This window comes from Sphingomonas sp. AC449 (assembly GCF_979253475.1).
In genome coordinates, this window is the sequence record NZ_CEEDCZ010000008.1 from 112,718 (window position 1) to 167,995 (window position 55,278).

General features: G+C 67.8%; 54 protein-coding genes (2 of these 54 only partly in view). 29 read left to right on the forward strand and 25 right to left on the reverse strand.

What is annotated here, in order from left to right:
* Positions 1 to 244: the 3' end of an alkene reductase gene (locus tag AC0CH3_RS13720; RefSeq protein ID WP_354300553.1), read on the forward strand. Its footprint begins 845 nt before the window's first position; the window shows 244 of its 1,089 coding nt (coding positions 846–1,089); its start codon lies off the left edge, out of view; the stop codon is at positions 242 to 244.
* A gap of 140 nt (positions 245 to 384) precedes the next feature.
* Positions 385 to 885, forward strand: a complete 501-nt coding sequence (locus AC0CH3_RS13725; protein WP_354300551.1) for a hypothetical protein — start codon at positions 385 to 387, stop codon at positions 883 to 885.
* Between the two features lie 461 nt (positions 886 to 1,346).
* Here AC0CH3_RS13725 and ribH read toward each other — a convergent pair whose 3' ends face one another.
* The 6 genes from ribH to gltX all read right to left on the reverse strand — a co-directional run bounded on the left by ribH (position 1,347) and on the right by gltX (position 6,298).
* Positions 1,347 to 1,769, reverse strand: coding sequence for a 6,7-dimethyl-8-ribityllumazine synthase (gene ribH / locus AC0CH3_RS13730; RefSeq protein ID WP_333995789.1), 423 nt, complete (start codon positions 1,767 to 1,769; stop codon positions 1,347 to 1,349).
* Positions 1,769 to 2,938 carry a 3,4-dihydroxy-2-butanone-4-phosphate synthase gene (gene ribB, locus AC0CH3_RS13735; protein ID WP_056018372.1) on the reverse strand — a complete coding sequence of 390 codons (1,170 nt, stop codon included), beginning with the start codon at positions 2,936 to 2,938 and terminating at the stop codon, positions 1,769 to 1,771. The genes ribH and ribB overlap by 1 nt, the downstream gene beginning before the upstream one ends.
* Positions 2,922 to 3,533 (reverse strand): riboflavin synthase, encoded by a 612-nt coding sequence (locus AC0CH3_RS13740; RefSeq protein ID WP_333995790.1) that lies wholly within the window; start codon positions 3,531 to 3,533, stop codon positions 2,922 to 2,924. Before AC0CH3_RS13740 ends, ribB begins: the two co-directional genes overlap by 17 nt.
* The gene (gene ribD, locus AC0CH3_RS13745) at positions 3,533 to 4,549 is read right to left on the reverse strand and encodes a bifunctional diaminohydroxyphosphoribosylaminopyrimidine deaminase/5-amino-6-(5-phosphoribosylamino)uracil reductase RibD (protein WP_354301272.1); all 1,017 of its coding nucleotides are present in this window, start codon (positions 4,547 to 4,549) and stop codon (positions 3,533 to 3,535) included. The genes AC0CH3_RS13740 and ribD overlap by 1 nt, the downstream gene beginning before the upstream one ends.
* Positions 4,546 to 4,893, reverse strand: a complete 348-nt coding sequence (locus AC0CH3_RS13750) for a hypothetical protein (RefSeq protein ID WP_056018378.1) — start codon at positions 4,891 to 4,893, stop codon at positions 4,546 to 4,548. Before AC0CH3_RS13750 ends, ribD begins: the two co-directional genes overlap by 4 nt.
* A 64-nt stretch (positions 4,894 to 4,957) precedes the next feature.
* Positions 4,958 to 6,298 (reverse strand): glutamate--tRNA ligase, encoded by a 1,341-nt coding sequence (gene gltX / locus AC0CH3_RS13755; protein ID WP_465237998.1) that lies wholly within the window; start codon positions 6,296 to 6,298, stop codon positions 4,958 to 4,960.
* Positions 6,299 to 6,402: 104 nt separating this feature from the next.
* On the opposite strand from gltX, the gene AC0CH3_RS13760 reads away from it, so the two are divergent.
* Positions 6,403 to 7,341 carry a ribose-phosphate pyrophosphokinase gene (locus tag AC0CH3_RS13760; protein WP_056018383.1) on the forward strand — a complete coding sequence of 313 codons (939 nt, stop codon included), beginning with the start codon at positions 6,403 to 6,405 and terminating at the stop codon, positions 7,339 to 7,341.
* An 89-nt stretch (positions 7,342 to 7,430) separates the two neighbouring features.
* Here AC0CH3_RS13760 and AC0CH3_RS13765 read toward each other — a convergent pair whose 3' ends face one another.
* Positions 7,431 to 7,760: a pilus assembly protein PilZ gene (locus AC0CH3_RS13765; RefSeq protein WP_056019222.1), complete on the reverse strand. Its 330-nt coding sequence runs from the start codon at positions 7,758 to 7,760 to the stop codon at positions 7,431 to 7,433.
* A gap of 190 nt (positions 7,761 to 7,950) precedes the next feature.
* On the opposite strand from AC0CH3_RS13765, the gene sucC reads away from it, so the two are divergent.
* The 5 genes from sucC (at position 7,951) to AC0CH3_RS13790 (ending at position 13,259) form a co-directional block, all read left to right on the forward strand.
* The gene (gene sucC / locus AC0CH3_RS13770; RefSeq protein ID WP_056018385.1) at positions 7,951 to 9,153 is read left to right on the forward strand and encodes an ADP-forming succinate--CoA ligase subunit beta; all 1,203 of its coding nucleotides are present in this window, start codon (positions 7,951 to 7,953) and stop codon (positions 9,151 to 9,153) included.
* 231 nt (positions 9,154 to 9,384) lie between these two features.
* A complete protein-coding gene (locus AC0CH3_RS13775) occupies positions 9,385 to 10,131 on the forward strand; it encodes an electron transfer flavoprotein subunit beta/FixA family protein (RefSeq protein ID WP_056018387.1) in 747 nt (248 codons plus the stop codon).
* Positions 10,128 to 11,057, forward strand: a complete 930-nt coding sequence (locus AC0CH3_RS13780; protein ID WP_056018389.1) for an electron transfer flavoprotein subunit alpha/FixB family protein — start codon at positions 10,128 to 10,130, stop codon at positions 11,055 to 11,057. Before AC0CH3_RS13775 ends, AC0CH3_RS13780 begins: the two co-directional genes overlap by 4 nt.
* A 165-nt stretch (positions 11,058 to 11,222) precedes the next feature.
* The gene (locus tag AC0CH3_RS13785) at positions 11,223 to 11,978 is read left to right on the forward strand and encodes an energy transducer TonB (RefSeq protein ID WP_354300546.1); all 756 of its coding nucleotides are present in this window, start codon (positions 11,223 to 11,225) and stop codon (positions 11,976 to 11,978) included.
* Positions 11,979 to 12,020: 42 nt separating this feature from the next.
* Positions 12,021 to 13,259: a dipeptidase gene (locus AC0CH3_RS13790; protein WP_354300544.1), complete on the forward strand. Its 1,239-nt coding sequence runs from the start codon at positions 12,021 to 12,023 to the stop codon at positions 13,257 to 13,259.
* 3 nt (positions 13,260 to 13,262) lie between these two features.
* Here the strand turns inward: AC0CH3_RS13790 and AC0CH3_RS13795 are convergent, their stop codons facing one another.
* The 4 genes from AC0CH3_RS13795 to AC0CH3_RS13810 are packed head-to-tail and all read right to left on the reverse strand — an operon-like array spanning position 13,263 to position 17,678.
* A complete protein-coding gene (locus AC0CH3_RS13795; RefSeq protein ID WP_354300542.1) occupies positions 13,263 to 14,537 on the reverse strand; it encodes an MFS transporter in 1,275 nt (424 codons plus the stop codon).
* Complete coding sequence (locus tag AC0CH3_RS13800; protein WP_354300540.1) at positions 14,509 to 15,513, reverse strand: histone deacetylase family protein; 1,005 nt, start codon at positions 15,511 to 15,513, stop codon at positions 14,509 to 14,511. The genes AC0CH3_RS13795 and AC0CH3_RS13800 overlap by 29 nt, the downstream gene beginning before the upstream one ends.
* Positions 15,514 to 15,537: 24 nt before the next feature.
* Entirely contained in the window at positions 15,538 to 17,112 is a 1,575-nt protein-coding gene (locus AC0CH3_RS13805; RefSeq protein ID WP_354300539.1) for a lysine--tRNA ligase, read from the reverse strand.
* 56 nt (positions 17,113 to 17,168) lie between these two features.
* Positions 17,169 to 17,678 carry an outer membrane protein assembly factor BamE gene (locus tag AC0CH3_RS13810; protein WP_056018407.1) on the reverse strand — a complete coding sequence of 170 codons (510 nt, stop codon included), beginning with the start codon at positions 17,676 to 17,678 and terminating at the stop codon, positions 17,169 to 17,171.
* A 111-nt stretch (positions 17,679 to 17,789) separates the two neighbouring features.
* On the opposite strand from AC0CH3_RS13810, the gene AC0CH3_RS13815 reads away from it, so the two are divergent.
* Both AC0CH3_RS13815 and AC0CH3_RS13820 read left to right on the forward strand, forming a co-directional pair.
* Positions 17,790 to 18,314: a ubiquinol-cytochrome C chaperone family protein gene (locus AC0CH3_RS13815; protein WP_354300537.1), complete on the forward strand. Its 525-nt coding sequence runs from the start codon at positions 17,790 to 17,792 to the stop codon at positions 18,312 to 18,314.
* Complete coding sequence (locus AC0CH3_RS13820) at positions 18,311 to 18,835, forward strand: YceD family protein (RefSeq protein ID WP_354300535.1); 525 nt, start codon at positions 18,311 to 18,313, stop codon at positions 18,833 to 18,835. Before AC0CH3_RS13815 ends, AC0CH3_RS13820 begins: the two co-directional genes overlap by 4 nt.
* A gap of 48 nt (positions 18,836 to 18,883) precedes the next feature.
* On the opposite strand, the gene AC0CH3_RS13825 is transcribed toward AC0CH3_RS13820, so the two are convergent.
* From AC0CH3_RS13825 to AC0CH3_RS13835, 3 genes are all read right to left on the reverse strand, one after another.
* On the reverse strand, positions 18,884 to 19,423 hold the full coding sequence (locus tag AC0CH3_RS13825; protein WP_354300533.1) for a SixA phosphatase family protein: 540 nt from the start codon (positions 19,421 to 19,423) through the stop codon (positions 18,884 to 18,886).
* A 10-nt stretch (positions 19,424 to 19,433) separates the two neighbouring features.
* Entirely contained in the window at positions 19,434 to 22,163 is a 2,730-nt protein-coding gene (locus tag AC0CH3_RS13830) for an ATP-dependent DNA helicase (RefSeq protein ID WP_354300531.1), read from the reverse strand.
* Positions 22,164 to 22,255: 92 nt separating this feature from the next.
* Positions 22,256 to 23,020, reverse strand: a complete 765-nt coding sequence (locus AC0CH3_RS13835; RefSeq protein ID WP_354300529.1) for a hypothetical protein — start codon at positions 23,018 to 23,020, stop codon at positions 22,256 to 22,258.
* A gap of 247 nt (positions 23,021 to 23,267) precedes the next feature.
* On the opposite strand from AC0CH3_RS13835, the gene AC0CH3_RS13840 reads away from it, so the two are divergent.
* From AC0CH3_RS13840 to AC0CH3_RS13860, 5 genes are all read left to right on the forward strand, one after another.
* Positions 23,268 to 24,662, forward strand: coding sequence for a glycosyl transferase family protein (locus AC0CH3_RS13840; protein ID WP_354300527.1), 1,395 nt, complete (start codon positions 23,268 to 23,270; stop codon positions 24,660 to 24,662).
* Positions 24,663 to 25,000: 338 nt separating this feature from the next.
* Positions 25,001 to 25,669: a hypothetical protein gene (locus AC0CH3_RS13845; RefSeq protein ID WP_465237999.1), complete on the forward strand. Its 669-nt coding sequence runs from the start codon at positions 25,001 to 25,003 to the stop codon at positions 25,667 to 25,669.
* A 58-nt stretch (positions 25,670 to 25,727) separates the two neighbouring features.
* The gene (locus AC0CH3_RS13850) at positions 25,728 to 26,642 is read left to right on the forward strand and encodes a sulfite exporter TauE/SafE family protein (protein ID WP_056018425.1); all 915 of its coding nucleotides are present in this window, start codon (positions 25,728 to 25,730) and stop codon (positions 26,640 to 26,642) included.
* Between the two features lie 5 nt (positions 26,643 to 26,647).
* Positions 26,648 to 27,397 carry a TIGR02186 family protein gene (locus AC0CH3_RS13855; protein ID WP_354300523.1) on the forward strand — a complete coding sequence of 250 codons (750 nt, stop codon included), beginning with the start codon at positions 26,648 to 26,650 and terminating at the stop codon, positions 27,395 to 27,397.
* Between the two features lie 120 nt (positions 27,398 to 27,517).
* Positions 27,518 to 29,197: an ATP-binding protein gene (locus tag AC0CH3_RS13860; protein WP_457325157.1), complete on the forward strand. Its 1,680-nt coding sequence runs from the start codon at positions 27,518 to 27,520 to the stop codon at positions 29,195 to 29,197.
* A gap of 45 nt (positions 29,198 to 29,242) precedes the next feature.
* Here the strand turns inward: AC0CH3_RS13860 and AC0CH3_RS13865 are convergent, their stop codons facing one another.
* The gene (locus AC0CH3_RS13865; RefSeq protein ID WP_457324798.1) at positions 29,243 to 30,775 is read right to left on the reverse strand and encodes a M23 family metallopeptidase; all 1,533 of its coding nucleotides are present in this window, start codon (positions 30,773 to 30,775) and stop codon (positions 29,243 to 29,245) included.
* A gap of 244 nt (positions 30,776 to 31,019) precedes the next feature.
* On the opposite strand from AC0CH3_RS13865, the gene AC0CH3_RS13870 reads away from it, so the two are divergent.
* From AC0CH3_RS13870 to AC0CH3_RS13895, 6 genes are all read left to right on the forward strand, one after another.
* Positions 31,020 to 33,512 carry a helicase-related protein gene (locus tag AC0CH3_RS13870; RefSeq protein WP_457325154.1) on the forward strand — a complete coding sequence of 831 codons (2,493 nt, stop codon included), beginning with the start codon at positions 31,020 to 31,022 and terminating at the stop codon, positions 33,510 to 33,512.
* A 7-nt stretch (positions 33,513 to 33,519) separates the two neighbouring features.
* Positions 33,520 to 33,813, forward strand: a complete 294-nt coding sequence (locus AC0CH3_RS13875) for an RNA-binding S4 domain-containing protein (protein WP_082445884.1) — start codon at positions 33,520 to 33,522, stop codon at positions 33,811 to 33,813.
* A 230-nt stretch (positions 33,814 to 34,043) separates the two neighbouring features.
* Complete coding sequence (gene fdxA / locus AC0CH3_RS13880) at positions 34,044 to 34,385, forward strand: ferredoxin FdxA (RefSeq protein ID WP_056018438.1); 342 nt, start codon at positions 34,044 to 34,046, stop codon at positions 34,383 to 34,385.
* A gap of 217 nt (positions 34,386 to 34,602) precedes the next feature.
* The gene (locus AC0CH3_RS13885) at positions 34,603 to 35,136 is read left to right on the forward strand and encodes a CarD family transcriptional regulator (protein ID WP_056018441.1); all 534 of its coding nucleotides are present in this window, start codon (positions 34,603 to 34,605) and stop codon (positions 35,134 to 35,136) included.
* A gap of 123 nt (positions 35,137 to 35,259) precedes the next feature.
* Positions 35,260 to 35,991 carry a head GIN domain-containing protein gene (locus AC0CH3_RS13890; RefSeq protein WP_354300514.1) on the forward strand — a complete coding sequence of 244 codons (732 nt, stop codon included), beginning with the start codon at positions 35,260 to 35,262 and terminating at the stop codon, positions 35,989 to 35,991.
* Between the two features lie 49 nt (positions 35,992 to 36,040).
* Positions 36,041 to 36,754 (forward strand): GIN domain-containing protein, encoded by a 714-nt coding sequence (locus tag AC0CH3_RS13895; RefSeq protein WP_354300512.1) that lies wholly within the window; start codon positions 36,041 to 36,043, stop codon positions 36,752 to 36,754.
* Between the two features lie 34 nt (positions 36,755 to 36,788).
* Here the strand turns inward: AC0CH3_RS13895 and AC0CH3_RS13900 are convergent, their stop codons facing one another.
* Positions 36,789 to 37,205 carry a DUF1489 family protein gene (locus AC0CH3_RS13900; RefSeq protein ID WP_333995806.1) on the reverse strand — a complete coding sequence of 139 codons (417 nt, stop codon included), beginning with the start codon at positions 37,203 to 37,205 and terminating at the stop codon, positions 36,789 to 36,791.
* A 43-nt stretch (positions 37,206 to 37,248) separates the two neighbouring features.
* Complete coding sequence (gene mgtE, locus AC0CH3_RS13905) at positions 37,249 to 38,658, reverse strand: magnesium transporter (protein ID WP_056018453.1); 1,410 nt, start codon at positions 38,656 to 38,658, stop codon at positions 37,249 to 37,251.
* 109 nt (positions 38,659 to 38,767) lie between these two features.
* Between mgtE and AC0CH3_RS13910 the strand changes: the two genes are divergently transcribed.
* A complete protein-coding gene (locus tag AC0CH3_RS13910; RefSeq protein ID WP_354300510.1) occupies positions 38,768 to 39,223 on the forward strand; it encodes a peptidylprolyl isomerase in 456 nt (151 codons plus the stop codon).
* A 267-nt stretch (positions 39,224 to 39,490) separates the two neighbouring features.
* Here AC0CH3_RS13910 and AC0CH3_RS13915 read toward each other — a convergent pair whose 3' ends face one another.
* Entirely contained in the window at positions 39,491 to 40,375 is an 885-nt protein-coding gene (locus AC0CH3_RS13915) for a LysR substrate-binding domain-containing protein (protein WP_056018456.1), read from the reverse strand.
* Between the two features lie 265 nt (positions 40,376 to 40,640).
* Between AC0CH3_RS13915 and AC0CH3_RS13920 the strand changes: the two genes are divergently transcribed.
* A complete protein-coding gene (locus AC0CH3_RS13920) occupies positions 40,641 to 42,920 on the forward strand; it encodes a CDC48 family AAA ATPase (protein ID WP_354300507.1) in 2,280 nt (759 codons plus the stop codon).
* Positions 42,921 to 42,960: 40 nt separating this feature from the next.
* On the opposite strand, the gene AC0CH3_RS13925 is transcribed toward AC0CH3_RS13920, so the two are convergent.
* A complete protein-coding gene (locus tag AC0CH3_RS13925; protein WP_354300505.1) occupies positions 42,961 to 44,289 on the reverse strand; it encodes an MFS transporter in 1,329 nt (442 codons plus the stop codon).
* Positions 44,286 to 44,609 (reverse strand): antibiotic biosynthesis monooxygenase family protein, encoded by a 324-nt coding sequence (locus tag AC0CH3_RS13930; protein ID WP_354300503.1) that lies wholly within the window; start codon positions 44,607 to 44,609, stop codon positions 44,286 to 44,288. The genes AC0CH3_RS13925 and AC0CH3_RS13930 overlap by 4 nt, the downstream gene beginning before the upstream one ends.
* Positions 44,610 to 44,790: 181 nt before the next feature.
* On the opposite strand from AC0CH3_RS13930, the gene AC0CH3_RS13935 reads away from it, so the two are divergent.
* Positions 44,791 to 45,405 carry a class I SAM-dependent methyltransferase gene (locus AC0CH3_RS13935; RefSeq protein ID WP_354300501.1) on the forward strand — a complete coding sequence of 205 codons (615 nt, stop codon included), beginning with the start codon at positions 44,791 to 44,793 and terminating at the stop codon, positions 45,403 to 45,405.
* Between the two features lie 21 nt (positions 45,406 to 45,426).
* On the opposite strand, the gene AC0CH3_RS13940 is transcribed toward AC0CH3_RS13935, so the two are convergent.
* Positions 45,427 to 46,035, reverse strand: coding sequence for a septal ring lytic transglycosylase RlpA family protein (locus AC0CH3_RS13940; protein WP_465238000.1), 609 nt, complete (start codon positions 46,033 to 46,035; stop codon positions 45,427 to 45,429).
* Positions 46,036 to 46,158: 123 nt separating this feature from the next.
* On the opposite strand from AC0CH3_RS13940, the gene AC0CH3_RS13945 reads away from it, so the two are divergent.
* On the forward strand, positions 46,159 to 48,141 hold the full coding sequence (locus AC0CH3_RS13945; RefSeq protein ID WP_354300497.1) for a putative bifunctional diguanylate cyclase/phosphodiesterase: 1,983 nt from the start codon (positions 46,159 to 46,161) through the stop codon (positions 48,139 to 48,141).
* Between the two features lie 21 nt (positions 48,142 to 48,162).
* On the opposite strand, the gene AC0CH3_RS13950 is transcribed toward AC0CH3_RS13945, so the two are convergent.
* Positions 48,163 to 49,074, reverse strand: a complete 912-nt coding sequence (locus AC0CH3_RS13950; protein WP_235532271.1) for a crotonase/enoyl-CoA hydratase family protein — start codon at positions 49,072 to 49,074, stop codon at positions 48,163 to 48,165.
* A gap of 205 nt (positions 49,075 to 49,279) precedes the next feature.
* Between AC0CH3_RS13950 and AC0CH3_RS13955 the strand changes: the two genes are divergently transcribed.
* The gene (locus AC0CH3_RS13955) at positions 49,280 to 50,566 is read left to right on the forward strand and encodes a chymotrypsin family serine protease (protein ID WP_354300495.1); all 1,287 of its coding nucleotides are present in this window, start codon (positions 49,280 to 49,282) and stop codon (positions 50,564 to 50,566) included.
* A gap of 15 nt (positions 50,567 to 50,581) precedes the next feature.
* Here AC0CH3_RS13955 and AC0CH3_RS13960 read toward each other — a convergent pair whose 3' ends face one another.
* The 3 genes from AC0CH3_RS13960 to AC0CH3_RS13970 form a co-directional block, all read right to left on the reverse strand.
* Positions 50,582 to 51,607, reverse strand: a complete 1,026-nt coding sequence (locus tag AC0CH3_RS13960) for a lactonase family protein (RefSeq protein ID WP_354300493.1) — start codon at positions 51,605 to 51,607, stop codon at positions 50,582 to 50,584.
* Between the two features lie 43 nt (positions 51,608 to 51,650).
* The gene (locus AC0CH3_RS13965; RefSeq protein ID WP_031396253.1) at positions 51,651 to 51,923 is read right to left on the reverse strand and encodes a CsbD family protein; all 273 of its coding nucleotides are present in this window, start codon (positions 51,921 to 51,923) and stop codon (positions 51,651 to 51,653) included.
* Positions 51,924 to 52,035: 112 nt separating this feature from the next.
* On the reverse strand, positions 52,036 to 54,201 hold the full coding sequence (locus tag AC0CH3_RS13970) for a TonB-dependent siderophore receptor (protein WP_354300491.1): 2,166 nt from the start codon (positions 54,199 to 54,201) through the stop codon (positions 52,036 to 52,038).
* Between the two features lie 121 nt (positions 54,202 to 54,322).
* Here AC0CH3_RS13970 and AC0CH3_RS13975 point away from each other — a divergent pair, with 121 nt between their 5' ends.
* The 3 genes from AC0CH3_RS13975 to AC0CH3_RS13985 all read left to right on the forward strand — a co-directional run.
* The gene (locus tag AC0CH3_RS13975; RefSeq protein WP_354300489.1) at positions 54,323 to 54,904 is read left to right on the forward strand and encodes a pyridoxamine 5'-phosphate oxidase family protein; all 582 of its coding nucleotides are present in this window, start codon (positions 54,323 to 54,325) and stop codon (positions 54,902 to 54,904) included.
* A gap of 10 nt (positions 54,905 to 54,914) precedes the next feature.
* Positions 54,915 to 55,112 carry a putative signal transducing protein gene (locus AC0CH3_RS13980; RefSeq protein WP_354300487.1) on the forward strand — a complete coding sequence of 66 codons (198 nt, stop codon included), beginning with the start codon at positions 54,915 to 54,917 and terminating at the stop codon, positions 55,110 to 55,112.
* Between the two features lie 156 nt (positions 55,113 to 55,268).
* On the forward strand, positions 55,269 to 55,278 hold the 5' portion of the coding sequence (locus tag AC0CH3_RS13985) for a P-II family nitrogen regulator (RefSeq protein ID WP_056018484.1). 329 nt of this gene lie beyond the right edge of the window; only the first 10 of its 339 coding nucleotides appear in the window; the start codon lies at positions 55,269 to 55,271; the stop codon falls past the right edge of the window.

Consider the following 55,278-nt stretch of genomic DNA (forward strand, 5'->3'; position numbering starts at 1 on the left):
CAAGGTGTTCAAGGGCGTGCTCGTCGTGAACTCGGACTATGACACGCTCGAAAAGGCGCAAGCCGAACTCGATACGGGCGTTGCCGATGCGATCAGCTTCGGGCGGACGTTCATCGCGAACCCCGACCTGCCCGAGCGTCTGCGCACGGGTGCGCCGCTGGCGCAGGATAACCCGAAGACCTGGTACAGCCAGGGTCCCGAGGGATATATCGACTATCCGGCGCTCGAAACCGCGGACGCGTAACGCGTTCGTGCCCGCCCTGCGGCGAAGGCTGCGGGGCGGGCGACCACCTGCAATGCGTCCGATTGTCAGCGGTGACGGCATCGCCTAGCAGCGCGCACGCCGCGCCGCTGATGGCGCGCCGATGACGACAGGACGACGATATGACCGACGGCTGGCCGAGCGGGGGCAGGGGGGCAGGGCCACTCTTGCCCGGGACGGCCGACCGCGCCGCACGACGGGCCGAGGAACGGGCAAGCGAGCGCGAGCAGCGCGCGCGCGACCGCCTCGCCGGCGCCGAGCAGCGTGCCGAATCGAGGGCCGCGCAGCGCGAGGCCCAGTCGCAGGAGCGTGAACGTGCGCGTGAACTGCGCCGGGCCGAAGAGGCGCAACGGATCCAGGCCCGGCTCGACGCACCCCCCGCCAACGACGAGGAAGCGCTCAAGATCGCCAAGCGGCGCAGTTCTGGCGCCCGCGCGCGCAGCGGCGAAGAGAGCAAGACGCAGCGCGACACGCGCGGCTACACCACCATCCAGGACCCCGCCCGCATCCGCACCCTCGCCGCTCGGGGCGCCTCGGTGACGGGTCTCGCCGCTGCATTCGGGATCACGGTCGAACAGGTCGAAGCGGCGTTGCGCGAGCAGGATCCGGCGGCTGACGCATAGAGGCGGGTCGGATCACTGGACGCCGTGAGGCATATGGGAATAGGCTGTGCTCGATACAGTCTGTGCCCGAACGGGGATCTGCACGATGCTGACGGTTGTCGCTCTGATCGTTGCCGCACCGCAAGCCTGTACTACGGTGCACCAGCAATGTCGGGCGTGCACGACAATCGATGGCACGCACCGTTGCTCCAATATCGGGATCGCGTGTCAGCCTTCGCTACGTGTCTGTACGCCAAAGGACGGCGTACGGCCGCAGGGTGGTCCGGAGGCCGCCGGCCCCCGTTCTCGACCAGCGAAGAAGACGACTGACGCTTAGAAGCGGCCCGCGCGCGACGGCGAACCCTGCGCCAGCAGGAGGGCCATCGGCAGCCTCGCTGCGATCACCGTGTGCCTTAGTCATACCCAAGGACCCCGCGATCGTCGGGCCGACCGGGATCGGCGCCGAGGTTGTACCCTCTCGTTTACGGAATGAACCGGTCCTTCAGCGCGAGCATCGCCAGTGCCGCCTTCGCCGCGCCGCCGCCCTTGTCTCCCTCGGTCGGGCGGGCACGGGTGAGCGCCTGCGCTTCGTTCTCGGTGGTCAGGATGCCATTGCCGATCGGCAGCCCGTCCATCGTCAGCGCCATGATCCCGCGTGCACTCTCGCCCGCGACGATCTCGAAATGATAGGTCTCGCCGCGGATCACGACGCCCAGCGCGACATAGGCGTCATAGGTCTCGCTCTCCGCCGCCAGCGCGATCGCGCCGGGGACCTCGAGCGCGCCCGGAACGGTGATCGTCTCGTGACTGTGCCCCGCGGCCTCGATCGCCGCGCATGCGCCCTCGATGAGCAGGTCGTTTAGATGGTCGTAGAAGCGTGCTTCGACGATGAGGATATGCGCCATCAGTAAGCAGCCTTTTCGGTATCGAGGGGGGCGATCGGACGTTCGCCGACGATCGACAGGCCATAGCCGTCAAGCCCGACCAGCGTGTGATGCGTGTTGGTGATCAGCACCATGTCGTGCACGCCGAGTTCGGTCAGGATCATCGCGCCGACGCCATAGTCGCGCAACTCCTCCATGTCCGGCGTGATCTCCGCACCGGCTTTTTTGAGCACCGCCGAGGTGAACGCGTTGCCGCGCGGGCGGTTGATGACGACGATCACGCCCGCACCCTCGTCGGCGATCATCTGCATCGACCGCGCGAGGATCCGCCCGCGGTCGCCCGATTCGCCGAAGATGTCCGCGAACGGCGACAGCGCGTGCATCCGGACCAGCGTCGGCTTGGCAGGATCGATCCGCCCCTTGACCAGCGCGACCTGCTCGGTGCCCGTCGCCTTGTTCCAGAACGTCAGCGCGCTCCAGCCACCGCCCCATTCGCTGGTGAACTCGGCCTCGGCGCGCTTTTCGACGAGATGGTCGTAGCGGCGGCGATACGCGATCAGGTCGCGGATCGTGCCGATCTTGATGTTGTGGAACTGCGCGAAGGTGACGAGGTCGTCCATCCGCGCCATCGTCCCGTCCTCGTTCATGATCTCGCAGATCACGCCCGAGGGGTTCAATCCAGCAAGCCGCGCGACGTCGACCGCCGCCTCGGTATGGCCGGCGCGGATCAACACGCCGCCGTCGCGCGCGACCAGCGGGAAGACATGGCCGGGGGTGACGATGTCCGCCTTCTGCTTGGTCGCATCGATCGCCACCGCGATGGTGCGCGCGCGGTCCGCCGCCGAAATGCCCGTGGTGACGCCTTCGAGTGCCTCGATAGACACGGTGAACGCGGTTTCGTGCCGCGTGCCGTTGTTGCGGCTCATCAGCTCGAGCCCGAGCTCCTCGGTCCGCGCCTTGGTCAGCGCGAGGCAGATCAGTCCGCGGCCATATTTGGCCATGAAGTTGATCTTCTCGGGCGTCGCCATCTGCGCGGGGATGACGAGGTCGCCCTCGTTCTCGCGGTCCTCGTCATCGACGAGGATGAACATCCGGCCGTTGCGCGCCTCGTCGATGATCTCCTCGGGGCTCGACAGATAGCCGTGCTTCAGGCGCCCGAGTTCGGCGGTACGTTCAGCGGGCAGAGGCACGGTAATGCTCCATTCTTTGGAGGTAGCGGGCGAGGACGTCGATCTCGATGTTGACCGACTGTTCCACGTGGATCGTACCGAGCGTCGTGACCGCCCAGGTGTGCGGGATGATGTTGAGGCCGAATTCGACCTCGCCATCGACGTCCTGAACGCTGTTCACGGTCAGCGAGACGCCGTCGACCGTGACCGAGCCCTTGGCCGCGATGAACGGCGCGATCTCGGCGCCGGCGCGGATCTGGACGCGGTGCGAGCCGCCTTCCTCGGTCACCGCGACGACCGTGCCGAGTCCATCGACATGGCCCGTGACGATATGCCCGCCAAGCTCGTCGCCAAGCTTCATCGCGCGTTCGAGGTTGAACTTGCGACCCAGCGTCCACTGGTCCCTGGCGGTGCGGCTGATCGTCTCGCTCGAGACGTCGACCGCGAACCAGTGCGGCCCCTTGTCGACGACGGTCAGGCATACGCCCGAACAGGCGATCGACGCGCCGAGATCGACCGTGGCGGTATCATAGGCGGTGCTGACGACGACGCGGGTGTCGCCGCGCGACTCCACGGTTGTGACGGTGCCGATGTCGGTGACGATTCCGGTGAACATTATCCCTCGTTTCGTTCGCGCTCGTAGACCTCGAGCCGGTCGCTGCCAAGTTGCCGTGAATCGACGATCGCCCAGCGGCCATGCGCCTTGCCGAGATCGGTCAGGCCGATATCGCCGAGCGCATGTTTTCCGCCCCCGATGAGGATCGGCGCGCGGTACAGCAGAAGCCGGTCGACCAGGTCGGCGGCAAGAAACGCGGACGCTACGGCCGCGCCGCCTTCGACGAGGACATGGTCGACGGGAAGCTCCGCAATCGCGCGCGGTTCGGCGATGACGTGCCACGCCGGACCCAGCGTATCGACGGGATGGGGGAGGGCCGCGCGTGTCCGTGACAGCATCACGCGAATCGGCGACCGATCCTCCAGACCGGGCAGCCGGACGTCGAGTCGCGGCGCATCGGTATCGTACGTGCCGCGCCCGACGAGAATCGCCTCGTGGCGGCTGCGCTCAAGATGTGCGTGCGCGCGCGCCTGCGGCCCGGTGATCCACCGGCTCGACCCGTCGGTCAGCGCGATGCACCCGTCGAGCGAGGTGGCAAGCTTCAGCGTCACGTGCGGCCGCCGCGCCGTGCGCCGCGTGAGGAAGCCCGCCATCGACCGCGCGGCGGCCTGCGCCTCCATGCCGGTATCGACGTTCACACCGGCGGTACGCAGTCGCGCAAAACCCTGTCCGGCGGTCCGCGGATCGGGGTCCTCGAGCGCCGCGACGACGCGTGCGACCCCCGCCGCGATCAGCAGGTCGCTGCAGGCGGGGCCGCGCGGCGACACATGTGCGCAAGGTTCGAGCGTCACATAGGCGGTCGCGCCGCGTGCCCGCGGGCCTGCCTGCGCGAGCGCCATCGCCTCGGCATGGGGCCGGCCACCGGGCTGCGTCCAGCCACGCCCGACGACGCGACCGTCCGCGGCGACGATCACGCACCCGACATTGGGATTGGGGGCGGTCCGACCGCGGCTCCGCCCGGCGAGCGCGATCGCTGCGCCGATGAACCGCGCGTCACCGGGACTGGCGCGGCTCAGATGCCCATGGCCTTGAGCTTGTCGTCCATCCGCTTGAACGACGCGCGGGTTTCTTCCTCGCGCTTCTTCTGCTCGGCGATTCGCGCCGCCTTGATCGGCGCGTCGATCTTCTGCTGCGCAAGGATCTGTTCGTCGGTGCGATCCGCTGGCCACTGCTCGACATAGACGATGTTCGGCCGATACTCGCGCTCGGCGTAGCTGTCCTTCGAGAAGGCGTAGATCAGGAACCCCGTGACCAGCATCGCCAGCGCGAGGAAGCCGAGCTCGTACGGCTGCCGGTGGCTGAAGAAGAGACGGAGATCGCGATAGGCGCGAACCGGGGAAAAACGACTGAAAAAGCCCATGCGCGTCAAGATAGGCATCCCGCCCCGGCGAGGCCAGTCCTGCAAGCGCAACTTCGCACGCCCGTCAGTCCTCCCGCGCGCCCAATCGGGCGAGCGCCCGTTCGCGACCGATCAGCGGCAGCAGCGCCGCCATGTCCGGCCCGTGGTCCCGCCCGGTCAGCGCACGCCGGAGCGGCAGGAACAGCGCCTTGCCCTTGCGCCCGGTTTCCGTCTTCAGCCGGCCGGTCAGCGCATGCCAGGGGTCGTTCGACCAGTCGATCGCCGCGGCGGCGGCATGCGCCTGGTCGAGATAGGCGCGCTCCGCATCGTCCACTGCGCTGCCGATCGCGACCGGTCCCTCGATCACGCCCCACCAGTCCGCTGCGTCGGCAAGTGTCACCAGGTTCGGCTGCACCGCCTCCCACGCCTGCGCATCCATCCCCGCAGGCAGACGATCCGCAACCGCGGCATAGGGCAGCGCGTGGAGGATGCGCGCGTTGACCTGCGACAGTTCGGCCTCGTCGAACCGCGCCGGCGCGCGCCCGAACCGTGCAAAATCGAACGTCGCGATCAGCGGTGCCGCGTCGGCGATCGGCTCGACCGGGTCGCTCGTCCCGATCCGAGCGAGCAGCGCCCGGATCGCCTGCGGCTCGATGCCGATCTCGCGGAAATGATCCGCGCCGAGCGAGCCGAGGCGTTTCGACAATTTGCCCTCCGCGCCCGTCAACAGCGCCTCGTGCGCGAACCGCGGCGGCGCCACGCCGAGCGCATCGAACATCTGCAGCTGAAGTGCGGTGTTGGACACATGATCCTCGCCACGCACGACATGGCTGATCCCCATATCGGCGTCGTCGATCGCGGAGGGCAGCATATAGAGCCATGATCCGTCCGCGCGGCGGATCACCGGATCGCTCATCGTCCGGGCCTCGAAATGCTGTGGCCCGCGGATCAGGTCGTCCCACGCGATCGGGGCGTCGTGATCCAGCTTGAACCGCCAGTGCGGCGCAACGCCCTCGCGTTCGAATGCCGACTTCTGTTCATCGCTCAGCGCGAGCGCGGCACGGTCATAGATTGGCGGCAACCCCCGACCCGCGGCGATCTTGCGCTTGAGGTCGAGCTCCTGCGCGCTTTCATAGGCCGGATAGACATGCCCGCTCGCGACCAGCGCCGCGAACCGCGCTTCGTACAGCGCAAAGCGGTCGGATTGCCGCTCCTCGCCGTCGGGCGTCATGCCGAGCCAGTCGAGATCCGCGCGGATCGCCTCGACGAACCGCTCTTCGCTGCGCGCCGCATCGGTGTCGTCGATCCGCAGGATGAACCGGCCGCCATTGGCACGCGCAAACATCCAGTTGTGAAGCGCGGTGCGGATATTGCCGACGTGGAGCCGGCCGGTGGGCGAGGGGGCGAAACGCGTGGTGACGGTCATCCCCGTGCTCTACGAACCCCGGCGCGTGCGGGCAAATCCCTTCGCCCCTTTCGCGTTGCGGACGCGCGGACTAAGGGGCGTGCAATTCCGGTGGAGCGATTTTGATGAAATTGATGACGGGCAATTCGAACCTGCCACTCGCGCAGGAGATCGCCGCCTATCTCGAAACACCGCTGACCGACGTCAGCGTGCGTCGCTTCGCCGATGAGGAAGTGTTCGTCGAGATCAACGAGAACGTGCGGGGCGAGGACGTGTTCGTGATCCAGTCGACCGGGTATCCGGCGAACGACAACCTCATGGAACTGCTCATCATGATCGACGCGTTGAAGCGCGCGTCGGCACGCCGGATCACCGCGGTGATCCCGTATATGGGCTATGCCCGACAGGATCGTAAGCCGGGTCCGCGCACGCCGATATCGGCCAAGCTCGTCGCCAACCTCATCACCGTCGCGGGCGCCAACCGCGTGCTCTCGGTCGATCTGCATGCGGGCCAGATCCAGGGCTTCTTCGATATCCCGACGGACAATCTCTATGCCGCCCCCGTCATGTCCGCGGACATCCTCGCGCGGTTCAAGGGCAAGAACCTGATGGTCGTGTCGCCCGACGTCGGCGGCGTGGTCCGCGCGCGCGTGCTGGCCAAGCGTCTCGACAACGCGCCGCTCGCGATCGTCGACAAGCGTCGCGAGCGCGCGGGCGAATCGGAGGTGATGAACATCATCGGCGAAGTCGAGGGGCGCTTCTGCATCCTGGTCGATGATATCGTCGATTCGGCAGGCACGCTGTGCAACGCCGCAGCCGCTTTGAAGGAAGCCGGCGCGGAGGACGTCGTCGCCTATGTGACGCACGGCGTCCTGTCGGGCGGCGCGGTTGCGCGCGTCGAGGGGTCCGAGCTGCGCGAGCTTGTCATCACCGATTCGATCGGCAACCACGACGTCATCAAGACCGCGGGCGGCAAGATCCGCCATCTGCAGATCGCGCCGCTGCTCGGCGAAGCGATCAAGCGCATCGCCGACGAAACGAGCGTATCGAGCCTGTTCGACTGACGCTTCAGGGCGGCGCGGTCACGGATGCGGTCCGCCGCGACGTGCGTCCGCGTCGACCGGCGGTCACCGACGCGCCCGGCGCCGGTCGCTTATCGCTGTGACAGCGCGACGATATGGTCGAGCACCGCGGGGTGCAGCGGCTTGGCGAACGCGCAGCCATATTTGAACTTGTCGCGCCACGCGACCACCGCCTCTAGCGCGGCGAGTCCCGGGAGCGTCAGCCACACCACCGTCCCCGGCCACAGTGTAAAGCTCGTCTCCGCGCGAAACCCCGATGCCGACAGGTCGGTCACTTCGATCTCGAATCGCGTCTGTCCCCGGTCGCGCAGATGCGCCCGCATCCGGACCGATTTGCGCAGGGCCCGACGAAGCTCTTCACCTTGGGGTGCATCGGGCGAGTCGAATGCAGGATGTGTCATGACCGGATCATGCTCCAAAAAGGGTTACTTTTCCGCAAACGTTCGATCCACGCGCGATCTCGGGGCTAGGGGATTGCGCTATTGCAAACGACACGCAACTGCAAAAACCTTCAGGGTGGATATTCTGCCCGCCCTGTGCTTTACGCGTTCCCATTCCCGAGTTTCCTAAAAATTGCGTGGAGCCTTCCCGATGAACATCCATGAATACCAGGCCAAGGAACTGCTGGCCAAGTTCGGCGTCCCCGTCCCCGCCGGTTTCGCGGCGCTGACCGTCGAGGAGGCCGTCGAGGCCTCGAAGAAGCTTCCCGGACCGCTCTACGTCGTCAAGGCGCAGATCCATGCCGGCGGCCGCGGCAAGGGCAAGTTCGTCGAGCTCGGCCCCGACGCCAAGGGCGGCGTCCGCCTCGCCAAGACCGAGGACGAGGTTCGCGCGGCGGCCACCGACATGCTCGGCAACACGCTCGTCACCATCCAGACGGGTGACGCGGGCAAGCAGGTCAACCGCCTGTACGTTACCGACGGCGTCGACATCGACAAGGAATTTTACCTAGCGCTGACGCTCAACCGCACCACCGGCCGGGTGATGATGGTGGCCTCGACCGAAGGCGGCATGGACATCGAGGCGGTCGCGCACGACACGCCCGAGAAGATCCAGTCGATCGACATCGACCAGGCGACCGGCTTCATGCCGCATCACGGCCGCGCCGTTGCCGCAGCACTCGAGCTGACCGGCGATCTCGCCAAGCAGGCCGCGAACACCGCGTCGAAGCTGTATGACGCGTTCATCGGCACCGATGCCGAGCAGATCGAGATCAACCCGCTCGCGGTCACCAACGACGGCAAGCTGATGGTGCTCGACGCGAAGGTCGCGTTCGACGGCAACGCGCTGTTCCGTCACAAGGACCTGCTCGAGCTGCGCGACGAGACCGAGGAAGATCCCGCCGAGCTCGAGGCGTCGAAGTACGACCTCGCCTATATCAAGCTCGACGGCGACATCGGCTGCATGGTCAACGGCGCCGGCCTCGCGATGGCGACGATGGACATCATCAAGCTGAACGGCATGTTCCCCGCCAACTTCCTCGACGTCGGCGGCGGCGCCAACAAGGAGAAGGTGACGGCCGCGTTCAAGATCATCCTCGCGGATCCGAACGTGAAGGGCATCCTCGTCAACATCTTCGGCGGCATCATGAAGTGCGACATCATCGCCGACGGCATCGTCGCGGCGGCGAAGGAAGTGAACCTGTCGGTCCCGCTCGTCGTCCGCCTCGAGGGCACGAATGTCGAGAAGGGCAAGGAGATCCTCGCGAACTCCGGTCTGGCGATCGTCCCCGCGAACGACCTTGGCGACGCCGCCAAGAAGATCGTCGCAGAGGTGCAGAAGGTCGCCGCGTAACCGCTGCCCACTGCATACTGATTCTGCGAAAAACGGGGCTCGGACGGAAACGTCCGGGCCCTTTTTCGTTGGTATCGCAGCTGTCCCGACGGGGCGGTCGTTGTGACGCTACGGTATCCGATGTTTCCGTACCGCACTTGCGAAAACGACGCGAAACCGCCATCTGTCCGGCCAACGCCTGCCGGGTAACAGGCGGGCGAAACGAATAGATTCACCTTGGAAGGAATCCCGATGAAGGTGCTGGTGCCGGTCAAGCGCGTGCTTGACTACAACGTGAAGCCTCGCGTGAAGGCGGACGGAACGGGCGTCGATCTGGCGAACGTCAAGATGAGCATGAACCCGTTTGACGAGATCGCGGTCGAAGAGGCGATTCGCCTCAAGGACAAGGGCGTGACGGAGATCGTCGTCGTCTCGATCGGCGAGCAGAAGTCGCAGGAAACGCTCCGCACCGCGCTCGCCATGGGCGCGGATCGCGCGATCCTCGTCGTCAGCGAGACCAAGGTCGAGCCGCTGGGCGTCGCCAAGATCCTCGCCAAGATCGTCGAGGAAGAAAAGCCCGACATGGTCATCCTCGGCAAGCAGGCGATCGACGACGACAACAACCAGACCGGGCAGATGCTCGCCGGGCTCCTGAACTGGGGCCAGGGCACGTTCGCGTCGAAGGTCGAGATCGCCGACGGCTCGGTCAACGTGACGCGCGAAGTCGATGGCGGCGCGGAGACGGACACGCTCACGCTCCCCGCGATCATCACCACCGATCTTCGCCTCAACGAGCCGCGTTATGCCTCGCTGCCCAACATCATGAAGGCCAAGTCGAAGCCGATGGCGCAGAAGACGCCCGCGGATTTCGGCGTCGACGTGACGCCGCGCCTGACCACGCTGAAGGTGGTCGAGCCCGCCAAGCGCTCGGCCGGGATCAAGGTCGCCGATGTCGACGCGCTCGTCGGCAAGCTCAAGGAAATGGGAGTCGCCAAGTGAAGACGCTCGTCTGGGTCGAACATGACGGTCAGGCCGTCAAGGATGCCACGCTTTCTGCCGTCACTGCGGCTAGCCAGCTTGGCGAAGTCCATCTGCTGGTCGCGGGCCAGGGCGTCGACGGCGTCGCGGCCGAGGCCGCCAAGATCGCCGGTGTCGGCAAGGTCCACGTCGCCGACGACGCTGCGTTCGCGCATGCGCTCGCCGAGAACGTCGCGCCGCTGATCGTCGAGCTGATGGGGCATCACGATGCGTTCGTCGCGCCGTCGACCACGCATGGCAAGAACATCGCGCCGCGCGTCGCCGCACTGCTCGACGTCATGCAGATCAGCGACATCCTGTCGGTCGAGAGCGAAGACACGTTCACGCGCCCGATCTATGCGGGGAACGCGATTGCTACCGTCCAGTCGTCGGACGCGAAGAAGGTCATCACGGTCCGCGGCACGGCGTTCGCCAAGGCCGCGACCGAGGGTGGTTCGGGCGAGATCGAGGCAGTTGCCTCGACCGGCGACAAGGGTCTGTCGACCTTTGCCGGCTCGGAGATCGCGAAGAACGAGCGTCCCGAGCTGACCAGCGCGAAGATCATCGTCTCGGGCGGCCGTGCGCTGGCCTCGAGCGACCAGTTCCACGCGCTGATCGATCCGCTCGCGGACAAGATGGGTGCGGGCGTCGGTGCTTCGCGCGCCGCTGTCGACGCGGGCTATGCGCCGAACGACTATCAGGTCGGCCAGACCGGCAAGATCGTCGCGCCGGAAGTCTATGTCGCGGTCGGCATCTCGGGCGCGATCCAGCATCTCGCGGGGATGAAGGACTCGAAGGTCATCATCGCGATCAACAAGGACGAGGACGCGCCGATCTTCCAGGTCGCGGACATCGGCCTGGTCGGCGATCTGTTCAAGATCGTCCCCGAACTGACTGAGAAGCTCTGACCCCGCTCCACCTCCCCCGCCAGGGGGAGGCGGCAGGCGCGGCCTGACGGAGGGGAGGACAGGCAGGCCCATGGCCGCGGTCCTCCTCCCCCATAGAACCCGGACAGCGATGACCACGGCAGGCCCGAGCTTGCCGCTCCCCGCGATCCTCCCCAGATATCAACCATGTACGGCGTCCAACCCCATCCCCGCGACCGGATCCTCTCCGCCGCGGGTGCCGCCGGCCTGTGCGCGGCGCTGGGCTATGCCCTGATCATGGGTCTTGGCGTCAGCCTCCCGTCGGCGATCCCCGACGCGCTCAAGACGTTCGCGGTCGGCCCGCCGCCACCGCCGCCGCCGCCCGAAAAGGTCCTGCCGCGCCCGACCAGGAGCCATCGCCCCGAAGGCGCGGCATCGCCCGCGAACCTGCGGTCAAAGGCAACCGAACTGGTCGCGCCCATCCCGATCGTCCCCCCGATCATCCCGCCTCCGGTCGTCGCCGCGCTCAAGCCGGGGGTCGGCAGCGAGGCGACCACGGGGGCTGCGCCGGTTCCGGGGCCGGGCACCGGCGCGGGGGGTGAGGGCGATGGGACCGGCAGCGGCCGCTATGGCGACGGCGACGGCGACGGGGGGGACGAAAGCCCGCCCCGGCTGCTGAAAGGGCGCTTCCGGAACAAGGACTTCCCGAATGCGGAGGCGATAATCGGCGCGGGCGGGATCGTCGGCGTACGCTATACGGTCGAGACGAACGGGCGGGTCACCGGCTGTTCGGTGACGCGATCGAGCGGCAATGGCGTGCTCGACGCGACGACGTGCCGGCTGATCGAATTGCGCTTTCGCTATCGGCCATGGCTCGATGCCGCGGGTCGTCCGGTCCGGTCGACCGTCGTCCACAATCAGGAATGGATCAACGAACTCGGGTCCCCCGAAGGCGACGACTGATCCCCTTGCCGCCGCCCGACGCGGCGGGCACGATGGCGGAGCATGATCACCGCCCTGCTCCTGATCGCCGCGCAGGCAAACGCGGCGCCCGTCGCCCCCGATCCCCGCATAGCCGCGCGCGTCGACCGGGTGCTCAGGCAAACTCCGGTGATCGACGGCCATAACGACCTCGCCTGGGAAATCCGCGACACGCACGGCGCAAAGGTCGAATCACTCGATCTCGCTGCGGACACGCGCCCGCTCCAGACCGACATTCCCCGCCTGCGCAAGGGCCGCGTCGGCGCGCAATTCTGGTCGGTGTGGATCCCCGCCGATACGACCGGGCCGCGCGCGGTCGAGATGACGCTCGAACAGATCGACATCGTCCGCCGCTTCGTCGCGGCCAATCCCGCAGCGCTCGCGCAGGCGACCAGCGCGGCCGATATCCGTCGGATCGAACGCGCCGGGCGAATCGCGTCGCTGATCGGGGTCGAGGGCGGGCATCAGATCGACGGGCGCCTCTCGGTTCTCCGCCAATATCGCGCGCTCGGCGTCGGCTACATGACGCTGACGCATAGCAAGAGCCTGAGCTGGGCGGACAGCTCGACCGATACGCCACGCGCGAACGGGCTCACCGATTTCGGTCGCGCAGTGGTCGCGGAGATGAACCGCATCGGCATGATCGTCGATGTCAGCCACGTTTCCGACGCGACGATGCGCGCGGTCCTCGCGGTCGCGAGGGCGCCGGTGATGGCCTCGCACTCCAGCGCGCGGGCGCTGACCGATGCGCCACGCGACATCCCCGACGACCTGCTCGCCGCGATCGGTGCGCGCGGCGGGATCGTCATGGTCAATTTCTACCCAGCCTTCGTCTCGACCGCATGGCGCGCCTGGGATGCCGACCGGACCGCCTTCGCCAGGACCGCAGGCGTGCCCGCCAACGTCTACGGCGCGCGTTCACCTGCGCCGCTGGTGGCGTGGGACCGGGACCATCCCGAACCGCGTGTCACCGCCGCGACCGTTGCGGATCATGTCGAGCATATCGCGCGCGTCGCGGGCCACGACCATGTCGGCCTCGGCGGCGATTATGACGGCATCAACGGCACCGGACCGCAGGGGATGACGGGCGTCGACGGCTATCCTTTGCTGTTCGCCGAACTCGCGCGACGCGGCTGGAGCGACGCGGACATGGCGAAGCTCGCCGGTGGCAACATGCTGCGCGTCATGGATGCCGCGGCGACGGTCGCGCGGTCGCTGTCCGCCCTGCCGCCCGGCGACGCGATCGACGTCGCGTCGCGCTGAGGGTCAGGGCACCGGCATCCGCGGTGCCGCCGGCGGCTCGACCATCAGCGGCGGGACCGCGCGCAGCATCAGACCGACCGCCAGCGCCGCACCGCCGATGACGAGGCAAAAGCCGGTAACGCCCGGCCAGCCGGCATGCGTCCACGCGAACCCGCCCGCGGAGCCCAGCACGCTCGACCCCATATAATAGAAGAACAGGTAGAACGCCGCCGCCTGGCCGCGCGCGCCACCGCCCGCGACGCCCTGCGCGCGTCGCCCGACCCAGGCGCTCGCGATCGAATGCGCGCCGAAAAAGCCGATCGTCACCACCGCGATGCCGGCGATCACGAGCGCCAGCGGCTGCATCGCGGTCAGCGCGACGCCCGCGATCAGCACGACCACCGGCACCCAGAAGATCGTCCGCCGCCCCAGCCGCCCGGCAAGCGTCCCGAACTTGGCCGAGCTGATCGACCCGAGCACATAGAGCAGGAACACCGCGCCGACCGCCGACTGGCTGAGCCCGTAGGGCGGCCCCATCAACCGGAACCCCGCATAATTATAGATCGTGACGAACACCCCCATCAGCAGGAACGCCTCGAGATACAGCAACGGCATCGCCTGGTCGGCGAACAGCGCGCGCGCATCGCGGACCAGCGCCGCCGGCCGACCCGCGCTGAGGCGGAAGTTGCGTGACGGCGGGGCGAGCCGGCGAAACGCCTCGGCCATCGCCAGCCCCGCGACGCCGACCGCGGCGATCGCGAACCGCCACCCGCCGAAATCGGCGACGAGGCTCGCGACCAGTCGTCCGCCCATTCCGCCGATCGCGCTGCCCGCGATATACAGCCCCATCGCGCCGCCGACCGACGCCGAATCGACCTCCTCGGCGACATAGGCCATCGCCACCGCCGGCACCCCCGCCAGTGCCACCCCGGTCAGGAACCGCAGCACGAGCAACCCGCTCCACCCCGGCACCAGCGCGGTCGCGAGCGTCAGCGCACCCGCCGCGAACATCGCCGCGATCATCAGCGGCCGCCGCCCGAGCCGGTCGGACAGCAGCCCTGCGAACAGGATCCCGATCGCGAGCGGCCCCGTCGCCAGCGAGACCGCGAGCGACGCCGCCTCCGCGCTCAGCGCGAACTGCGCGGAAAACGACGGCAGCAACGGCTGCACCGAATAGAGCAGCGAGAAGGTCGAGAACCCCGCGAACAGCATCGCGAGCGTCAGTCGGCGATAGGCCGGCGTCCCCGCCGCGATACCCGTCCCCGAAATGTCAGAATCCCCGCAGGAAGCTGTCGACATTGTGGCCGAGCGCCTCGACCGCATAGCCGCCCTCCATCACGATCGCCGTCGGCCAGCCGCGCGCGGCAATATCGCCCGCCAGCACCGCATAATCGGGCGTAGTCAGCGCGAAGTGCGAGATCGGATCCCCCTCCCACGTATCCGCGCCGAAGCTGACGACGAGCAGCCCGGGATCGAACGCCGCGATCGCATCGAGCGCGGCCGTCTGCGCGGCGCGGAACGCGTCGATCTTAGTGTCGTGCGGCAAAGGCAGGTTGAGCGTGGTGCCGAGACCGTCGCCTGCGCCCGTTTCGTCCGCATGCCCCCAGAAGAAGGGATAGTCGGTCTTGGGATCGGCATGGACCGAGGCGTAGAACACATCGCCGCGGTCGTAGAAGATGTCCTGCGTGCCGTTGCCGTGATGATAGTCGATGTCGAGGATCGCGACGCGCGCGACTCCGGCGTCGCGTGCCGCCTGCGCCGCGATCGCCGCGGTGTTGAGATGGCAATAGCCGCCGCAATAATCCGCGCCCGCATGATGGCCGGGTGGCCGGCACAACGCGAACGCCGCGGCGTCGCCCTCCAGCACCGCCTGCGTCGCGGCGAGCGCGGACTGCGCGCTGCCATAGGAGGCCGCCCAGCTGTCGGGGGTGATCGGCGTCGTTGCATCAAAGCTGTGCGCCCCGATCAGCGCGTCGATCCGCGTCAGGTCGAGCGGTCGCCGCCCGCGGATCGGAAACGCATAGGGAATCGCATCGCCCGTCCGCCCGGCCTCGCGCCAGAGCCGCGCAGCATCCTTCAGGAACGCGACATAGGCGGGCGAATGCACCGCGAGGATCGCCGCCTCGCCGCGGTCCGCCGGCGTCTCGACCGGACCCAGCGCGGCCAGGATCGCATCGACGCGCGCGGGCATCTCCGCATAGGTCGTGAAGCCGCCATTGTGCAGCTCCTGCGTCGGCGCATGCGCGCGCTGCCGGTCGTCGAAGAACATGCGCATCGGGGTATAACCTTGTGAGCGGTGTCAGGCAGCAGGGCGGGAAAGCGCCTCCGCGATCAGTTTGCGCGAATTGTCGATTCCGTACAGCGCGATGAAGCTGCCCATCCGCGGCCCCTGCTCGGACCCCAGCAACGTCTCGTACAGCGCCTTGAACCAGTCGCGCAAATTCTCGAACCCGCCGGTCTTGCCGATCTCGTAGACGATGTTCTGGATGTTCTCCGCGCTCGCCTCTGCGGGCAGCGCGGCGAGTTCGGCGTCGAGCCGCTCCAGCGCCGCAACCTCATGCTCCACAGGTGCACGCCGCTTGAGCGTCGGCGCAACGAAATCGCGGCCGTACGCCAGCGCATGGTCGATCAGCTTGTCGAGCTCGGGATAGCTCTCCGCCGACGCATCGGGGACATAGTTCGCGAGATACCCCCAGACCTGCGCCTTGCTCGCTTCGCCCATTACCCCGACGAGGTTGAGTAGCAGCCCGAACGTCACCGGCAGCTCGCCCTCGGGCAGCTTGCCGTCATGAATGTGATGCACGGGGTTGCCGAGCTTCTGCTTCAGGTCCTGGGCTGCATAATTGCCGCGGAACTGCCAATATTCGTCCACCGCGCGCGGGATCACGCCCATGTGCAGCGACTTCGCCTTCTTGGGCTCGCGATACGCGTAGAACGCCAGGCTCTCCTGCGGGCCATAGGTCAGCCACTGGTCGAGGCTGAGGCCATTACCCTTGGACTTCGAGATCTTCTCGCCATTCTCGTCGAGGAACATCTCGTAGTTGAACCCCTCGGGCGGGCGGCCGCCGAGCACGCGCGCGATCTTCGACGACTGCGTCACCGAATCGATCAGGTCCTTGCCCGCCATCTCGTAATCGACGCCGAGCGCGACCCAGCGCATCGCCCAGTCGACCTTCCACTGGAGCTTCGCCTTGCCGCCCAGCACGCTCTGCTCGATCCGCTGCCCCTCATCCTCGAACGCGATCAGCCCCGCCTCGGCATCGATCACCTCGATCGGCACCTGCAGCACGATGCCGCTCGTCGGCGAGATCGGCAGCACCGGCGAATAGGTCGCGCGGCGCTCGGCGCGCAGCGTCGGCAACATCACGTCCTGGATGCCCTGGAAATGGCGCAGCACGCCCTTCAGCGCCTCGTCGAAGCGGCCGCTGGTGTAATACTCCGTCGACGACGCGAACTCATAGTCGAAGCCGTAGCGGTCGAGGAATTCGCGCAAAATTGCGTTGTTGTGCGCGGCAAAGCTCGAATGCGTGCCGAACGGATCGGGGATCTGCGTGAGCGGCTTGCCGAGATGTTCGCGCAGCATGTCGCCGTTGGGGACGTTGTCGGGCACCTTGCGCAGCCCGTCCATGTCGTCCGAGAACGCGATCAGCCGGGTCGACGTGTCGCTCAGCGCGTGGAAGGCGTTGCGCACCATCGTCGTGCGCAACACCTCATTGAACGTGCCGATATGCGGCAGGCCCGACGGGCCATAGCCGGTCTCGAACAGGATCGGCGCGCCCTGCTTGCCCTGCGGGTAGCGCTTGAGGAGTTTGCGTGCCTCCTCATACGGCCAGGCTTTGGATTCCAGGGCGGCGGTGCGGAGCTCGTCGGTCATCGCCGCGCCCTAGCGCGAAGGCGCTGGTCTGCAAAGTCCGCGACGCGGTTGCGCCGTTACGGCCGCGTGCGGCCCGTCCCCGTATTGGCGCCACCGCCGCCGCCTGTCCCCGGTGCACCGACCGAACCGATATTGCCGAACAGATCCTGGAAGAAGCCGCGCTGGCGACCCAGCGTTGGCGTCGTCTTGCCGTCGGGGCTGATCGAGGCGACCTGGTCGAGCCCGCCGCGACGGATCGCGGAGACGGTACCCTGCTGGTCGAAGCTGATCTGCAACGTGATCTGCGCGTTCGGGCGCGGGTTGCGGAAGGCGAGATTGCGGCTGTCGCGCGCCAGATAATACCAGTCGCCCTGGTCGAACTGGCCCGCAAGCGTCGGCTTGCCGAGCGTCTGGAGCACCGACTGGCGGTTGTCGACGCCGGGCTGGACCGAGTTGACGAGGTCGACGTCGACCACATAGCCCTGGTGCGAGCGAAGCTGGGTGCAACCCGCGCTCGTCAGGCCGGCGAGCGCGAGCGCCGCGACGCTGGCCGTGCGGCGTGTCAGGCGGAATGAAAGGACGCTCATATACTCTCCCGGGGCGGGGTCACACGTTACTGGCGGCAGCACGATTGCATCGGCCGCGGTTCGCCTCGATATGCGAGGTTGCGCGGGCAAACAAGCCGCAGTGCATTGGCGATGAGAAGGCGACACGGATTGGGGTGGTTCGGCAGACTATTGGGCGAGCGACAGGACGCGGCGTTGCCGTTGTACAACGCGGTCGTGCTCCGCGCGCGCGAGGAACACTGGTATGCCGAGGGGCAGGTCCCCGACACCGTCGATGGCCGCTTCGACATGATCGCCGCGGTGCTGTCGTTCGTCATGCTGCGGATGGAATCCGAACCGTCGGGTGGTGACCCCGCCGCGCGGCTCGCGGAACGCTTCGTCGACGACATGGACGGGCAGCTCCGTGAGCTCGGGATCGGCGACATCATCGTCGGCAAGCATATCGGCAAGATGATGAGCATGCTCGGCGGCCGGCTCGGCGCGTATCGCGAGGGGCTGGCGACGGGCGACCTCGGTCCGGCGCTCGTGCGAAACCTCTATCGCGGCGATCCGCCTGCGCCTGCGGCCTTGGCGCATGTCCGCGATTCGCTGACCGCGCTGCAGGGTGCGCTTGCCGGCGTACCCGTTTCGACCCTTCTGGCCGGAGAGCTGCCATGATTCCCGAATTCAGCCGTCCGGAACGTCTCGACACGATCGGCGAACGCGATCGCACGGTCGAGATCGCGGCGAGCGCGGAGGAGCGCGGCAAGCTTGCGGCCCGGTTCGACGTCGTCTCGGTCGAATCGCTCGAGGCGCGCTTCACGATACGGCGCGAGGCCGGCGGCTTCGTCGCGAAGGGGAACGTCACCGCGCGCGTGATCCAGGCCTGCTCGGTCACCGACGAGCCGCTCACCGCGACGCTCGACGAGCCCGTCGCGCTCCGCTTCGTCGCCGATTTCGGCGCCGCGGAGGGGGAAATCGAACTATCGGACGATGCGCTCGATACCGTACCGATCGACGGCGGCGCGATCGATCTGGGCGAAGCCGCCGCGGAGACGCTCGCGCTCGCGCTCGATCCGTTTCCGCGCGGTCCCAACGCCGCCGCCGCGCTGCGCGCCGCCGGGGTGATCAGCGAAGACGAATATCAGCCGGTCAACGCGTTCTCGGGTCTGAAGGCCAAGCTGGAAGGCCGGGGCTGAAATCGGCGGCGCGGCGTCCAAATTAGCCTAGGGCCGGCTCGCATTGGGTCAGTCCGCGTCGGGCCCCAGCGTCGGATCCAGATCCCGCGGGCGGATGAAGCGCGTGAACCGGGCCGATCCGCTCACGAGATCTTCCCAGTCGTCGATCTCGATCGTCATCTCGGCAAGGCTCGCGGTCGGATATTTTGCCTCGACCGCATCGCGCAAGGGGTGCGTGACGTCAGGCACCATCATCAGCACCAGATCCTCGAGCCCCGGGTTATGCCCGACGATCAGGACGCGGTCGATCTCGCGGGGCAGGTCGCGGACGACGTCGAGAATGGTGCCCGCCGACGCGAGGTACAGGCGGCGGTCCCATTCCGGGGCCAGAGTCTGCCCATAGCCCGTGACGATCTCGTCGAGCGTTTCGACCACGCGCACCGCAGGCGATGCGACGACATGGTCGAACGCGAGACCAAGCGTGCGCATGTGCCGCCCGACCATCGCGGCGGCGCGCTTGCCCTTGGCATTGAGCGGGCGGTCAAAGTCGCGCGAAACCGGATCGTCCCATCCCGACTTGGCGTGGCGCAGCAGCGTCAGCGTCTTCATGGCTCGGGCGTCATGGCAGGGGTCCTCGGGCCGGTTCGCCCGCCTCATGCCTCAACGCAGGCCGCGAGGAAAGCCGTGCCGCGACTCGGGTCACCGCTTCGTCGAGCGTGACGCGTGTCACCGGAACGCCCGGTGGGAACGCGGTCAGCAGCCGCGACGGCATCGCCGCGGACAGCATCACGAACGCGCCCGAATCGTCTGCGCGCCGGATCAGTCGTCCGAACGCCTGCGCCAGCCGCGAACGGATCAGCCGGTCGTCATACACCGCGCCGCCCCCCGCCAGTCGTCGCGCGGCGTGCAGCACGGTCGGCTTCGGCCAGGGTACGCCCTCCATCACCACCAGCCGCAGCGACTCGCCCGGCACATCGACCCCGTCGCGCAGCGCATCGGTGCCGAGCAGCGACGCGCCCGGATCGTCGCGGAAGATATCGACCAGCGTTCCCGTGTCGATCGGATCGACATGCTGCGCGAGCAGCGGCAGCCCCTCGCGCGCCAGCCGGTCGGCGATCCGCCCATGCACGCCGCGCAACCGCCGGATCGCGGTGAACAGCCCGAGCGTCCCGCCACGCGAGGCGACGATCAACCGTGCATAGGCATTCGCCAGCGCGCCGACGTCGCCGCGCTTGACGTCGGTGACGATCAGCACCTCGGCCTGCGCCGCATAGTCGAACGGGCTGACCGCCTCGAACCGGGCCGCGGGGCGCAGCAGGTGCGGTGCGCCGCTGCGCGACTCGGCGACCTGCCACCCTTCCTCGGCCGTGCCGCCGCCGGTAAGCGTCGCCGACGTCACCAGCGCGCCGTGGGCGGGCTTGAGCACGACCTCGGCAAATGGCCGCGTCGGGTCGAGCCAGCGGCGATGCAGCCCGATGTCGAATTCGCGGCCTTCGACGCGGTCGACCGCGAGCCAGTCGACGAAATCGGCATCCGCGGGCCCGCCGACGCGCGCGAGCAGCGAAAGCCACGCCGCGACCGTCTCGGCGCGCCAGCCGATCGATGCGATCGCGCCCTCGACGCGTGCGCGCGCCGGGCCGTCGAGCCAGTCGGGCGCTTCGCTCAGCACCGCCTCGAGACGGCGGCCGAGCGTGACCAGCGGCCGCACCAGCGCGTCGAGCGCGGCCGCCGCGGGCGCGGCGGCGTCGATCAGCGTCGGATCGGGTTCGGCCAGCTCGGTCTCCAGCCCATAGCCCGCATCGCCGGGCTGTTCGGCGCGCGCATAGGTCAGCCCGCGCACCGCGGCGAGCAGCGCCTCGATCGGCCCGAACGGCGCCCCCTCGCCGATCCGCTGCAGCCAGCCCTCACTCGCGAGCGCGCCGGCGGCGGCCACCGCCTCGCCGATCGCGCGATTGCCCGCCTCGTCATAGCTTGCCAGATCGGACAGCCGTGCCGCGAGTCCGCGCCGTCGTCCGCGGCTGTTCGCTTCGGGGCCGATGATCCACCGCCGGAGCTCGATCGTCTCGCCACCCGTCAGCGCGGTCGCGAACATCGAATCGGCGGCGTCGAAGATGTGATGCCCCTCGTCGAAGACATAGCGCGTCGGTCGCGTCGCGAGTTCGCGTCCACGCGCGGCGTTGACCATCACCAGCGCATGGTTGGCGATGACGATGTCGGCGTCGGTCGAGGCACGCGCGGCGCGCTCGATGAAGCATTTGCGGTAATGCGGACAGCCGGCATAGACGCACTCGCCGCGTCGGTCGGTGAGCGCGGTCGACCCGTTGCGGCGGAACAGCGTCGGCAGCCAGCCGGGCAGGTCGCCGCCGACCATGTCGCCATCCGCGCTATAGGCGGCCCAGCGCGCGACCAGCTGTGCGAGCACCGCGGCCCGCCCCGCGAACCCGCCCTGCAACGCATCCTCGAGGTTGAGCAGGCAGAGATAATTCTCGCGCCCCTTGCGCGTGACCACCTTGGTCCGGCGGATCGCCGGATCGGGAAACAGCCGTTCGGTCTCGCGGCCAAGCTGACGTTGCAGTGCCTTGGTATAGGTCGAGATCCAGACCGCACCGCCCGCCTTTTCCGCCCAGATCGAGGCGGGCGCGAGATAGCCGAGCGTCTTGCCGATCCCGGTCCCCGCCTCCGCGAGCACCAGATTGGGCGAATCGCGCATCGCCCGCGGCGCGAACGCCGCCGTCGCTGCGGCAGCATAGGCGCGCTGTCCCGGCCGTTCCTCCGCGCCGTGCCCGGTCAGGTCCGCGAGCCGCTCCTCGGCGTCGCCCGGTTCGATCGCGATCGTCCGCGGTGCCGGGCGCGGCGCCTTTTCCTCCCATTCGGGCAGCTTCGAGAACAGCCAGCGCTCGTTCGTCGCGGGTTTGGCAAGCCGCTCGGACACCACCGGCGCCCACGGCCAGCGCAGGCGATAGAGCGATTGCGCGGCGGTCCACGCCCCCTCGCGCTCGGGCCACGTCGCACTGTCGGTCAGCGCGAGCATCGCCTCCGCCGCGCGCAACAGGAACGGTGCGACCGCGGCATCGTCGGTGGGCACGTCGAGCCCGGTGACGCGCGCGATCCCCTTGGGCGTCGGCACCGCGAACTGCGCCGGCCGGAGAAAGGCGTAGAGCTCGAGCAGGTCGAGCCCCGACAAATCGGCATAGCCCAGCCGCTGACCGATCAGCGCGGCATTGAGCATGATGACGGGCGTGTCGGCGGCAATCCGGATCGCTTCGCCGCGTCCGATCCCGCGCGTCTCGCCGCCTTGCGCGATCCAGATGCCGCCGTGGCTGGCGTGAAGGGCAGGGTAGGGAAGCACGCACCCGACCCTGCGCGAGACGGAACGAAATGGCAACCTCGCGCGCGTGAAAGCGCCCAGGCGGTGCGGCTATCCGGACGGCGATTGACCCGTCACGGGAGCCGGTCGCCCGCGCTGTATTTGAGTTCGAGATACCGGCCCTGTACCGCGATCTCGTCGAGCGGCGCGCGGCCGAGTTGCTCGACGGCCCGCGCGAGTTCGGTATCGAGTAGCTGCAGCCCGTTGACCAGATGGTCCTCGGGCGTCCGTCCATCCGCATGGGAAATCCGCCGCGCCGAGACGGGGATATTGCGCCAGCCGTCGACAAGGTCGGGAAGCTCGACCGCGATCAGTTTGCGGACCGACGCCGCGGCCGGGCTGCGCGGATCGAGCCGCGCGAGGTGCGGTGTCAGGGCGTCGAGCCGTTGGCCCATGCTCTCGGTGATCCGGAGCGCCGGCAAGGGTAGGCCGCGACGTTGCGCCGCGACCCAGATCACGGCTTCCTCGCACAGGGTGGACAGCGGCGCCTCGACCAACGCTTCGCGACCCGGCGCACGGGGCGGCGCGCGCCGGATGATCATGAGCGTCAGGAACAGCATCAACGCCGACACGACGGCAAGCGCGACCCCGGGCGCCGTGACCGCGGCGAGCGCGGCCCAGGCAAGCAGCGAAGCGATCGCCGCGATGGCCAGGCGGATCAGCACGCGTCGCTGTCGCCGCGCCTTCGCCTCGCGCTCGCGCCGCGCCTGCTCGCGGCCCTCGGGCGACAGGCGGCGAAGCAGCTCCTCGGCATGCGACAACCCGACGTCGGCGAACCCCGACGCGACCGTGCGCGCGCGGTGGATCATCGGTTTGGCCGGACCCGGATCATCGTTCATGGCGATACGATGACGCGCTTCCTCGGTCGGGTCCAGCGCTGTTGGGAGAGTCCTGACCGGCCGACCCCGGACGCGGGATTGGCGGCTTCGTCGCGCGATCAGGTGTCGGTCTGTGACCGGGCGAATGTCGGCCCGATCTTGTGACTTTATGCGGAGCACCCATAAATATTCGTCCAATCATCCGATTCGGACCAACATAAATCCGAGCTGGCGGTAAATTGCGATAGGTACCGGCCGGGGGAATGCCATGGTCGAACACCTATGGATTGTCGATATCATCGCGCGGGAGGCATTCCTGTTTGCGGGTGTCGGCCTTCTCATTGGTGGACTAGACGATCTGCTGGTCGATCTTGTCTTCATCGGTCGATCGATATGGTGTCGTCGGACCGTCCGTCCGTGTCTGCGCGATCTTCCCGCGCCCTTGGTCCGCGCGCCGCTCGCGATATTCGTGCCCGCGTGGGACGAGGTGGCGGTCATCGGGGCGATGCTCGCGACCTCGGTCGCGCGATTCGAGCACGAAGATTACCGGATCTATGTCGGTGCCTATCCGAATGACCGCGCGACGATCGATGCGGCTGCAGCAGCGGCGGCATGCGATCCGCGGATCACGGTGGTGATCGGGGACCATGACGGGCCGACGACCAAGGCGGATTGCCTCAACACGCTCTGGCACGCGTTGCGCCGCAGCGATGCCGAGGCGGGGCGGCGGACCAAGGCGATCGTGCTGCATGATGCGGAGGACGTCGTGCATCCGCTCGAACTGCGCGTGTTCGATTCGCTGATCGACCGGTACGCCGTCGTGCAACTGCCCATCCTGCCGCTCGTCAAGCGGGGCGCGCGGCTCGTCTCGGGGCATTATGCGGACGAATTCGCAGAGGCGCACATGAAGCAGCTCGTCGTGCGCACCGCGGTCGGGGCGGCGATGCCGCTCGCGGGGACCGGGTGCGCGATCTCGACCGCGGTGCTCGAAACCGTGGCGCATGCGCGCGGCGGCGATCCGTTCGACGCCACCAGCCTGACCGAAGACTATGAACTCGGGCTGCGAATCGCCGAGCTCGGCGGTCGCGGTCGTCTTGCGTGGATCGGCGACGGGACCAGCGACGGGATCGGCGGTCAGATCACCGTCCGTGCATTCTTCCCGTCGACGCTCGACACGGCGATGCGGCAGAAGGCGCGCTGGATGACGGGGATCGCGCTGGCGGGATGGGACCGCACGGGCTGGGCGCGGCCGCTGGCCTTTACCGATCACTGGATGCGGATGCGCGACCGGCGTGCGCCCTTCGGCATGCTGGTGCTCGCAACGGCGTATTTCGCGTTGCTGGCCTGGGGGCTTGCACTGCTGCTGCACTGGCAAATGCCCGAGCCGCGCACCGCAATCCAGACGCCCGCCTCATGGCTGCTGATCGTCAACACCGCATTGCTCGTCTGGCGGCTGGGCGGACGGATGTTCTTCACCGCGCGCGGCTATGGTCTGCGCGAGGCGTGCTGGTCGATACCCCGCTTCGTCGTGGGCAATTATATCGGGCTGATCGCCGCGCCGCGCGCGCTGATCCGGTACGTTGCCATCCTTCGCGGCGCGCCTCCGATATGGGACAAGACGCAGCATGAATTTCCCGATCCCGGTTCGCTTGCCCGGGCATGAAGGGCGGACGCCCGTTCCGGTTCCTCGTCGTCGCACTCGGAACATGGGCGGGGATACGCGCTGCGATCCTGCTGCCCGGCATCGCGCCCGGCCCCGCCATCGTCCGTCTTTTCGCGCCGCAGCCCGCCAGCGCAGTCCCGCGATCGGCGCGCGATGACGGACCAGCCGAACAGCCGGCGCGCCGCACGTCTGCGGTCTCGATTCTGCGCGTCGCTGGTCTTCACCGGGAGTCTCCGCCCGCGCAGCCGCGAGTCGTGATCGAGCGCCGTCCCGCGGTTGCCGCTGCGACCCCGCCCTTATCCGGCGCGCCTCGACCGGCTCCCGTGCAGACGGATCCGATGCCGCGCGTGTTTGCAACGGTGCGGCCCGTTTCGTCCGAGCGAAGCCGGGTCGCTGCGAGCGCATGGCTGCTCGCGAGAGGCGGTCCTGCCGGGACGCTGTCGGGCGGTCAGCTCGGCGCGTCGCAGGCCGGTGTGCGAATTACCTACGCGCTGGGCGAGGCGCGCAAGGTCTCGCTCGCCGCGCGTCTCGCCGCGCCACTTGAAGGGCGTGGGCGCGAAGCGGCGGTCGGGCTGGAATGGCAACCCACGCGCTTGCCCGTCCGGTTCGTCGCCGAACAGCGCTTCGTGCTCGATGGCGGTCGTGGCGGCCCGACGCTCGGGGTGATTGCGGGCTATGGGCCGGGCGAGATCGCACCCGGCGTCCGTCTCGAAGCCTATGGCCAGGCCGGAGCGATCGCGCGCGCCGGGATCGAGGCGTATGCCGATGCGGCGGCACGCCTCACGCACCCGGTGCTGCAGCGTCGCGGTATCGCGCTCGACGGCGGTCTGGGTGTCTGGTGCAGTGCGCAGCGTGATGCCGAGCGACTCGATGTCGGCCCGACTCTGGGTGCCGCAGTCCCGCTCGGCGGGCGATCAATCCGCGTGGCCCTCGACTGGCGTGCGCGGATCGGCGGCCGTGCGCGCCCGGGCTCGGGGCCCGCCCTGTCGATCGGCAGCGATTTCTGAGCAGAACCGCAGGAGCAACGGGTGGTCCCTGCGCGCGCTTTGCGTATAAACCCGTCCGGTGGACCTGTATCTTCCCATCGCGAACCTGTCGGTCAACGCGCTTGTCATCATCCTGCTTGGCGGCGGCGTCGGGTTGCTCTCGGGCATGTTCGGCGTCGGCGGCGGCTTCCTGACGACGCCGCTGCTGATCGTCTACGGCATTCCGCCGACCGTCGCCGCCGCGTCGTCCGCGAGCCAGGTCACCGGGGCCAGCGTCTCGGGTGTCTTCGCGCATTTCCGTCGCAACGGGGTCGATACGAAGATGGGCGGCGTCCTCGTCGCGGGCGGTATCCTCGGCGCGTTCTTCGGCGCATGGCTGTTCCGGCTGCTTCAGCAAAGCGGGCAGATCGATACCGTGATCGCGATCGTCTATGTGCTGATGCTCGGGTCGATCGGCGGCATGATGGCGCGCGAATCGATCAGCACGATCGGGCGCGCGCGGACCGGTCGCCCCGCCAAGCCGCGCAAGCGACGCCATCATCCGCTCGTGGCCGCGCTGCCGCTGCGGACGCGCTTCTATGCCTCGGGGCTGTATATCTCGCCGCTCGCGCCGTTGCTGCTCGGCTTCTTCACCGGGGTGCTGACGATCCTGCTTGGTATCGGCGGCGGGTTTATCCTCGTGCCCGCGATGATCTACCTGCTCGGCATGGCGACCTCGGTGGTGGTCGGCACGTCGCTGTTCCAGACGCTGTTCGTCACCGCGGTGGCGACGATGGTCCACGCGACCACGACCAAGGCCGTCGACATCGTGCTCGCCGGGCTGCTGCTGATCGGTTCGGTCGTCGGCGCGCAGATCGGCGCGCGGTTCGCGACCAAGTTTCGTCCCGAATATCTGCGGCTCGGCCTCGCGGTGATGGTCTTGCTGGTCGGTGCGCGGATCCTGCTCGGGCTGGTGTGGCGGCCGGAGGAGATCTTCTCGGTGGCGCTTTCGTGAAACGCATGTGGCTGACCCTGGTCGCGCCACTCATGATGGCGCAGGCCAAACCCGTGCTCGTCCCCGACGTGTCGCAGCGCAATATCGAGATCGCCTACAGCTTCACCGGCGCCGAGCTGCTGCTGTTCGGCGCCATCCTCTATCCCGGTGGCCGCCTGCCGAGCGGCGAAAGCCCGACCGACATCGTCGTCGTCGTGAAGGGGCCGACGCAGTCGGTCGTGATGCGCGAGAAGGAAAAGGTTGCCGGAATCTGGGTCAACGCGTCGCGCCTGCGCTATCGGTCGGCGCCCAGCTTCTATGCGATCGCCTCGTCGAGGCCGGTCGCACGGCTGGTCGACGATCGCACGCGCGCGATCTACGAACTCGGTCTCGACAGCCTGCAATTGTCGCCCGCGTCGAGCGCACCATCGGACACGCAGGACCGGTTCCAGCGCGGGCTGGTCGATCTCAAGCGCCGCGCCGGGCTGTATTACGAGGCGCCGCGCGCGGTCGAGATCACCGACGACGTCCTCTATCGGGCGCGGGTCAGCATCCCTGCACGCGTGCCCGTCGGGCGTTTCACCGCGGAGACGTTCCTGATTCGCGACGGCCGCGTGCTCGCCGCCGCGGTGCGCGACATCGACATCCGCAAATCAGGGTTCGAACGCTTCGTCGCGCGCGCCGCGGACCGGTCGTCGATCCTCTATGGCCTTGCCGCGGTCTTCCTCTCGATCTTCCTCGGCTGGGCCGCGGGCTGGATCGCCCGCCGGATCTGATCGCCCCCCGGATCGGGCCATAGGTATCTCGCGAGTCACGGTATCTTTACGCTCCTGCCCGCATGGTCGCCGCCGAATGAGGCGAAGCCCAGCGGCGAGAATGGACTGTTGATGATCGAAATGCCCGGATCCGAGATGTTCCAGCGCGCCATCGCGGCGGCGACCCTGGCGGATGCTCCCCCGACCGTGCCGCCGGCCGGCGGCGCGGCGAGCGCGATCGGCGTGGTCTTCGCGATCGCCGGATCGAGCAGCCGGATCCTGCTCGACCGGTCGGCGATCGCCACGCTCGAGGATCGCGCGGATCCGATCCTCGCCGCCGCCGGACAGGTCGGCAGCCAGGTCAAGATGCGCGTGGGCAGCGCCTGGCTCGTCGCCAATGTCCGCTCGCTCAGGCTGGAGGACGATACGGGCACCTGCGTCGCGGCCGAGATCGACTTTCTCGGCGAGGGCGACGAGAACGCGCTGACCGGAACGCTGCACGGCTTCAGACGCGGCGTGACGCGCTATCCGATGCCTGGCTGCGAGGTCCATCCGATCACGACTGCGGATCTGCAGACCATCTATGCCGCCGACGACCGCGCCAATATCGACATCGGTACCGTCTACCCGACCGCCGACGTCCGCGCCGCGCTTTATGTCGACGCGATGCTCGGCAAGCATTTCGCACTGGTCGGCGCGACGGGTACGGGCAAGTCGACGGCCGCCGCGCTGATCCTTCACCGGATCTGCGATCTCGCGCCGCAGGGGCATGTCGTGATGATCGACCCCCATGGCGAATATGCCTCGGCATTCCGCACCAACGGCGCGATCCACGACGTCACCAACCTGCAGATGCCCTATTGGCTGATGAACTTCGAAGAGCATTGCGAGGTCTTTCTGACCAGCAGCGGCGCCGATCGTCAGTTCGATGCCGACATCCTCGCCAAATGCCTCCTGATGGCCAAGGCGAAGAGCCGGCTCGCGCAGGAGATCGCCAAGCTCACCGTCGACGCGCCGATCCCGTACCTGCTCAGCGACCTGACCAACATCATCGGGCTTGAAATGGGCAAGATGGACCGTGCCGGCGATACGGCACCCTATCTCCGGCTCAAGACGAAGATCGACGAGATCAAGGCGGATCCGCGCTACGGCTTCATGTTCTCGGGGATGCTCGTCGCGGACACGATGGCGAGCTTCCTCGCGCGGATCTTCCGCCTGCCGGGCGACGGCAAGCCGATCTCGATCATCGACGTGTCCGGCGTTCCGTCGGACATCACCTCGGTGGTGGTCGCGGTGCTCGCGCGGATGACGTTCGACTTCGCAATCTGGTCGCGCAACGAACCGCAGCGCCCCATCCTGCTCGTCTGCGAGGAGGCGCATCGCTACATTCCCGCGGGTCGGGACAGCAAGAGTGCGGTCGGGCGTATCTTCGGCCGGATCGCCAAGGAAGGCCGCAAATACGGCGTGTCGCTGGGGCTCATCACGCAGCGTCCGTCGGATCTGGCGGAGGGCGTGCTGTCGCAGTGCGGCACGATCATCGCGATGCGTCTCAACAACGATCGCGATCAGGCGTTCGTCCGCGCGGCGATGCCCGAAGGCGCGCGCGGCTTCCTCGATTCGATCCCCGCGCTCCGCAACCGCGAAGGCATCATCTGCGGCGAGGGCGTGACCGTCCCGATTCGCGTCGCCTTCGCCGATCTCGAAGAGGCCCGTCGCCCGGCATCGGGCGATCCGCTGTTCTCCGAACTCTGGCGCGATGTCGGGGGCGAGGATCACATCCTCGAACGGACGATCCGCAAATGGCGGGCGCAGGGCAAATAGGGGCGGTGCGGTCGTCCGGCGCGGCGCGGCGCCGGAGCCGCGTCGCTACCCGCCGACGCGGACCGCCAGCAGTTGCGCGACCCGCGCCTTGAACGCACGCAGCGCCGATCCCGACAGCGTTGCGGCGCTCGCAAACGACATCGCGCGCGGATTGACCGCCGCGCCGTTCTTCCACACTTCCCAGTGAAGATGCGGTCCGGTCGAGATCCCGGTCGAGCCGACATAGCCGATGACCTGCCCCTGCCGCACGCGCGTTCCCGACGACACCGCGATCCGGCTCATATGGCCATAGCCGCTCGCCATCCCGCCGCCGTGCGCGAGCTTGACGAAATTGCCATAGCCGCCGGTCCGCCCGGCAAATGCGACCACGCCGTCGCTCATCGCATGGATCGGCGCGCCGTAAGGTGCGCCGATGTCGAGCCCCTTGTGCATGCGCATGAACCCCAGCAGCGGGTGCATGCGCAGTCCGAAGCTCGACGTGATCCGTCCCGATACCGGCATCCCCGATACCGCGCGCCGTTCGGTCTGCCCGTTGGCATCGAACCAGCCGCCGCGGCCTTCGGCATCCTCGTCGCTCCGGTCGTCGCCGCTCGTGGTCGATCCGAACCGGACCAGCTGCAGCTTGCGGCGGCCCTGGTCGATTCCTGCGAACAGCAGGTCGCCGATCCGCGTCTCGCCGGTCGCGGCACGTTCACGCGCGACGATCAGGTCGAAACCGTCCGCGGCGGTGACGTCGCGGCCGATCGAGAGACGCGTCGCAACCGCCTTGATATAGGCCTCGACGACCTTGGCAGGCACCCCCGCGGCGCGCGCCGACCGATACAGGCTCGATCCGACCAGTCCCTGGATCCGCAGCGGCGTCCGGTCGACCGCGATCGGCTTGCGCGTCATCGCCAGCCTATTGCCGACGCGGTTCAGCGACAGCGCGAGATCGAACCGCGCACGTACCTGGAGCGTGTCGAGAGGGCGCGCGACGCGGCGATCCGCGCGGCGACCCAGCGTCAGCGCGATTCGTGTGCCCGGTGCGATATCGCGCAGGTCGACGGTCTGCGCGACGAGCGCCGCGGCGTCTTCGGCATCGCGGCGGCCGACCCCGGCGCGGATCAGGACGCGGTCAAACGCGTCGCCCTGACCAAGCGTCGCGGACAGCTCGATGCTCGGACGCTCGGGCGCCTGCGCCAGCGGCGCGACGAGGTCGTTCGCCGCCATCCGCCGTCCGGTCGACGCACCCTGGCCGAGCGGTGCGATCCCCAGCGCGCGGGCCTCGTCGCGCTCGGCGCCGGCGAGCGGTGCCGGGACATTGCCCGTCAGTGGCGTGAATCCCGGGGCGAGCATGATGGTCGCGGCACACAGGGCGGTGCACGTCGCAAGCCCGCGCCACCAGCTGCGGCTGCCGATCGCGACGCCCAGATCGGGGACCCAGTCGAGATGCGTGACGGCGTCACGCGCCTGCCCGAAGATCGCCGTGCCGAACGTTGCCGCGTCTGCGGCGGCGTCATGCCGGGGAAGGACGCGAGACGCAGGCGCGCGACCGAAACCGCGGCTGGCGCTGTGGCCCGGGCCGCCGGCGAGCTCCAAGTCCTGGTCCGTTCCTAGATACACGGCGGCGCCTCGAATCATGGCCAACATCGCCGTTCCCCCCGGCGTTGTCCGATTTCCTGTGCAGCAAGGGTCCTAAAGTCAAATTAACCCGCCGCGGGTGCGCCACGGCGGACGACGAGACGTGGCCGGCCGCGGACCGGCCGATCGCTACGCGCGTGTTGCGGCGAAGTTCGTGCGCCGGTCATTGCGCGGGGGGACATTAGGTCCGATGTTCAACGCTATGAGTGACGATGCGTTTGGCGGCGTGACCGCGGTCCTGGGGCCGACCAATACAGGCAAGACGCACCTCGCGATCGAGCGGATGTGCGCGCATTCCAGCGGTATGATCGGCTTTCCGCTGAGACTGCTCGCGCGCGAGGTCTATGACCGGGTGGTGGCGATCAAGGGCGCGAACCGGGTCGCTCTGGTCACCGGCGAAGAGAAGATCATGCCGCCCGATGCGCGCTGGCTGCTGTGCACCGCCGAATCGATGCCCGACCGCGATGTCGCGTTCGTCGGGCTCGACGAAGCGCAACTGGGCGCGGATCCCGAGCGGGGGCATGTCTTCACCGATCGGCTGCTCCGCGCGCGCGGGCGCGAGGAGACGATGATCCTCGGCTCCGAAGCGCTCCGCCCGATGATCAAGGCGCTGGTTCCCAAGGCGGAGATCGTCAATCGCCCGCGCTTCTCGACGCTCAGCTATGCCGGCGCCAAGAAGATCAGCCGCCTGCCCAAGCGCTCGGCGATCGTCGCCTTCTCCGCGGAGGAGGTGTACGCGGTCGCCGAGATGCTCAGGCGGCTGCGGGGCGGTGCGGCGGTGGTGATGGGCGCGCTGTCCCCGCGCACCCGCAACGCGCAGGTCGCGATGTTCCAGGCGGGCGAGGTCGACTATCTGGTCGCGACCGACGCGATCGGCATGGGCCTCAACATGGACGTCGCGCACGTCGCGTTTGCCAGCCTCAACAAGTTCGACGGCAAGCGCCAGCGCCGCCTGACGGTGGCCGAGATGGCGCAGATCGCGGGGCGTGCGGGGCGGCATCAGCGCGACGGCACGTTCGGCGCATTGTCCGACGACGGGCCGGGCGCGTTCCTGCCCGAGGAGGTGCTCGCGATCGAGGAGCACCGCTTCCCCCGCCTCGAGAACCTCTACTGGCGACAGGGTGAGCCCGATTTCGCGAGCATCGACGCGCTCGTCGCCAGCCTCGAGGCGCGCCCGCCGGCGGGCGTGCTGCGCGCTGCCCCGCAGGCGCTCGATCTCGGCGTGCTCAAGCGCCTCGCCGAAGAGGGCTGGGTGCGCGAACGGACGCGGCATCCCAGGATGGTCGCGCGACTCTGGGCGGCGTGCGGGATTCCCGACTTCCGCAAGGTCGGGCTCGACCCGCATGCGCGTTTCGTTTCGCGCGTGTTCGGGCATCTGAGCGAAGGGCGGGGGCACATCCCGCACCAATGGTTCGCCGACGAGATCGCACGGCTCGACACGGTCGCGGGCGACGTGCCGGTGATCGCCGGCCGGATCGCGGCGACGCGGATCTGGGCCTATATCGCGCAACGTGCCGACTGGCTCGCCGAGCCCGCGCACTGGGCGGCGCGTACCGCCGCACTCGAGGAAAGGCTTTCGGATGCGCTGCATGCCAGCCTGACGCAGCGGTTCGTCGACAAGCGCACGACCGCGCTGATGCGACAGATCGGTGCGGACGCCGCGTCGTTGCCGGTCGTGATCGGTCCCGAGGGCGAGGTGATGGTCGAGGACCACCCGATCGGCCGGCTCGACGGGTTCCGCTTCACGGTCGCTGCCGATGCGCGTGCCAGCGACAAGCGACTCCTGCTGGCGGCGGCCGAAAAGCGGCTCACGGGCGAACGGACACGCCGTGCGCAGTCGCTGGTCGATGCCGGTGACGGCGACATCCACCTGGACGATGACGCGCAGCTCGTCTGGGCGGGGCATGCCGTCGCGCGACTGGCGTCCGGGGCCTCGTTTGCCCGGCCCCGGCTGGTGCTCGACCGCTCGCTCGACTGTCTCGACAAAAGCGCGCGCGACCGAATCGAGACGCGTCTGGCGGGCTGGCTGGCGACGATGCTCGCCCGCCGGCTTGGCGCGTTGACCAGGCTGGCCGACGCCAGCCGCGATGCAAAGGCGACGCCGGCGCTGCGGATCGTCGCCGGCGCGATCGAGGCGGCGGGGGGGATCACGCCGCGGTTGCCGCTGCGACTGTCGCTGGATGCGATCGACGCGGACGAACGCAAATGGCTGCGCAAGATCGGGATCACGATCGGTGCGCTCGACCTGTTCGATCCCCGGCTGATGAAGCCCGAAGCGGCACGCTGGCGCCGCGCGCTTGCGACCGCACGCGGCGGCGACATCGTGGCGCCGCGGGACGGCGCGACCGTGCTCGCGCGGGGCAGCGATGGTGCGACGCTCGAGGCGGGGTTCCGTCCGCTTGGGCTTCAGGCGGTTCGCGTCGATCTGGTCGAGCGCATCGCCCGCGCGGCGCATGATGCGCGTCAGGGCCGGACGCCGTTTGCGCCCGACCCGGCATTGGCGACCTCGATCGGGCTCGACCCGGCATCGCTCGACCGGCTGATGGCGGAACTGGGGTTCAAGGCGCTCGCCGGCGACACGCCGCGCTGGGTCTGGCGCGGGCGTCCGCCGGCACGGCCGGTGCCGCCGGCTCCGGTCGATCCGTCGCGCGCGAACGCCTTTGCCGGTCTTGCTGCACTGGTCCGCCATGGTTGAAGGCGCGATGCGGATCGATCGGTTCCTGTGGTTCGTGCGGCTCGCCAAGACGCGCAGCGCCGCGCAGGCGATCGCCGAGCGGGGGCATCTGCGGATCGACGGTCGCGCGATCGATCGCGCGCATTGTCCGGTCCGGGTCGGCAACGTGCTGACCTTCGCGGCGCATGATCAGGTCCGGGTGATCCGCGTCGAGGCGCTGCCGGCAAGACGCGGGCCCGCCCCGGAGGCGCAGGCCTGCTACCAGGACCTGATCGCCGGCAGCACGCCGGGCGGCACCGTCCGTGATCCGGCGTCCGAGTGACTGACGCATTAGACTACGAGCGATCGTCGAAGCGGGCGACGTCGCACCGTCACGCCCGTCGTCCGGACCTTCGTCAGGATGACGGAATGGTTTGGGCGGCGGAGGATGCGGGGGGCGGCAAAGCCTGATAACGTCTCGCAGAAGGCTTGCTATGATTGACGCGACCGGGAACCGCGCATAGTCGCTTTCGCGTTCGTTGCCGGAAAGGAATCCGGCCCAGGAGTTACCCAATGACCTACGTCGTCACCGATGCCTGCATCCGCTGCAAGTACATGGATTGCGTGGAAGTGTGCCCGGTCGATTGCTTTTACGAGGGCGAGAACATGCTGGTGATCAATCCCAGCGAGTGCATCGATTGCGGCGTCTGCGAGCCCGAATGCCCGGCCGAAGCGATCCTTCCCGATACCGAAAGCGGTCTCGAGCAGTGGCTCGAACTCAACACCACGTTCTCGGCGCAGTGGCCAAACGTCACGCGCAACGACAACCAGACGCCTCCCGACGCGGATGCGATGAAGGGTGTCGAGGGCAAGTTCGACAAGTTTTTCTCGCCAGAGCCGGGCGCCGGCGACTGACGATGCGCTGAAATCGTACGATAATGCGGGTTTGGGGCATGGGGGCTGCCACGACCCGCTGGTAATTTTGTTGCAAAGCTGTTAATTGGGTCCGTGACGGGCGCGATATGTCATGTCGTCCGCCTGGAGTATGTTCGAACCCTATTCCTCCTCGGTGCAATCCGGCGAATGCTTCGCTGTGGCACCGCGTGGAGGCATTGATCCGGAAAGGCCCCCAATGGCTGCCAAGGCACTGTCCTTCGACGTCGGTGATTTCGTCGTTTACCCCAAGCACGGAGTCGGCCGTGTGATCGAGCTGCAACGCTCGGAAATCGCCGGCATGACGCTCGAACTCTACGTCCTCCGGTTCGAGAAGGAGCGTATGACGCTCCGCGTTCCGACCAACAAGGCCGAAAGCGTCGGCATGCGCAAGCTGTCGTCCGACAAGACCATGCGCGAGGCAATGGACACGCTCAAGGGCAAGCCCAAGGTCAAGCGCACCATGTGGTCGCGCCGTGCGCAGGAATATGAGGCGAAGATCAACTCGGGCGACCTCGTGTCGATCGCCGAAGTGGTCCGCGACCTGTTCCGCGCCGACGACCAGCCCGAGCAGAGCTATTCCGAGCGGCAGATCTTCGAAGGCGCGACCAGCCGTCTCGCGCGCGAGCTTGCCGCGATGGAAGAGATTGACGAGCCCAAGGCGCAGGAGAAGATCCTCGACATCCTCCGCGCCGCCGCGGCGATCTACAACAAGGACAAGGTGCCCGCGTAACGCGGCCTACCCTGTTTAGACGATGAGGGCGGTCCTGCGGGGCCGCCCTTTTTCGTTGTAAGAAATTACCTTTGTAAGCCTGTCGATCGAGTGTATTGTTTAGGCAATACACAGGAGGACTCGATGAACGTTCTTGCGCTTGGGTTGATCATTCCGCTCGCAGCCTGCTCATTCAGCTGGAACGACGACACCGAGGGTTCGGGCGCGGCGGCATCGGGTGCCGGAGCGACGCGGACGTACCAGGTCACCGGATTCAACGGGATCGACCTGCGCGGGTCCGACGATGTCGATGTCCGCGTCGGTGCCGGGTTCTCGATCCGGGCGGAGGGGCCTGCCGAACAGCTCGACCGGCTGCGGATCGATCGCGACGGCGACACGCTCGACATCGGACGCCAGAAGAACAGCAATTTCGGCTGGAGCAAGGGTGCCAAGGTCAAGATCTTCGTGACGGTCCCGCGGCTGACGGATGCAAGCGTGTCGGGATCCGGCAACATGGCAATCGATCGGATCGAGGGGAGCAGCTTCGAGGGCGGGGTCGCGGGATCGGGCAATCTCGACGTCGCCGCGCTCAGGGTCGACGACGCACGCTTCTCGGTCGCGGGGTCGGGCAACGTCCGTGCGAGCGGAACGGTACGCAGCCTGAAGGTCGAGATTGCCGGTTCGGGCGATGTCGATGCGACGCGGCTGCGGGCGCAATCGGCGTCGGTCGAGGTTGCCGGTTCGGGCAGCGTCCGTGCGGTCGTCGATGGTCCGGCCCAGGTCGACATGATGGGGTCGGGCGACGTCGATCTCGGTCCGAACGCCCGGTGCACGACATCGAAAATGGGGTCAGGGTCGGTTCGCTGCGGCGGATGATCCTCGCGCTGCGACTTGCGTGAGCCGGGGTAAGCGGCGACGGTCGTGTATGCACCATCCGCTCGCCTCGCTGCTGCTCCTGTCCGCGTCGCTGTTGCCGATGCCCGCGGCGGCCGGTCCTGTCGCGTCCGGCCGGACCGTATCGGTCGGCAGTTTCGATCAGCTGCGTGTCGAGGGGCCGTTCGAGGTCCGCGTCACGACCGGATCGCCGCGCGCGACGATCCTCGGCGATCCCCGCGTTGCCGAAGGGGTCAATATCCGCGTCGACGGCCGGACATTGTCCGTCCGCAAGGGAACGGGGGGCTGGGGCGAACAGCCGCGTGGCGGTCGGGCCGGGCCGATCGTCGTGATGCTGTCGACCCCCGCGCTCGTCGCGGCGAGCGTGGCGGCGGGGGGCCGGCTGACGATCGACCGGATGCGGGGCATGCGCGTCGATACGACGGTGGGGGGCAATGCGAGCCTCGTCCTCGCGGCGGCGGAAACCGAGCAACTGAACGCCACCGTGATCGGCACCGGCCGCATGACGCTGGCGGGCCGGGTGGCACGCGCGCGGCTGATGATGAACGGCGCCGGGGCGATCGATGCGACGGCGCTGCAGGTCAACGACCTGACTGTGCACCTCGAAGGTGTCGGCGAGGTCGCAGCGGCCGCGCGCTATACCGCGCAGGTTACGAATACGGGGCTGGGGTCGGTCACCGTCGCGGGGACTGCAAAATGCCGCGTCGAGGCGGCGGCGGGTGGCCCCGTGACGTGCGGCCGCTGACGCATCCGCCCATCGCCGCGCGGTCGATGCAGGCTCAGATCAGCGCCAGCTCGGCCAGCTTGGTCATCAACGCGGGGGGCATCACGTCGAGCCCCGTCGCGTCGCCGCCCAGATCGAGCGGCGCGTCGGCACCCTCCAGATAGCGCCACCCCTGATGCGCGCGCTTGGGGCGCGCCTGCACCAGTACCAGCCTCGGGTCGATATGGATCGCGACCCGCCCGCCCTCCGCCTCGCCAAAGCCGAGGATCGGCGACCGCGCGATCAGCTGGTGCTTCAGGATCCAGTACATCGAGCCGCCTTCGCCGACGGGCCCGGCGACCTCCTCGTGCCGCTTGGGCAGGTAGCGGGTGGTCAGGAATACGGGGCCCTCCTCACCGCGCAGCCGCAGGCGCTCCGCCAGATGGTCGACGCTGTCCGCGCCGAACGCGACTTTGGTGAGGTGAAGCGGCATCCGTCTGAAAATGGGCGTTAAACCGCGCCAGTCAACCGGAGGGTCAACCGTGCAGCCCCCACAGGCTGGCGAGGCCGAGGAACGAGAAGAACCCCATCGTGTCGGTCATCGTCGTTACGAACACCGCCGACGAGACCGCGGGATCGATCCGGAACTTGTCGAGCGTGATCGGGACCAGCACGCCGGCAAGCCCTGCGGTGATATTGTTCGTCAGCATCGCCGCCGCGATCACGATCGACAGATCGGAATTGCGGAAGATGACGTAGGTGCCCAGCCCGATCAGCGTGCCGAGCATCACGCCATTGGCGGTGGCGATCCGGAATTCGCGCCCGATCATCCGCTTCGTGTTCGAACTCGTCAGCTGGTTGGTCGCGAGCGCGCGGACCACCACCGCGAGCGTCTGCGTGCCCGCATTGCCGCCCATCCCCGACACGATCGGCATCAGCACCGCGAGCAGCGCGAAGCTCGCGATCGTCCCCTGGAACAGCCCGACGACCGACGACGCGACCATCGCTGTGCCCAGGTTGACGACCAGCCAGGTGAAGCGCGTGCGCACGGTCAGCCGGATCGGCTCGTTGATGTCGCCGTCGCCGGCGCCGGCGAGACGCAGCGTATCCTCGCCCGCTTCTTCCGAAATGATGTGGACGATGTCGTCGACCGTGATCATGCCCACCAGCCGGCCGCCATGATCGACCACCGCGGCGGAGATCAGCGCGTATTTCTGGAAGCGCAGCGCGACCTCTTCCTGGTCCATGTCGACCGGGATCAGCGTCTGCTCGCGCTTCATCACGTCGGCGATCGCGATCCCGCGCGGCGTGCGCAGCATCCACGACAGCTGGCACGTCCCGATCGGCTTGTGCGCGGGGTCGACGACGAAGATCTCCCAGAAATCGGTCGTCAGTTCCTCGTGACCGCGGAGATAATCGATCGCGTCGCCGACGGTCCAATGCTCAGGCACCGCGATCAGCTCGCGCTGCATGAGGCGGCCGGCGGACTCCTCGGCGTAGCTCAGCGCCTCCTCGATCGCGGCGCGATCGTCGGGATCGAGCGCGCGCAGCACCGCGCGCTGCTCGTCCTCGTCCATGTCCTCGATGATCGCGACCGCGTCGTCGGTATCGAGCTCGGAGGCGAGGTCCGCGACCTGGTGCGGCTCGAGCGCGTCGATCAGATCCTCGCGGACATAATCGTTCATCTCGGCGAACACGTCGCCGTCAAGCAGATCGGTCACCGCCCGCGCCAGTGCCGCGCGATCCTCCTGCGGGGTCAGCTCGAACAGATCGGCGATGTCGGCGGGATGCAGCGGCTCGACCAGCGCGCGCGCGCCCTCGTCGTCGCCGTCCTCGACCGCATCGAGCACCGCGCGAACGAATTCGGGCCGCAACCGGTCGTCGCGGTCGAGTTGCGTCTCGGGCTGGGTTTCGATTTCGACCTCGGGAAGCTCGAGTTCGCTCATGGCTGCCTCCCTTAAAAGCGTGCGTCCGCGCCCTAACCCGCAATGGCGGCATTTGCCAGTCGCGGGTCGGCTCCCTATCTGCGGCGCATCAATTCAGGAGAAGACTTAAATGGCTGATACCCCCGAAACGCTGACGCTGACCCTCGACAGTGGCGACGTGACGATCAAGCTGCGCCCCGATCTGGCGCCCAAGCATGTCGAGCGCATCGTCGAGCTGGCCAATGACGGCTTCTATGACGGCGTCGTGTTCCACCGCGTGATCCCGGGCTTCATGGCGCAGGGTGGCGATCCCACGGGCACCGGCATGTCGGGGTCGGACAAGCCGAACCTCAAGGCGGAATTCTCGGCCGAGCCGCATGTCCGCGGCGTGTGCTCGATGGCGCGCACCAACCAGCCCGACACGGCGAACTCGCAGTTCTTCATCGTGTTCGACGACGCGCGTTTCCTCGACAAGCAGTACACCGTCTGGGGTGAAGTCACCAACGGCATGGAGCTGATCGACGCGCTCCCCAAGGGCGAGCCGCCGCGCCAGCCCGGCAAGATCGTCAAGGCCCGGGCTGCCTGAGCTGAAGGCCGCCTCCGGCGTAGCAAAGCTGCGCCGGAGGCGGCCGAAGCCGGCCGGCGGAGTGCAGCTCCGTTCGACGGCGCGGCTTTGCCGCGACGCGCTTCGAGAGAGAAGCGCGTCGCGGTTGCCGCCTGAATCCCGTACCAACTCCATGCCGTCATCCCAGCGAACGCTGGGATCTTCCGGTTCGAGCCGTGCCGCTTCCCGACTGGGAGACCCCAGCTTTCGCTGGGGTGACGTCCCGGGGGGCTGGGGACGAAGTCGTGGCTATACTTCCGCCAGCGTGCGGATCAGCCAGTCGTGGAACAACCGCACCGGCTTGGTCTGCAGCGCCCGCGGGCGGCAGACGAACCAGTAGCTGTACGGGCTCTCCACCTCGATATCGAAAAGCCGGACCAGACGCGGGTCGTTCGCATCGGCGAAATGGCTCGCATGCATGAACGCGACGCCCAGCCCCTGCGCCGCCGCCTCGAGCATCAACGCCCCCGAATCGAAATGATCGATCGCCAGCGGTTCGATGTCGTCGAGCCCGGCCGCCGACCGCCACGCCGTGAACGTATCCGTCATGTCGCGGTGCACCAGCGCGGTCAGCGTGGCGAGCTGTTCGGGCCGCGTGACCGGGTCCGCGCGCTCGATCAGGCTCCTCGCACCGATGACGTACACCGAATTCCGGTCGAGCCGCCGCGCGTACAGCGACGGGTCGATCTCCCGTGACAACGCGATCACCGCATCGAGCCCGTCGCCCAGCCGCGATACGAGATGCGCGGCCGTATCGATGTCGAGATGCAGTTCGGGGTGGGCGGTACGCAGCTCGCCCAGCCGCGGAAACAGCTTTTGCGAGGCATAGAGCGGAAGAATCCCGAGTCGCAGTCGCAGCACCTCGGTCGTGCTGGTCATCGATTCGACCGCATCGGACAGCGAATCGAGCACGGGCGCGATCTGCGCCAACAGCCGCTCGCCATCGGCATTGAGCACCATCGCCTGGTGGCGACGCGCGAACAACGGCTTGGCGATGAACCGCTCGAGGCTCTGGACCCGCCGGCTCAGCGCGGGCGCGGACAGCGCCAGATCCTCGGCCGCGGCCTTGATCGACCCCAGCCGCGCCACCTGCACGAACGCCTCGATGGCCCCCAATGGCGGCAACCTGCGCATGATCCCTCTTTCGACTCGACGATTGTGACAATGACTGCGGACTGCATTCATGCACGCGATTGCAGTTAGCGCAATCGTAGCGGATCCATTCGCACTTGCAACATGAACCGCCTCGACGCAAAAAGACCTCGCCTTTCAGGCATCCTCTCCTAAAAACTTTCACGGGCTGGCCTTCATTGGCCGGCCCTTTTTTTTGTCGCTTCGGGTCCTCGCAAGCACGGGGCGGGGGCCCCATCTCCGACACTTCGAGTGTGAAGGAGTGACGATGCCCGATAGCGAAACCCCGACGCGGAAGATCCAGGTCGCCAATGCGCGGCCCGAGGACAGCGGTCGCGGCCTGGCGCATCTGCCGCGCGCGCTGATGGCGACGCTGGGAATCGGCGAGGGCGACGTGATCGAGATCCTCGGCAAACAGAATACGCCCGCACGCGCCGTCGGCCCTTATCCCGAGGACGAGGGCCTCGACATCCTGCGCATCGACGGGCTGCAGCGCGCGAATGCGGGCGTCGGGTCCGGCGATTTCGTCGAAGTCCGCAAGGCCGAATCGAAGCCGGCGACGCGCATCGTCTTTGCCCCGGCACAGCAGAACCTGCGCCTGCAGGGATCGACGAATGCGCTCAAGCGCACGTTCCTGGGCCGGCCGATCTGCCAGGGCGATATCGTCGCGACTGCGGGCCATCAGCGCGTCGGTAACATGCCGCCGGGCGTCCAGCAGTTCATGAATGCCCCGGCGTACGCGTTGCAGGAGATCCGCCTCGCGGTGATCGCCGCGAGCCCCAAGGGCGTGGTCCATATCGACGAGAATACCGAGATCGAGCTGCGGTCCGAATATGAGGAACCGCAGGCCGCGCGTCGCGCCGACGTCACCTATGACGATATCGGCGGGATGGCGCAGACGATCGACCAGCTGCGCGAGATGGTCGAACTGCCGCTGCGCTACCCCGAACTGTTCCAGCGTCTGGGTGTCGATCCGCCCAAGGGCGTGCTGCTGCACGGCCCCCCCGGAACGGGCAAGACGCGCCTCGCGCGCGCGGTCGCGAACGAATCCGACGCGCAGTTCTTCCTGATCAACGGCCCTGAGATCATGGGGTCGGCCTATGGCGAATCCGAAGGCAAGCTGCGCCAGGTATTCGAGGAAGCCGCCAAGGCCGCGCCGTCGATCGTCTTCATCGACGAGATCGACTCGATCGCGCCCAAGCGTGGCCAAGTCGCGGGCGAAGCGGAAAAGCGGCTGGTTGCGCAGTTGCTGACGCTGATGGACGGGCTTGAGGCGCGCGCGAACCTCGTCGTGATCGCCGCCACCAATCGCCCCGAGGCGATCGACGAGGCGCTGCGGCGTCCCGGCCGGTTCGACCGCGAGATTGTCGTCGGCGTCCCCGACGAGCGCGGTCGTCGCGAGATCCTCGGCATCCATGCACGCGGCATGCCGCTTGGCGACCGCGTCGATCTCGATGAGCTCGCGCGTACGACCTACGGCTTTGTCGGCGCCGATCTCGCCGCGCTCGCGCGCGAGGCCGCGATCGAGGCGGTGCGGCGGATCATGCCCAAGCTCAACCTCGAAGAGCGGACGATCCCGCCCGAGGTGCTCGACGAGTTGTCGGTCACGCGCGAGGACTTTCTCGGCGCGCTCAAACGCGTCCAGCCATCGGCGATGCGCGAAGTCATGGTTCAGGCGCCGACCGTGCGCTGGGCCGATGTCGGCGGGCTCGACGACGCGCAGATGCGGTTGAAGGAGGGCGTCGAACTGCCGTTGAAGAATCCCGACGCGTTCCGCAGGCTCGGCATTCGCCCCGCCAAGGGCTTCCTGCTCTACGGCCCGCCCGGCACCGGCAAGACGCTGCTCGCGAAGGCGGTCGCGCGCGAGGCGGAGGCGAATTTTATCGCCACCAAGTCGTCCGACCTGCTCAGCAAATGGTATGGCGAGAGCGAGCAGCAGATCACCCGGCTGTTCCAGCGCGCGCGCCAGGTCGCGCCGTGCGTGATCTTCATCGACGAGCTCGATTCGCTTGTCCCCGCACGCGGCAGCGGGGCGGGCGAGCCGCAGGTGACCGAGCGCGTCGTCAACACGATCCTCGCCGAGATGGACGGGCTGGAGGAGCTCCAGTCGGTCGTCGTGATCGGCGCAACCAACCGCCCCAATCTGATCGACCCGGCGTTGCTGCGGCCGGGGCGGTTCGACGAGCTCGTCTATGTCGGCGTGCCCGACAAGGCGGGACGGCGGCGGATCCTCGGCATCCAGACGCAGAAGATGCCGCTCGCGGGCGACGTCGATCTCGATCGACTGGCCGAGCGGACGGATCGCTTCAGCGGCGCGGATCTCGAGGATGTCGTGCGCCGCGCAGGCCTCGTCGCGTTGCGCCGCGAGATCGACTCGACGCACGTGACGATGGCGGATTTCGACAAGGCGCTGACCGAATCACGCGCCAGCGTCACGCCCGAGACCGAGCGCGAATATGAGCAGATGGCCGCGCGCCTCAAACAGGATGCCACCGCGATCCAGCCGATCGGCTTCGCGTTTCCCGGGCGAAAGGATCAGGGCGCCTGACGACACGGAGCCGCCGGTGTCTCAGCCGGCGGGTGCCGCGCTACGCGATCCGCTCGGCCGGGTCGCGTAGGCTTGCCCAGGCATAGCCGATCATCACCACGCAAGCCGCGCCCGCGATCAGATAGGGCAGCGAATGCTGCATCTCGTACAGCCCGACGCCGATCGACGGCCCGAGCACGAAGCTGGCGCCGTTGATACTCGTGACCTTGCCCGCCACCGAGCCCTGCGCATTGGCGCCGACCGCCAGCGACGATCCCGCCGTGAAACCCGGCCGGGTAAAGCCGAATCCCAGGCTCGCCAGCGCATAGGCGGTCGCGATTCCGTAAAGCGACGTCGCGATCCCCGTCAGTGCGCTGCCGACCGCCGCGAGCACGAGCCCCGTCAGCACGAGCTGGCGCGGGGTCATGTTCAGCCGCGGGATGATCCCCCATTGCGCAAGCAGCGCGGCGCCGGCACCCATCATCAGGACGATGCCGGTCGGCTCGAGCGCCAGGGCCGGCGCGAGGTGGAGCCGGTCGATCACGAGAAAGCCGATCGCCTGGCCCGTCATCGCCTGGGCATGCCCCATCACGAGCCCCGCGATCATCCAAGCGCGGATCCGCGGGTCGGTATAGCCGACATGCTCGATGTGCGATCCCGTCGCGGCTGCGACCGACGCGCCGCTGGGGGCGCCGCCGATCGAGGGATAAGCGGAACTTGCCCCATGCGTGTCGTGCGCAGCGACGATGCGGTCGTCGGGGAGCATCCGCCGTACGGTGATCCACACCGCGATCCCGAACGCTGCGAACAGGAAGGCAGGGCCCGACAACCCGACGTCCAGACCGGCGATCGAACCGAGGATCAGATAGGGGGCGATCGCAGGACCGAGAATCGTCCCCAGCCCGAACGCCGATGCCAGCAGCGTCAGCGCCTTGGTACGTTCCTCGCGCGTGGTCTCGCCCGCAACGAGCGCCTGCACCGCGGGGGGCGCTGCCGATCCGAAGAGTCCGTAGATCAGCCGTCCGCCGATGAACGACAGGAACGCGGCGGTCCCGCCGATCCAGCCATTGATCCCGGCCATCAGGAAGACGCCACACACCGTCAGCGACACGCTGAAGCCGCCGACGCCGAGCAGGATCATCGCGCGGCGGCCATGCCGGTCCGATCGATTCGCCCAGAACGGCGCGGCGATGACCCACAGCAGCGCGGATACCGAAAACGCCGCTGCGACCGCGCTGTCCGCGACTCGCAGCGATCGCCCGAGCGCCGGCAGCACCGATTGCAGCGCGGTGTTGCCCGCGGCGATGGTCAGCATCACGAGGAACATCAGCGCGAAACGCCGATCAATCCTCGGCCCATCGGCGGGGGCTGCAGCGGCGGGTGGGGTCATGGTCTCGTCCATCCATAGCCGCGCGTGACGTGTGCGACCGTCACCGAATAGCGGTCGTACCAGATCGCACGCCCGCGCTCGCGGATCGCGCTGTGATCGGGGTGGTCGCGCCAGGCGATCGCCGCGGTGTCGTCGGACCAGTAGCTTATCGTGATTCCCATGCCGTCGGCCCCGCGCGTGCTTTCGACACCGCGATACCCCGGCTGCACCATCGCCAGGGCGTCCATCGCCGCCGCCGCTGACTCATAGCCGTCTGCGTCCGCACCGCTGCGGAACGAGGTGAAAATGACCGCGGTCTGGCCGGTTCGATCGAGGTGCATGACCGGTGCTTAAACGCTGCCACGGGGTTGGCAAGGATGGCGGAACCGCTTGGTCCACCACGACTTCCGATGCAGTTCGTCGCGCGATGCAACCTGCGGGCCTTGAAACGCGTTCGGAAATCGTGCGACGGGAGTGTCAAAGCCTCGCCAGCGCGCGGGACCCCTGATCGTAAGGAACACGATGCCCAGTCCGACCACAGCCGCCCGGCGCGCGCGCACCCGCCCCGCCGGCGTGCCCTCCCCGTGGCAGATGTTCTTCACCGAATTCCTGAAACACCCCGTCATGGTCGGTTCGATCGTACCATCGTCGGACAAGCTCATCCGCAAGATGCTCGGCCGGGTCGACTGGGACAACACCAAGGTGTTCGTCGAATATGGTCCCGGAGTAGGCACCTTCTGCCGCCCGATCCTCGACCGGATGGCACCCGACGCGACGCTGATCGTGATCGACACCAACCCGGATTTCATCCGCTATCTGCGGCACACGATCACCGACCCGCGCTTCTCCGCGGTGCTCGGCTCGGCAGCCGACGTCGAGAAGATCGTCGCGGATCACGGCTTCGAATCGGCGGACTATGTGCTGTCCGGCCTGCCCTTCTCGACGCTGCCCCCCGGTGTCGGCCCGGCGATCGCGGCCGGGACGCATTCCGTGCTGCGGACCGGCGGCGCGTTTCTCGTCTATCAGTTCAGCCCGAAGGTGAAGGACTTCCTCACCCCGCATTTCACGTCGATCGATCACGACATGGAATGGTGGAACGTGCCGCCCGCCCAGCTTTACTGGGCCTGGAAGATCTGAGCGGACGCTTCGCTGAACAGTTTACCGCCCCGGCTGCGGCCCGAGCAGCGCGCGCCAGGCGGCGAGCGTCGCGGGATCGACATCGGGGCGTGACGCGGTGGGCTTCCCCTTGCGAAGCCGCGCACTGTCGCGTTCGCTCGGATCGACGCGGCGCACATGCACGGGGATAGTGCCCGAGGCCTCAACGCCCAGGAGTCGCGCGGCGCCGCGCGACAGGTCGATCACACGCGGAGTCGGCCTGGTCTGGGTGAACGGGCCACGGTCGTTGAGACGCACCAGGATCGTCTTGCCGGTATCGAGCGCAGTCACCTCGACATAGCTCGGCAGCGGCAGCACGGTATGCGCACCCGAGATCCCGCGCGGTCTGAACTTTTCGCCATTCGCGGTCTGGTTGCCCGATTCCCCGCCATACCAGCTCGCATAGCCGACAACGTCATAGGGGCGCAGGTCCGCAGGCGTGTAGTGCGTCCCGCGGACCGTGTAGGGGCGGCCGATCCTGACCATGTCATCGCTGACCGGGCGATAGCGGGTCGTGCCACACCCCGCCAACGCGAGCGCGACGAGCAATATCGCCGGGGGAAGTGGTCGAACGCGGCGGAGCGAAGCGATGGGGTCGAACGACGGGGTCATGTCGCCTGCTAGACCAACGGCGCCCCGACCCGAACTCTAAACCGGACCGGATGCGACCGGCCGGGGATCCATAGCGTTTGATTAACACCTTTCCCCTACGGCAATCGATAACTCAAAGGTGTCATGACGCGTTTAATCTCCCGACTGCGCCAGCTACGGCACTCCGACCAGGCGGTTGACGCGAATGTCCGCGCCGTCCTGGTCACGTCGCTCTACGCGTCCCCCAAATCGCTCGTCATCGGTGCGCTGACCAGCAGCTCGATCGCCGCCGTCGTCGCGGTGACGAGCAAGGACGCCTGGCTCGTCGTCTTCGCGATCCTCATCGCAGCGGTCGCCGCGATCCGAATCGTCGGCGTGATCCGCCCATCCGCGTTCTCTCCGCTCAGCCGCACGCCGGTCGATCGCGGTGCGGAGGGCGTTGCCGGGCGCAGCGTGTGGGAGCGGTACTACCGGCTCGGCGCCTATGCATTCTCGACGTTGCTCGGCCTGTTCGGGATGCTGACGCTGATCCGCACCGAGGACGGCGTGCTCCACCTGCTCGCGGTCACCACCGCGATCGGCTATGCCGCAGGAATCGCCGGGCGCAATGCGGGCCGGCCCTGGATCGCGCTGGCGCAGCTCTGTCTCGCGTCGCTGCCGCTGCCGCTGGGCCTCATCCTGTCGGGAAACTGGCTGAATGCGGTTCTTGCGATCGTGATCCTGCTGTTCGTGTTCGCGATGATGGACATCACGCTCCAGACGTATGACGCGATCCTGAAGGCGACGCTCGCCGCAAGCGAAAAGACCGCGCTCGCCGAGCATCATGCCGCCTTTGCGCGCCGGGACGATTTGACGGGCGTCGCCAACCGCACCGCGTTCCGCGAGCGTTTTGAGCAGATCCTGCGACTGCGCGACGACACGGGCGGGCTCGTGTCGATCCACTGGATCGATCTCGACCGGTTCAAGGAGATCAACGATTCGCTCGGTCATCTGGCGGGCAACGCGCTGCTGGTCGGGATCGCGCACCGGCTCGAAACCGCTTTCGCCCTGACGGGGGGGATCGTCGCGCGGCTCGGCGGCGACGAGTTCGCGGTCGTCAGCCGCATCGACGCGCAGGATGAGGCGGCGGCGATCGGTGATCGCATCCTCGACCTCATCGCCAAGCCGGTCGCCTATCACGGGCAGCATCTTGCTGTTGGCGCGTCGTTGGGCGTCGCGATCGCTCCGACCGACGGTGTCGATGCGGACACGTTGCTCAAGAACGCCGATCTCGCACTGTACCGCGCCAAGGAAGGTGGTCGAGGCACGCTGTGCTTCTACGAACCGGTGATGGACGAAAAGATCGAATATGTGCGCTCGCTCGCGGCCGAGCTCCAGGGGGCGCTTGCGCGGGGCGAGTTCCACCTCGCGTTCCAGCCGATCTTCGATCTCGCAACGCATCGCATCCGGTCGTGCGAGACGCTGCTCCGCTGGAACAGCCGGGTGCACGGCAATGTCTCGCCCGCCGAGTTCATCCCGATCGCCGAGCAGAGCGGGCTGATCGTCGAGATCGGCGGCTGGGTCCTGCGCGAAGCCTGTCGCCAGGCGCGGGAATGGCCGTCGTCGGTCCGTGTCGCGGTCAACCTGTCGCCGATCCAGCTGTTGTCGCCGGGACTGCCGGGCGTGATCATGGGGTCGCTCGGCGCAAGCGGTCTGGCGGCCGACCGGCTCGATCTCGAGGTCACCGAATCGGTCCTGCTCGCGGACATCGATGCGTCGCTCGAGGCCTTGAAGGCGATCAACCGGATGGGCGTCGCGACGACGCTGGATGATTTCGGCACGGGTTATTCCTCGCTGAGCTATCTCACCAAATTCCCGTTCCAGACGCTGAAGATCGACCGCTCGTTCATTGCCGCGCTCGACGACAATCCCGCGTCGATGGCGATCGTCCAGACCGTCGTCGATCTTGCCGCGACCTTGGGGATGCGCACCGTCGCGGAGGGGATCGAGACGCCCGCGCAGCTTGCACAGCTTCGCCGGACGCGGTGCACCGCAGTGCAGGGCTTCCTGCTGGCGCGGCCGATGTCGGCGAGCATGGTCGCAACCTTGCTCGCCGACGACGTACCCAGGATGCGGGCGGTACCCTGATCCCGCAGCTGGCGGTCCGGCTTATTCGGCCGCAGCGGCCAGCAGTCGCGTCTGGGCCGCAACCAGTCGGCGCATCAGCTTCAGGTCGACGTCGCGCAGCCGTAGCGCGGCATCGGCCCACAGATCGACGACCGCCTCGAGTTCGTCGAGCGTCAGCGGATTGACCGCACGCGACGCCTCGTAGATCGCGCAATGGCCGCTATGCCGACGGCGGTTCTGCCGGATATAGTCCTCGACCACCCGGCGACCCTCGCCGGGATCGGCCAGCGCGTGGACGAGGCCGAGATCGTAGAGTTCCTCGGCGCTGTAGCTGCGGCCGCTGAGGATCATCTGCTCGGCGCGCGCGGACCCCAGCCGGCGCGACAGGAAGCAATGCGCCCCCATGCCGGGAAACAGGCCGAACGCCGTCTCGGGAAGCCCGAAATTCGTTCCGCGCTCGGCAACGACGACGTTGAACGAGAGCAGCGCCTCGAACCCGCCGCCCAGCGCGTCGCCCTCGACCAGACCGATGGTGATGATCGGCAGGTCGAGCCCGCGCATGTTCCGGTGCAGGATGCGGACGCAGGCGCGGCCATACTGCACCAGCGCCTCTCGGTGGCCGCTGCGGATATGCTGCGCGAACAGGTCGAGGTCGCCGCCGAACGAGAAGACGCCGGGGAATGTCGAGCCCAGCACGAGATATTTGATCGGCAGCGCCTTCGACCTGCAGGCGTGATCGATACCCGCCTGCCACTGCGCGAAATCGGCGAGCAGCCCGGGATTGAAGCTCGGCCGCGCCGTCGGCCGCATATAGGTCCACAGCGTGTCGAGCACCGGGTCGAAGCTGACCTCGAGCTGGTCAAGCGCGAACAGGCCATGGTCGGCGGCGGCGGGCGTGATGTCCTGCGCGACGTCGGGGCTGATGAAATAGCGGGTGGGAAGGACGAGGGTCACAATGGCTTTCCTTTTTACAATCGCAGCAACAGGCTGCGATTCGAGGCTAGGCCAGGACCGGGATATTGTTGCCTGTTATGCGATTTCCCGCGGCGTTGCTTTCGCGCGCAAAGATGTGCTCGCCTCCCGCGGTCGGGTTGGGCTAGGCGATGCGGCGGCCCGACTTCGGTGCTATTTCAATACCGTCGCTGAAGTTGGACCGCGAATGACTCGACTGCGCAAGAGGGCGATCCAGATTGCCACGTTGATCGTCGCCGCGGTCGTCACGCCCGCCCAGGCCGCCGGACCCGGTGTCCATCTGCAATTGCCGATCGAGGCTGCGATGCAGGATGCGGGCGAATATGCACGCCTGTTCTCCGTTTCGCTCGACGAGGCGATGCACCGGTTGCGCGCGCAGGCCGCGACGATCCCGACGACGGACGCGCTGCGTACCGAGTTCGCAGACCGGTTTGCCGGGATCGCGGTCGAGCATAGTCCCGGATACCGAATCACCGTGTTGTTGACGGGCAGCGACCCGGTCGCCGACCGATCGGTGATCGCGGGCGGGCTCGTCGTTCCGATCCTGTTCCGCACCGGTGCGGTGGTCACGCGAGACGTGCTGCTCGAGCGGATACGCACCCATCAGGCGGATATCCGCGCTGCGCTGCCGCACCCGCCGGGGATCGGCGTCGATCAGCGGACGGGCGAGATGGTGATCATGGTGGCGACGGCGGATCTCGCGCTCGATCGCGACGGCGCGCTGACGACGCGGTTTGCGACGATGACGGGCGTTCCGGTGCGGATTGTCGCAGTCGATGCGTCCGCTGCCGAGATGGCGATGCCCGCACCCGCGCAGGACGAGGTCACAGCCCCGGTCGCCGCGCCGCTCGATGTGCTGGGCGGGGGCCGCGTGGTCGGGACCGATCCACGCGACGGCACGCGCTATGTCTGCACCACCGGGTTCGTCGTCAGCAACGGCGGACAGGATGCCGTCGCGACCGCGGCGCATTGCCCCGACGATCTGCGGTACGTCGACCGCGGCCGCGGCGACCGCGCGCTCGGCTATGTCGGACAATGGGGCTGGGGCTATCAGGACGTCCAGATCAACCGCGTGCCCGACGCAGCCGATCGCATGCCGCCACTCCCGGCCTTTTATGCCGATACGGCGAAACGCCAGGCGCGGACCGTCGCGACCTGGCGCAACCGGACGAGCACGCGCGCAGGCGACTTCGTCTGTCACCGCGGCGAGCGCACCGGCTATAGCTGTGCGCCGGTGGCGATGGTCGATTTCGCGCCCGCGGGCGATCTGTGCGGGGGCGCCTGCCTGCCGACCTGGGTCGCAGTCGAGGGGCCGACCTGCAAATCGGGCGATAGCGGCGCACCGGTGTTCGAGGGGCAGGTCGCGCTCGGCCTCGTCAAGGGCGGCACCTACCGTGCCGATGGCAGCTGCCTCTTTTATTATTACATGTCGACCGACTACCTGCCGTCGGGCTGGACGCTCGCCTATCGATGAGCCGGGTCGCTCCGGTCAGGCGCGCAGCACGAACGCGGCCCCGGGAACCGCGACCCGCGCGACGCTTCGCCCGAGCATCCCGTTCGGCGCGATCGGCAACACCGTGACGCATTCGTCCTTCTCGTTCGCGACGATCAGGCAGGCCTCGTCCTCGAGCAGCAGGAAGTGGCGGGGATAGGCCGCTCCGGTGGGCGCATGCTGGATCAGGCGCGGCGTCCCTGCGTCGTCGAGCGCGAATACCGCGATACTGTCATGCCCGCGATTCGAGACATAGAGGCGGTCGCCCGCGGCGTTGATCGCAAGGTGCGCGACGATGCTCGGACCGCCAAACCCCGCGGGCAACGTTGACAGCGTCTCGATCGCGGTGAATGCGCCGTCCCCGCCCGAGAGCAGCATCAGCGTGTTCGCCAGTTCGCATGCGAGATAGGCGATATCGCGCCTGCGCGGATGCAGAAGCAGGTGGCGTGGTCCCGAACCGGGTGGTGCCTTGAACGCTGTTCTCAAGACCTCGCCGCCCGCTGCGGTCATCGCGACGGCATGGATCGCATCACTGCCCAGATCGACCGCGTACAGCCAGCGATCGGCGGCGTCGAACCCGACCCAATGGGCGTGCGGGCCGGTTTGGCGTGTCCGGTCGGGACCCGACCCCGTCGCGGCGAAGACCTGCCCGGGGGCGACTGGAATGCCATCGTGATCGAGCAGGAACAGCGTGACGCTGCCACTCGCATAATTGGCGACCGCGAGGCGCGACTGGTCGCTGCTCAGGGCAAGGTGGCAGGGGGCATCGCCACGCACCGCAACCTGCGCCAACCGGGTCCAGCCACTGCTAGCTTTGCGGTAGATGCCGACCGCGCCATTGTCGCGTTCGTCGACGAGATACTGAAGATCGCGCAACGGCGAATAGACGCCGAACGAGGCGCTGGACGCCTGGGGATAGGGTTCGCCGGAGGACCATTGCCCACCGTCATGCCGCAGCGGATACAATCCACCGCGATGGGTACCGATCCAGAAGTCGGCGGGTCGTCCCGCGGGAACAGTCACTAGCGTAGTAATAGCGGGGCCGCGCGGACGCGGCCCCGGTCGATCACTTGCCGCGCAGCGTGTTGAGCAGCGCGATCCCGACGACGCCGACCAGTGCGGCGGTCGCGAACGGACGATCCTTGGCGAACGCGCGTGCCTTGTCGGCGAGCGGTGCGACCGTATCGGTCGCGGTGCCGATCGCCTTGTTGGCGGTCCCTGCGATCTGGTCGGCGACGCCGCCGGCCTGCAGCGAGCTGTCGCCCGTCGCGTTGCCCGCAGCCTGCTTTACCGAACCGAGCAGATCCTGGCCTTCACCCTTCAACGTCGTCGTGTTCATGCTGATCTCCTATGAATGACGGCATCCGGAACGGACGCACTCGGGTCGCAGAACGGTCGACGCGGCAAAGGGTGCCGTGGAATCGCGCATTAAAACGATCGCGACGCAGCGATCACCAGCGATAGCCGATCGTTGCCTGCACCGTGCGGCGGTTGCCGTACCAGCACCACGCATAGTTGGCGAAGCAGCTCGTCAGATATTTCTTGTCGAACAGGTTGGTCGCGTTGACGCCGAGATCGACATTGGCGAGCCGCGGGCTGAGCTTGCCCAGATCATAGCGGATGAGCGCGTCGAACACCGTGTAGGCGGGGGTATAGCGTGCAACGCCGTCCGCGTAGAAGTCCGCATAGGTCTTGTCGACGTGCCGAACCGCGCCGCCGATCGCAAAGCCCGAGGCGGAGCCTTCGGTGGGCGCCCATTCGAGGTTTGCCGAGATCCCGCCGCGCCCGACGGTTGCCAGCGGCAGGCCGATATTGGCGGGGACCACGTCCTCGACCTTCTTCACGCGCTGGCGGCTATAGGCGAGCTTGGCGTTGAAGCCGTAGGGCAGGGGCGCGCTCGCCTCGACCTCGATGCCCTGCGACCGCACCTTGCCGACCTGGTCGGAGGTGAAATCGGGATAGGACACGACGACGTTAGTCTGCTCGATCCGGAACCACGCCGCGGTGACGAGGATCGGCGTGCCCGCGGGCTGGTATTTGGCGCCGACCTCGACCTGCTTGCCGAGCGACGGCTGGGCGAGGCCGCCGTCGCGCAACCGTGCATTCTGCGGCTCGAACGACGTCGAATAGCTCGCATAGGGCGCAAGACCGAACGGCAGCAGGTACAGCGCGCCCGCACGCCAGGTGAACTTGTCGTCTTTCTGCACCTGGCCATCGCGTGCCTGGCGTGCCCAGTCCTGCCGCCCGCTGAGCGTCACGCGCAAGCCGCCGACCGCAATCTGGTCCTGCGCATAGACGCCCTGCTGCCGCTGGCGGACATTGGCGGAGTTGATGCCGAAGGACGCCGGAACCTCCGATGGCGTCTGGGGCGTCGGCATCGTGCCATAGACGGGGTTGAACACGTCGATCGGCGTCGCACCGCCAAACGCCGACAGTCCCGCCGAATGCGCGACCTGCCGATCGACCCCGAACAGCAGCTGATGCGTCAGCGGGCCCGTCACGAGCTTGCCCGTCAGCTGATTGTCGAACGTCCAGTTGTTGAGCTGTTCGCGCGTCGAATAGGATGATCGGCTGTAGACGGTCGGTGCCGCGGCGGTCGGATCGAGCGCGGGCCCACTGGTATAGACCAGCCCCATCCGGCTCTTCACATATTGATAGCGCCCCGACGAGCGCAGCGCCCAGCCGCTGCCGAAATCATGGTTGAAGATATAGGTCAGCGCCGCCTGTTCGCGCCGGAAAAAGTCGCCCGGCTCACCGCCATAGAATTTCGTCGAGATCTTGCCCGCCGGATTGTCGATCAGCGTGCCGAGCGTCGGAAAGACGCCGTAATTGCCGTTGAACGGATCGTGCGAATAGGCGCCGAGCAGCGTGAAGCTCGTGCTGCTGCCCGCGCCCGCGGTGACGGCGGCGGACACCGTCTGGCGCTCGCGCTTGCCCTGGCCCTGCGTCTGCTGGTCGTCCGCGCCGTTCGCGCTGCCATAGATGCGCCAGAGCACGCCGTCGCCCGCACGCCCGCCGATATCGGCGTCGACGCGGTAGAGGTCGTAGCTGCCATAGGTCCCGCTGACCGCACCATAGGAGGCACGGTCGAGCGGCAGCTTGCTGACCTCTGCGACCAGCCCGCCAGGGCTCGACTGGCCATAGAGCACGGAGGCGGGGCCCTTGATGATCTCGACGCGGTCGAGCCGCGAGACGTCGACCTGCGGCACCGCATAGCCGGTCGCGCTGCCGAACTGGCGCAGTCCATCGAGATAGACCGGTGCGTCGAACCCGCGCAGCTTGAACTGGTCGTAGACCTCGGCCGATGCGCCGCGCGTCTCGGGCGTGACACCCGCCACGAACCGCAGCGCCTGATTGAGATTCTGTAGCCCAAGCCCGGCAATGTCGGCGGCGCTGATGACGCTGATCGACTGCGGTGTCTCGACGATCGACGTCGCGCTCTTGGTACCCGACGACGCGACGGTGTTGGGCTTTTCACCCGTGACGACGATCACACCCGAATCCTCGGTGCCGTTCCGCGCCTGCGTGTCGTCGGGCACGGGATCCGCGGCAAATGCCGGGGTTGCGGAGAGAATGGACCCCGCGAGAAGAGCGCGGAAAAGACGACGATCGAGCATGGTGAACCCCTTTGGCCGCCCGCTACGACTATCGCGACTGACTTGCAATAGCGATCAGACGGATTGCGTTGATGGGCCACAAGACCCTCGCTTCCGGCGGCGGCGCTGATAGACTGGCCCGATGGACTTCTTCTCCGAACTTTCCGCCGATCACCGCGCGTTCGTCGAGCGCCAGCCCGTCTTCTTCGTCGCGACCGCCGCGGAGGGCGCGCGGATCAATCTCAGTCCGAAGGGGATGGACAGCTTTCGCGTGCTCGACGCGACCACGGTCGCGTATCTCGACGTCGGCGGGTCGGGGAACGAGACCAATGCGCATCTCGCGGCGGACGGGCGGATCACTATCATGTTCTGCGCGTTCGACCGGCCGGCCCTGATCTTTCGGATCTATGGTCATGGGCGCGCCGTCCTGCCGCAGGATCCCGACTGGGACGAGCTGTACGCCCGGTTCGCACCGCTTCCCGGTACGCGCCAGATCTTCGTCATCGCGGTCGATCAGGTGCAGACGAGTTGTGGCTGGGGCGTGCCGTTCATGGCGCTCGAACGGGAGCGGCTGACGCTGTCCAAATATCACGCGGGCCAAAGCGATGCGGAGCGCCTTGCCGAATGGGCCGAACACCCGGTCAGCATCGACGGGTTGCCGACCCGTGTTCCGACGGTCACGCCGGCCATGACGCGCGGCAATACCGGCGGTTCCACGTCTTGAGGGCGTCCGCTTGAGCCTCGTCGAGCTTGGCCGCTACAGCCGCAACGAGGCGCTGATCATCGTCGGCCGCCTCGAAAGCGAAGGCATACCCGCCATCGCGTTCGATGGTGACATGTCGATCGGCGACGGCAGCTATCTGCTGATCCCCGTTCGCGTGATGATCGACGAGGATGACCTGTCCGAGGCGCGCGCGATCATATTGGGCTAGCCAGGCTGCTGCGTAAATTTCGGGCAGCGCGATCATGGTGCACAATTTCTGTCATGAATTCGCCCCGTGCCCGCCGCCGGCCGCGTCATGCCCCCTGATGTTTTCGTTTGGCACGATCGTTGCGGAAGCAATTTCGTAACAAGGGGAAGGGGCGCGATGAAACTCG

What these genes read in the sequence shown, in the direction of transcription:
- AC0CH3_RS13900 (WP_333995806.1), bottom strand. Translation starts at nt 37,205, where the DNA reads ATGCCGCTTCACCTCACCAAAGTCGCGTTCGGCGCGGACAGCGTCGAC.
- AC0CH3_RS13890 (WP_354300514.1), top strand. Translation starts at nt 35,260, where the DNA reads ATGAACGTTCTTGCGCTTGGGTTGATCATTCCGCTCGCAGCCTGCTCA.
- AC0CH3_RS13785 (WP_354300546.1), top strand. Translation starts at nt 11,223, where the DNA reads ATGTACGGCGTCCAACCCCATCCCCGCGACCGGATCCTCTCCGCCGCG.
- AC0CH3_RS13765 (WP_056019222.1), bottom strand. Translation starts at nt 7,760, where the DNA reads ATGACACATCCTGCATTCGACTCGCCCGATGCACCCCAAGGTGAAGAG.
- mgtE (WP_056018453.1), bottom strand. Translation starts at nt 38,658, where the DNA reads ATGAGCGAACTCGAGCTTCCCGAGGTCGAAATCGAAACCCAGCCCGAG.
- AC0CH3_RS13835 (WP_354300529.1), bottom strand. Translation starts at nt 23,020, where the DNA reads ATGAACGATGATCCGGGTCCGGCCAAACCGATGATCCACCGCGCGCGC.
- AC0CH3_RS13825 (WP_354300533.1), bottom strand. Translation starts at nt 19,423, where the DNA reads ATGAAGACGCTGACGCTGCTGCGCCACGCCAAGTCGGGATGGGACGAT.
- AC0CH3_RS13940 (WP_465238000.1), bottom strand. Translation starts at nt 46,035, where the DNA reads ATGACCCCGTCGTTCGACCCCATCGCTTCGCTCCGCCGCGTTCGACCA.
- AC0CH3_RS13875 (WP_082445884.1), top strand. Translation starts at nt 33,520, where the DNA reads ATGCGGATCGATCGGTTCCTGTGGTTCGTGCGGCTCGCCAAGACGCGC.
- AC0CH3_RS13920 (WP_354300507.1), top strand. Translation starts at nt 40,641, where the DNA reads ATGCCCGATAGCGAAACCCCGACGCGGAAGATCCAGGTCGCCAATGCG.
- AC0CH3_RS13895 (WP_354300512.1), top strand. Translation starts at nt 36,041, where the DNA reads ATGCACCATCCGCTCGCCTCGCTGCTGCTCCTGTCCGCGTCGCTGTTG.
- AC0CH3_RS13925 (WP_354300505.1), bottom strand. Translation starts at nt 44,289, where the DNA reads ATGACCCCACCCGCCGCTGCAGCCCCCGCCGATGGGCCGAGGATTGAT.
- AC0CH3_RS13975 (WP_354300489.1), top strand. Translation starts at nt 54,323, where the DNA reads ATGGACTTCTTCTCCGAACTTTCCGCCGATCACCGCGCGTTCGTCGAG.
- AC0CH3_RS13930 (WP_354300503.1), bottom strand. Translation starts at nt 44,609, where the DNA reads ATGCACCTCGATCGAACCGGCCAGACCGCGGTCATTTTCACCTCGTTC.
- AC0CH3_RS13790 (WP_354300544.1), top strand. Translation starts at nt 12,021, where the DNA reads ATGATCACCGCCCTGCTCCTGATCGCCGCGCAGGCAAACGCGGCGCCC.
- AC0CH3_RS13870 (WP_457325154.1), top strand. Translation starts at nt 31,020, where the DNA reads ATGAGTGACGATGCGTTTGGCGGCGTGACCGCGGTCCTGGGGCCGACC.
- AC0CH3_RS13860 (WP_457325157.1), top strand. Translation starts at nt 27,518, where the DNA reads ATGCCCGGATCCGAGATGTTCCAGCGCGCCATCGCGGCGGCGACCCTG.
- fdxA (WP_056018438.1), top strand. Translation starts at nt 34,044, where the DNA reads ATGACCTACGTCGTCACCGATGCCTGCATCCGCTGCAAGTACATGGAT.
- AC0CH3_RS13820 (WP_354300535.1), top strand. Translation starts at nt 18,311, where the DNA reads ATGATTCCCGAATTCAGCCGTCCGGAACGTCTCGACACGATCGGCGAA.
- ribH (WP_333995789.1), bottom strand. Translation starts at nt 1,769, where the DNA reads ATGGCGCATATCCTCATCGTCGAAGCACGCTTCTACGACCATCTAAAC.
- AC0CH3_RS13845 (WP_465237999.1), top strand. Translation starts at nt 25,001, where the DNA reads ATGCCGCGCGTGTTTGCAACGGTGCGGCCCGTTTCGTCCGAGCGAAGC.
- AC0CH3_RS13760 (WP_056018383.1), top strand. Translation starts at nt 6,403, where the DNA reads ATGAAATTGATGACGGGCAATTCGAACCTGCCACTCGCGCAGGAGATC.
- AC0CH3_RS13970 (WP_354300491.1), bottom strand. Translation starts at nt 54,201, where the DNA reads ATGCTCGATCGTCGTCTTTTCCGCGCTCTTCTCGCGGGGTCCATTCTC.
- AC0CH3_RS13800 (WP_354300540.1), bottom strand. Translation starts at nt 15,513, where the DNA reads ATGCGCATGTTCTTCGACGACCGGCAGCGCGCGCATGCGCCGACGCAG.
- AC0CH3_RS13955 (WP_354300495.1), top strand. Translation starts at nt 49,280, where the DNA reads ATGACTCGACTGCGCAAGAGGGCGATCCAGATTGCCACGTTGATCGTC.
- AC0CH3_RS13795 (WP_354300542.1), bottom strand. Translation starts at nt 14,537, where the DNA reads ATGTCGACAGCTTCCTGCGGGGATTCTGACATTTCGGGGACGGGTATC.
- AC0CH3_RS13935 (WP_354300501.1), top strand. Translation starts at nt 44,791, where the DNA reads ATGCCCAGTCCGACCACAGCCGCCCGGCGCGCGCGCACCCGCCCCGCC.
- AC0CH3_RS13910 (WP_354300510.1), top strand. Translation starts at nt 38,768, where the DNA reads ATGGCTGATACCCCCGAAACGCTGACGCTGACCCTCGACAGTGGCGAC.
- AC0CH3_RS13740 (WP_333995790.1), bottom strand. Translation starts at nt 3,533, where the DNA reads ATGTTCACCGGAATCGTCACCGACATCGGCACCGTCACAACCGTGGAG.
- AC0CH3_RS13945 (WP_354300497.1), top strand. Translation starts at nt 46,159, where the DNA reads ATGACGCGTTTAATCTCCCGACTGCGCCAGCTACGGCACTCCGACCAG.
- AC0CH3_RS13750 (WP_056018378.1), bottom strand. Translation starts at nt 4,893, where the DNA reads ATGGGCTTTTTCAGTCGTTTTTCCCCGGTTCGCGCCTATCGCGATCTC.
- AC0CH3_RS13775 (WP_056018387.1), top strand. Translation starts at nt 9,385, where the DNA reads ATGAAGGTGCTGGTGCCGGTCAAGCGCGTGCTTGACTACAACGTGAAG.
- AC0CH3_RS13915 (WP_056018456.1), bottom strand. Translation starts at nt 40,375, where the DNA reads ATGCGCAGGTTGCCGCCATTGGGGGCCATCGAGGCGTTCGTGCAGGTG.
- AC0CH3_RS13805 (WP_354300539.1), bottom strand. Translation starts at nt 17,112, where the DNA reads ATGACCGACGAGCTCCGCACCGCCGCCCTGGAATCCAAAGCCTGGCCG.
- AC0CH3_RS13810 (WP_056018407.1), bottom strand. Translation starts at nt 17,678, where the DNA reads ATGAGCGTCCTTTCATTCCGCCTGACACGCCGCACGGCCAGCGTCGCG.
- AC0CH3_RS13840 (WP_354300527.1), top strand. Translation starts at nt 23,268, where the DNA reads ATGGTCGAACACCTATGGATTGTCGATATCATCGCGCGGGAGGCATTC.
- AC0CH3_RS13815 (WP_354300537.1), top strand. Translation starts at nt 17,790, where the DNA reads ATGAGAAGGCGACACGGATTGGGGTGGTTCGGCAGACTATTGGGCGAG.
- AC0CH3_RS13885 (WP_056018441.1), top strand. Translation starts at nt 34,603, where the DNA reads ATGGCTGCCAAGGCACTGTCCTTCGACGTCGGTGATTTCGTCGTTTAC.
- AC0CH3_RS13965 (WP_031396253.1), bottom strand. Translation starts at nt 51,923, where the DNA reads ATGAACACGACGACGTTGAAGGGTGAAGGCCAGGATCTGCTCGGTTCG.
- gltX (WP_465237998.1), bottom strand. Translation starts at nt 6,298, where the DNA reads ATGACCGTCACCACGCGTTTCGCCCCCTCGCCCACCGGCCGGCTCCAC.
- sucC (WP_056018385.1), top strand. Translation starts at nt 7,951, where the DNA reads ATGAACATCCATGAATACCAGGCCAAGGAACTGCTGGCCAAGTTCGGC.
- AC0CH3_RS13725 (WP_354300551.1), top strand. Translation starts at nt 385, where the DNA reads ATGACCGACGGCTGGCCGAGCGGGGGCAGGGGGGCAGGGCCACTCTTG.
- AC0CH3_RS13855 (WP_354300523.1), top strand. Translation starts at nt 26,648, where the DNA reads ATGTGGCTGACCCTGGTCGCGCCACTCATGATGGCGCAGGCCAAACCC.